This is a genomic window from Streptomyces sp. F63, assembly GCF_018070345.1.
In the GTDB taxonomy this organism is placed as follows: Bacteria; Actinomycetota; Actinomycetes; order Streptomycetales; family Streptomycetaceae; genus Streptomyces.
In genome coordinates this window covers 115,344-170,491 of record NZ_JAGPXX010000001.1, presented here as the reverse complement: position 1 = coordinate 170,491, position 55,148 = coordinate 115,344, and the positions used below count along the sequence as shown (strand labels likewise).

Annotated in this window: 60 protein-coding genes, 1 tRNA gene and 1 pseudogene (2 of these 62 cut by a window edge); 45 read left to right on the top strand and 17 right to left on the bottom strand. The window is 70.0% G+C overall.

The features are described from left to right. Positions 1–271, top strand: the end of a protein-coding gene (locus tag KBZ10_RS00800) for a DUF3048 domain-containing protein (RefSeq protein ID WP_210985480.1). 686 nt of this gene lie to the left of the window's left edge; only the last 271 of its 957 coding nucleotides appear in the window; the start codon falls outside the window, past its left edge; its stop codon occupies positions 269–271. A 213-nt stretch (positions 272–484) separates the two neighbouring features. Then, complete coding sequence (locus KBZ10_RS00795; protein WP_210985479.1) at positions 485–1,756, top strand: alkaline phosphatase PhoX; 1,272 nt, start codon at positions 485–487, stop codon at positions 1,754–1,756. A 103-nt stretch (positions 1,757–1,859) separates the two neighbouring features. Here the strand turns inward: KBZ10_RS00795 and KBZ10_RS00790 are convergent, their stop codons facing one another. Then, a complete protein-coding gene (locus KBZ10_RS00790) occupies positions 1,860–2,273 on the bottom strand; it encodes a hypothetical protein (protein WP_210985478.1) in 414 nt (137 codons plus the stop codon). 393 nt (positions 2,274–2,666) lie between these two features. On the opposite strand from KBZ10_RS00790, the gene KBZ10_RS00785 reads away from it, so the two are divergent. Next, positions 2,667–4,427 carry a cellulase family glycosylhydrolase gene (locus KBZ10_RS00785; RefSeq protein WP_210985477.1) on the top strand — a complete coding sequence of 587 codons (1,761 nt, stop codon included), beginning with the start codon at positions 2,667–2,669 and terminating at the stop codon, positions 4,425–4,427. Between the two features lie 148 nt (positions 4,428–4,575). On the opposite strand, the gene KBZ10_RS00780 is transcribed toward KBZ10_RS00785, so the two are convergent. Both KBZ10_RS00780 and KBZ10_RS00775 read right to left on the bottom strand, forming a co-directional pair. Further along, a complete protein-coding gene (locus tag KBZ10_RS00780; RefSeq protein ID WP_210985476.1) occupies positions 4,576–5,769 on the bottom strand; it encodes an FAD-dependent monooxygenase in 1,194 nt (397 codons plus the stop codon). Beyond that, positions 5,766–6,383: a TetR/AcrR family transcriptional regulator gene (locus KBZ10_RS00775; RefSeq protein WP_210985475.1), complete on the bottom strand. Its 618-nt coding sequence runs from the start codon at positions 6,381–6,383 to the stop codon at positions 5,766–5,768. Before KBZ10_RS00775 ends, KBZ10_RS00780 begins: the two co-directional genes overlap by 4 nt. Before the next feature lie 552 nt (positions 6,384–6,935). Here KBZ10_RS00775 and KBZ10_RS30215 point away from each other — a divergent pair. From KBZ10_RS30215 to KBZ10_RS00730, 10 genes are all read left to right on the top strand, one after another. Then, positions 6,936–7,145, top strand: coding sequence for a hypothetical protein (locus tag KBZ10_RS30215; RefSeq protein ID WP_210985474.1), 210 nt, complete (start codon positions 6,936–6,938; stop codon positions 7,143–7,145). 1,651 nt (positions 7,146–8,796) lie between these two features. Continuing rightward, positions 8,797–9,561, top strand: coding sequence for a YeeE/YedE family protein (locus tag KBZ10_RS00765; protein WP_210985473.1), 765 nt, complete (start codon positions 8,797–8,799; stop codon positions 9,559–9,561). Next, entirely contained in the window at positions 9,561–9,977 is a 417-nt protein-coding gene (locus KBZ10_RS00760) for a YeeE/YedE thiosulfate transporter family protein (RefSeq protein ID WP_210985472.1), read from the top strand. The genes KBZ10_RS00765 and KBZ10_RS00760 overlap by 1 nt, the downstream gene beginning before the upstream one ends. A 559-nt stretch (positions 9,978–10,536) precedes the next feature. Then, on the top strand, positions 10,537–10,839 hold the full coding sequence (locus tag KBZ10_RS00755; RefSeq protein WP_210985471.1) for a hypothetical protein: 303 nt from the start codon (positions 10,537–10,539) through the stop codon (positions 10,837–10,839). 165 nt (positions 10,840–11,004) lie between these two features. Then, entirely contained in the window at positions 11,005–11,718 is a 714-nt protein-coding gene (locus tag KBZ10_RS00750) for a GAP family protein (protein WP_210985470.1), read from the top strand. Between the two features lie 195 nt (positions 11,719–11,913). Continuing rightward, entirely contained in the window at positions 11,914–14,262 is a 2,349-nt protein-coding gene (locus KBZ10_RS00745; protein WP_210985469.1) for a histidine kinase, read from the top strand. After that, the gene (locus KBZ10_RS00740; protein WP_210985468.1) at positions 14,259–14,939 is read left to right on the top strand and encodes a response regulator transcription factor; all 681 of its coding nucleotides are present in this window, start codon (positions 14,259–14,261) and stop codon (positions 14,937–14,939) included. The genes KBZ10_RS00745 and KBZ10_RS00740 overlap by 4 nt, the downstream gene beginning before the upstream one ends. Positions 14,940–15,030: 91 nt before the next feature. Next, entirely contained in the window at positions 15,031–15,354 is a 324-nt protein-coding gene (locus tag KBZ10_RS00735; RefSeq protein ID WP_210985467.1) for an SCO4225 family membrane protein, read from the top strand. Between the two features lie 358 nt (positions 15,355–15,712). After that, positions 15,713–16,072, top strand: a complete 360-nt coding sequence (locus tag KBZ10_RS30210) for a hypothetical protein (protein WP_307847099.1) — start codon at positions 15,713–15,715, stop codon at positions 16,070–16,072. After that, on the top strand, positions 15,997–16,956 hold the full coding sequence (locus KBZ10_RS00730) for a PP2C family protein-serine/threonine phosphatase (RefSeq protein ID WP_307847098.1): 960 nt from the start codon (positions 15,997–15,999) through the stop codon (positions 16,954–16,956). Before KBZ10_RS30210 ends, KBZ10_RS00730 begins: the two co-directional genes overlap by 76 nt. Before the next feature lie 395 nt (positions 16,957–17,351). On the opposite strand, the gene KBZ10_RS00725 is transcribed toward KBZ10_RS00730, so the two are convergent. Together KBZ10_RS00725 and KBZ10_RS00720 are read right to left on the bottom strand one after the other, a co-directional pair. Further along, positions 17,352–17,615, bottom strand: coding sequence for a hypothetical protein (locus KBZ10_RS00725; RefSeq protein ID WP_210985466.1), 264 nt, complete (start codon positions 17,613–17,615; stop codon positions 17,352–17,354). Then, positions 17,612–17,965, bottom strand: coding sequence for a DUF6247 family protein (locus tag KBZ10_RS00720; protein WP_210985465.1), 354 nt, complete (start codon positions 17,963–17,965; stop codon positions 17,612–17,614). The genes KBZ10_RS00725 and KBZ10_RS00720 overlap by 4 nt, the downstream gene beginning before the upstream one ends. A 551-nt stretch (positions 17,966–18,516) precedes the next feature. On the opposite strand from KBZ10_RS00720, the pseudogene KBZ10_RS00715 reads away from it, so the two are divergent. Together KBZ10_RS00715 and KBZ10_RS00710 are read left to right on the top strand one after the other, a co-directional pair. After that, a pseudogene (locus tag KBZ10_RS00715) lies at positions 18,517–18,886 on the top strand (type II toxin-antitoxin system RelE/ParE family toxin). After that, a complete protein-coding gene (locus KBZ10_RS00710) occupies positions 18,886–19,209 on the top strand; it encodes a helix-turn-helix domain-containing protein (RefSeq protein WP_210985464.1) in 324 nt (107 codons plus the stop codon). The pseudogene KBZ10_RS00715 and the gene KBZ10_RS00710 overlap by 1 nt, the downstream one beginning before the upstream one ends. 143 nt (positions 19,210–19,352) lie before the next feature. Here KBZ10_RS00710 and KBZ10_RS00705 read toward each other — a convergent pair whose 3' ends face one another. The 4 genes from KBZ10_RS00705 to KBZ10_RS00690 all read right to left on the bottom strand — a co-directional run bounded on the left by KBZ10_RS00705 (position 19,353) and on the right by KBZ10_RS00690 (position 21,751). Beyond that, positions 19,353–19,787, bottom strand: coding sequence for a PIN domain-containing protein (locus KBZ10_RS00705; protein WP_210985463.1), 435 nt, complete (start codon positions 19,785–19,787; stop codon positions 19,353–19,355). Then, entirely contained in the window at positions 19,784–20,023 is a 240-nt protein-coding gene (locus KBZ10_RS00700) for a ribbon-helix-helix protein, CopG family (protein WP_019707241.1), read from the bottom strand. The genes KBZ10_RS00705 and KBZ10_RS00700 overlap by 4 nt, the downstream gene beginning before the upstream one ends. A 540-nt stretch (positions 20,024–20,563) precedes the next feature. Beyond that, complete coding sequence (locus KBZ10_RS00695) at positions 20,564–21,172, bottom strand: DUF6461 domain-containing protein (RefSeq protein ID WP_210985462.1); 609 nt, start codon at positions 21,170–21,172, stop codon at positions 20,564–20,566. A 246-nt stretch (positions 21,173–21,418) separates the two neighbouring features. Next, positions 21,419–21,751 carry a type II toxin-antitoxin system VapC family toxin gene (locus tag KBZ10_RS00690; protein ID WP_247701644.1) on the bottom strand — a complete coding sequence of 111 codons (333 nt, stop codon included), beginning with the start codon at positions 21,749–21,751 and terminating at the stop codon, positions 21,419–21,421. A 1,022-nt stretch (positions 21,752–22,773) separates the two neighbouring features. Here KBZ10_RS00690 and KBZ10_RS00685 point away from each other — a divergent pair. From KBZ10_RS00685 to KBZ10_RS00675, 3 genes are all read left to right on the top strand, one after another. Then, positions 22,774–23,808 carry a DUF3800 domain-containing protein gene (locus tag KBZ10_RS00685; protein WP_210985461.1) on the top strand — a complete coding sequence of 345 codons (1,035 nt, stop codon included), beginning with the start codon at positions 22,774–22,776 and terminating at the stop codon, positions 23,806–23,808. Between the two features lie 813 nt (positions 23,809–24,621). Then, the gene (locus tag KBZ10_RS00680; RefSeq protein ID WP_210985460.1) at positions 24,622–25,122 is read left to right on the top strand and encodes a hypothetical protein; all 501 of its coding nucleotides are present in this window, start codon (positions 24,622–24,624) and stop codon (positions 25,120–25,122) included. Next, positions 25,100–25,468, top strand: a complete 369-nt coding sequence (locus KBZ10_RS00675; RefSeq protein ID WP_210985459.1) for a hypothetical protein — start codon at positions 25,100–25,102, stop codon at positions 25,466–25,468. Before KBZ10_RS00680 ends, KBZ10_RS00675 begins: the two co-directional genes overlap by 23 nt. A 215-nt stretch (positions 25,469–25,683) precedes the next feature. On the opposite strand, the gene KBZ10_RS29020 is transcribed toward KBZ10_RS00675, so the two are convergent. The 3 genes from KBZ10_RS29020 to KBZ10_RS00660 all read right to left on the bottom strand — a co-directional run bounded on the left by KBZ10_RS29020 (position 25,684) and on the right by KBZ10_RS00660 (position 29,395). Further along, positions 25,684–26,076 carry a GIY-YIG nuclease family protein gene (locus KBZ10_RS29020; protein WP_247701598.1) on the bottom strand — a complete coding sequence of 131 codons (393 nt, stop codon included), beginning with the start codon at positions 26,074–26,076 and terminating at the stop codon, positions 25,684–25,686. Between the two features lie 514 nt (positions 26,077–26,590). Continuing rightward, on the bottom strand, positions 26,591–27,679 hold the full coding sequence (locus tag KBZ10_RS00665) for a hypothetical protein (RefSeq protein ID WP_210985458.1): 1,089 nt from the start codon (positions 27,677–27,679) through the stop codon (positions 26,591–26,593). A 681-nt stretch (positions 27,680–28,360) separates the two neighbouring features. Next, entirely contained in the window at positions 28,361–29,395 is a 1,035-nt protein-coding gene (locus KBZ10_RS00660; RefSeq protein WP_247701643.1) for a DUF1152 domain-containing protein, read from the bottom strand. A 136-nt stretch (positions 29,396–29,531) separates the two neighbouring features. Between KBZ10_RS00660 and KBZ10_RS00655 the strand changes: the two genes are divergently transcribed. The 15 genes from KBZ10_RS00655 to KBZ10_RS00590 all read left to right on the top strand — a co-directional run bounded on the left by KBZ10_RS00655 (position 29,532) and on the right by KBZ10_RS00590 (position 38,864). Further along, positions 29,532–30,272, top strand: coding sequence for a GntR family transcriptional regulator (locus tag KBZ10_RS00655; protein WP_210985457.1), 741 nt, complete (start codon positions 29,532–29,534; stop codon positions 30,270–30,272). Between the two features lie 344 nt (positions 30,273–30,616). Beyond that, on the top strand, positions 30,617–31,006 hold the full coding sequence (locus KBZ10_RS00650) for an ATP-binding protein (RefSeq protein ID WP_247701642.1): 390 nt from the start codon (positions 30,617–30,619) through the stop codon (positions 31,004–31,006). Positions 31,007–31,105: 99 nt separating this feature from the next. Next, entirely contained in the window at positions 31,106–31,834 is a 729-nt protein-coding gene (locus tag KBZ10_RS00645) for a GntR family transcriptional regulator (protein ID WP_210985456.1), read from the top strand. 63 nt (positions 31,835–31,897) lie between these two features. Then, entirely contained in the window at positions 31,898–32,227 is a 330-nt protein-coding gene (locus KBZ10_RS29015; protein ID WP_247701597.1) for a deoxyxylulose-5-phosphate synthase, read from the top strand. Positions 32,228–32,360: 133 nt separating this feature from the next. Further along, positions 32,361–32,711, top strand: coding sequence for a hypothetical protein (locus KBZ10_RS00640; RefSeq protein ID WP_210985455.1), 351 nt, complete (start codon positions 32,361–32,363; stop codon positions 32,709–32,711). 5 nt (positions 32,712–32,716) lie between these two features. Further along, entirely contained in the window at positions 32,717–34,099 is a 1,383-nt protein-coding gene (locus KBZ10_RS00635) for an FtsK/SpoIIIE domain-containing protein (protein WP_210985454.1), read from the top strand. Positions 34,100–34,191: 92 nt separating this feature from the next. Then, complete coding sequence (locus KBZ10_RS00630) at positions 34,192–34,395, top strand: hypothetical protein (protein WP_210985453.1); 204 nt, start codon at positions 34,192–34,194, stop codon at positions 34,393–34,395. A 2-nt stretch (positions 34,396–34,397) separates the two neighbouring features. Further along, positions 34,398–35,090, top strand: a complete 693-nt coding sequence (locus KBZ10_RS00625) for a DUF2637 domain-containing protein (RefSeq protein WP_210985452.1) — start codon at positions 34,398–34,400, stop codon at positions 35,088–35,090. 19 nt (positions 35,091–35,109) lie between these two features. After that, the gene (locus KBZ10_RS00620) at positions 35,110–35,295 is read left to right on the top strand and encodes a hypothetical protein (RefSeq protein ID WP_210985451.1); all 186 of its coding nucleotides are present in this window, start codon (positions 35,110–35,112) and stop codon (positions 35,293–35,295) included. Continuing rightward, on the top strand, positions 35,295–35,486 hold the full coding sequence (locus KBZ10_RS00615; protein WP_210985450.1) for a mobile element transfer protein: 192 nt from the start codon (positions 35,295–35,297) through the stop codon (positions 35,484–35,486). The genes KBZ10_RS00620 and KBZ10_RS00615 overlap by 1 nt, the downstream gene beginning before the upstream one ends. 11 nt (positions 35,487–35,497) lie before the next feature. Continuing rightward, positions 35,498–35,692, top strand: coding sequence for a hypothetical protein (locus KBZ10_RS00610; RefSeq protein WP_210985449.1), 195 nt, complete (start codon positions 35,498–35,500; stop codon positions 35,690–35,692). 16 nt (positions 35,693–35,708) lie between these two features. Further along, positions 35,709–36,005 (top strand): SpdD protein, encoded by a 297-nt coding sequence (locus KBZ10_RS00605; protein ID WP_210985737.1) that lies wholly within the window; start codon positions 35,709–35,711, stop codon positions 36,003–36,005. 150 nt (positions 36,006–36,155) lie between these two features. Further along, positions 36,156–37,478 (top strand): replication initiator, encoded by a 1,323-nt coding sequence (locus KBZ10_RS00600; protein WP_210985736.1) that lies wholly within the window; start codon positions 36,156–36,158, stop codon positions 37,476–37,478. Further along, positions 37,471–37,689: an excisionase family DNA-binding protein gene (locus KBZ10_RS00595; RefSeq protein WP_210985448.1), complete on the top strand. Its 219-nt coding sequence runs from the start codon at positions 37,471–37,473 to the stop codon at positions 37,687–37,689. The genes KBZ10_RS00600 and KBZ10_RS00595 overlap by 8 nt, the downstream gene beginning before the upstream one ends. After that, entirely contained in the window at positions 37,689–38,864 is a 1,176-nt protein-coding gene (locus KBZ10_RS00590) for a site-specific integrase (protein WP_210985447.1), read from the top strand. Before KBZ10_RS00595 ends, KBZ10_RS00590 begins: the two co-directional genes overlap by 1 nt. Positions 38,865–38,925: 61 nt before the next feature. On the opposite strand, the gene KBZ10_RS00585 is transcribed toward KBZ10_RS00590, so the two are convergent. Next, a tRNA-Gly gene (locus KBZ10_RS00585) sits at positions 38,926–38,999 on the bottom strand. 602 nt (positions 39,000–39,601) lie between these two features. On the opposite strand from KBZ10_RS00585, the gene dcd reads away from it, so the two are divergent. After that, positions 39,602–40,177: a dCTP deaminase gene (dcd, locus tag KBZ10_RS00580; protein WP_210985446.1), complete on the top strand. Its 576-nt coding sequence runs from the start codon at positions 39,602–39,604 to the stop codon at positions 40,175–40,177. A 166-nt stretch (positions 40,178–40,343) separates the two neighbouring features. Here dcd and KBZ10_RS00575 read toward each other — a convergent pair whose 3' ends face one another. The 3 genes from KBZ10_RS00575 to KBZ10_RS00565 all read right to left on the bottom strand — a co-directional run bounded on the left by KBZ10_RS00575 (position 40,344) and on the right by KBZ10_RS00565 (position 46,236). Continuing rightward, on the bottom strand, positions 40,344–41,294 hold the full coding sequence (locus tag KBZ10_RS00575; RefSeq protein WP_307847096.1) for a Yip1 family protein: 951 nt from the start codon (positions 41,292–41,294) through the stop codon (positions 40,344–40,346). Positions 41,295–41,842: 548 nt separating this feature from the next. After that, entirely contained in the window at positions 41,843–43,420 is a 1,578-nt protein-coding gene (locus KBZ10_RS00570; protein WP_210985444.1) for an FG-GAP-like repeat-containing protein, read from the bottom strand. A 536-nt stretch (positions 43,421–43,956) separates the two neighbouring features. Next, positions 43,957–46,236 carry a (Fe-S)-binding protein gene (locus KBZ10_RS00565; RefSeq protein WP_210985443.1) on the bottom strand — a complete coding sequence of 760 codons (2,280 nt, stop codon included), beginning with the start codon at positions 46,234–46,236 and terminating at the stop codon, positions 43,957–43,959. Between the two features lie 562 nt (positions 46,237–46,798). On the opposite strand from KBZ10_RS00565, the gene dnaK reads away from it, so the two are divergent. From dnaK to KBZ10_RS00540, 5 genes are all read left to right on the top strand, one after another. Beyond that, the gene (gene dnaK / locus KBZ10_RS00560; protein ID WP_210985442.1) at positions 46,799–48,652 is read left to right on the top strand and encodes a molecular chaperone DnaK; all 1,854 of its coding nucleotides are present in this window, start codon (positions 46,799–46,801) and stop codon (positions 48,650–48,652) included. Further along, positions 48,649–49,359, top strand: coding sequence for a nucleotide exchange factor GrpE (grpE, locus tag KBZ10_RS00555; RefSeq protein WP_210985441.1), 711 nt, complete (start codon positions 48,649–48,651; stop codon positions 49,357–49,359). Before dnaK ends, grpE begins: the two co-directional genes overlap by 4 nt. Positions 49,360–49,392: 33 nt before the next feature. Next, on the top strand, positions 49,393–50,589 hold the full coding sequence (gene dnaJ / locus KBZ10_RS00550) for a molecular chaperone DnaJ (protein WP_210985440.1): 1,197 nt from the start codon (positions 49,393–49,395) through the stop codon (positions 50,587–50,589). Between the two features lies 1 nt (position 50,590). After that, positions 50,591–51,121, top strand: coding sequence for a heat shock protein transcriptional repressor HspR (locus KBZ10_RS00545; protein ID WP_247701596.1), 531 nt, complete (start codon positions 50,591–50,593; stop codon positions 51,119–51,121). Between the two features lie 343 nt (positions 51,122–51,464). Further along, positions 51,465–51,812, top strand: coding sequence for a DUF1232 domain-containing protein (locus tag KBZ10_RS00540; RefSeq protein ID WP_307847094.1), 348 nt, complete (start codon positions 51,465–51,467; stop codon positions 51,810–51,812). 108 nt (positions 51,813–51,920) lie between these two features. On the opposite strand, the gene KBZ10_RS00535 is transcribed toward KBZ10_RS00540, so the two are convergent. Beyond that, positions 51,921–52,421: a DoxX family protein gene (locus KBZ10_RS00535; RefSeq protein ID WP_210985439.1), complete on the bottom strand. Its 501-nt coding sequence runs from the start codon at positions 52,419–52,421 to the stop codon at positions 51,921–51,923. Between the two features lie 389 nt (positions 52,422–52,810). Between KBZ10_RS00535 and KBZ10_RS30425 the strand changes: the two genes are divergently transcribed. From KBZ10_RS30425 to KBZ10_RS00505, 6 genes are all read left to right on the top strand, one after another. Then, the gene (locus KBZ10_RS30425; protein ID WP_374223284.1) at positions 52,811–53,050 is read left to right on the top strand and encodes a Scr1 family TA system antitoxin-like transcriptional regulator; all 240 of its coding nucleotides are present in this window, start codon (positions 52,811–52,813) and stop codon (positions 53,048–53,050) included. Between the two features lie 11 nt (positions 53,051–53,061). Beyond that, positions 53,062–53,259 carry a DUF397 domain-containing protein gene (locus KBZ10_RS00525; protein WP_210985437.1) on the top strand — a complete coding sequence of 66 codons (198 nt, stop codon included), beginning with the start codon at positions 53,062–53,064 and terminating at the stop codon, positions 53,257–53,259. A gap of 125 nt (positions 53,260–53,384) precedes the next feature. Further along, entirely contained in the window at positions 53,385–54,023 is a 639-nt protein-coding gene (locus KBZ10_RS00520; protein WP_210985436.1) for a Uma2 family endonuclease, read from the top strand. Between the two features lie 51 nt (positions 54,024–54,074). Then, positions 54,075–54,281: a DUF397 domain-containing protein gene (locus KBZ10_RS00515; RefSeq protein ID WP_210985733.1), complete on the top strand. Its 207-nt coding sequence runs from the start codon at positions 54,075–54,077 to the stop codon at positions 54,279–54,281. A 255-nt stretch (positions 54,282–54,536) separates the two neighbouring features. Next, entirely contained in the window at positions 54,537–54,908 is a 372-nt protein-coding gene (locus KBZ10_RS00510; RefSeq protein ID WP_374223289.1) for a cupin domain-containing protein, read from the top strand. Between the two features lie 68 nt (positions 54,909–54,976). Next, positions 54,977–55,148 carry the 5' portion of a hypothetical protein gene (locus KBZ10_RS00505; protein WP_210985434.1) on the top strand. Its footprint extends 119 nt past the window's final position, so only the first 172 of its 291 coding nucleotides appear in the window; the start codon lies at positions 54,977–54,979; its stop codon lies off the right edge, out of view.

Here is a 55,148-nt window from a genome sequence, read left to right as displayed (position 1 = left end):
GAACGGGAGCGAGCGGCTGAGCGCCGCCACGGTCGTCGTCCAGTACGTGACGGTCCGCCCCTCCGACTACGGCGACCGCTCGGGCAGCAACACCCCCTACACGGAGACCGTGGGCTCCGGCCGGGCCCTCGTCCTGCGGGACGGCCGGGAATACGAGGCCGAGTGGAGCCGCCCGTCGGCGGCCGCCGGCACGGTCTTCACGGACACCGGCGGCCGCCGCCTCCCCTTCGCCCGCGGCCCGGTCTGGGTGGTCCTCGCCCCGGTGGACTGAGCTCCGGCGGAAGCGGCACGGAGGGAACGTCTCCGTGCCGGCCGGGCGGCCGCGGCGGGGGCGTACGGTGCCGGCCGATCGTTCCGGACAGGCAACGTTCACCGGTCGATACCCCCCTAGGTAACCCGGAGAGGGGTGCGCGTTAACGAAACGCTCTTAGCGTCCGGCGCAGCCACCCCGCACATCAGGGTCATCCACAGAAGGACGCACACCATGCGCCGCACCCGCCGTATCCGCTTTATCACCGCAGCCCTCGCCGCCGGCATGGGCCTGCCCCTCGGACTGCTCTCCGCCGCCCCTGCCACCGCCCACGACCGCCACCACGGTCAGCCGATGGCGTTCCGGCCGCTGGAGAAGTCCGCCTACGACCAGATGTCGGCCGACTGGTCCGAGCCGCTGGCCGCCCCGAAGGGCTTCCGCCAGAAGCTCGTGGCCGACGAGACCGTCCTCGACATCTACGGGGGAGGTACCGACGACCTCACCGACATGAACACGGTCAACGAGACCGGCCGCCAGGCGGGCCGCTACCTCTACCGCACCCACGAGGTCTCCTCCAACGGAGCCGTCTCCGTCGTCGACCTGAGGACCGGCAAGGCCGAGATCATCGCGCAGCGCGCGGACTGGCACCGGATCGACGGCATCCGCTGGACCCCCTGGGGCAGCCTGCTGGTCACCGAGGAGACCGACGGCGGCCGGGTCTTCGAGCTGTTCCTGGACCGCCGGGACCGCACGAAGGTGACCCGGATCGAGGAGCGCCGCGAGATCGGCATCCTGCGCCACGAGGGCATCGACGTGCTCCCCGACGGCACCGTCTTCGTCATCGACGAGCTCAAGGGCGGTTCGATCTACAAGTTCGTGCCGACCCGCCGCGGCGACCTCTCCGAGGGCCGCCTCCACGCCCTCAAGATCAACGGCCTCTCCGACGCCGAGCAGAAGTGGAACCCGGAGACGTACTCCGAGAAGGCCGGCGCCTTCACCTGGGTCCCGCTCGACAAGGACAAGGTGGTCGCGGACGCCGACGCGGCCTCCGACGCGGTGAACGCCACCGAGTTCGGCCGTCCCGAGGACGTCGAGGTCATCGGCGACACCCTCTACGTCGCCAACACCAGCGAGAACCGCGTCGTCGCGGTCAACCTGCGCAAGAACGTCCTCTCCTCGTTCGTCCAGGCCGGCGTGAACGCGCCCGTCGAGGACCGCGACGCCGGCATCACCGGCTTCAAGAGCCCCGACAACCTGGCCGAGGGCCCCGACGGCCGCCTGTGGATCGTCGAGGACAACTACGCCAGCGACATCTGGGTCGCCGGCCGGGACCGCGACCGGGACGGCGCCGCCGACGGCACCGAGCTCTTCGCCTCCCTGAAGGACCCGGGCGCCGAGGTCAGCGGCATCTACTTCGGCAAGGACCCGAAGACCCTCTTCTTCAGCGTCCAGCACCCCGACAAGCCGCTCGCGGACGGCACCTGGAAGATCACCCGCCGCCGCTGAACGGCCCCGGCCGCACCAGACGGGGGTCCCCGCCGGTCATCCGGGGGGGACCCCCGTCTTCAGCGGCCCGGGAAGGAGCCGGGGCGGCTGCGGCCGCAGGCCGTCACCAGCCGGTGGGGAGGGCGGCCACGGGCACGAGGGAGAGCTCGTAGAGGTAACTGGCCTCCTGCATACCGGTCAGCGTGATGTCGTACGCGTAGTAGACGATGGTGAGACCGGTGTACTGCGAGACCTCGGTGACGTAGACGATGCGGTCGGCCATGTCCCCGATCTCGCCCTCGGTCGCCAGGATCCGGTCGGCCATGACGCCGATGGAGTCCTCGGTGTAGAGGACGCCGTCGAGCGACTGCTCGTAGATGGAGGCGCCTTCCTGCCCGACGTAGACCACGGCGTCGGACGCGGTGGTCGCCGCGGCGGCGCGCGGCGCCGTGGCGCCGGCCGTCACGGCCAGCAGGCTGGTCAGAAGGAGAATCGGCAGAAGGAACTTCTTGAGGGCCGGTGTTACCGCTTGCAGCATGGCTGTCTCTCTCCGGGGAAACGGGATATCCGAGGGGATACCCCAGGGGGTATTTACTACGGGGGAACCTCCCGGTCCGGGCAAAGGATTCCGGCCCGCACTGTGCTCTCCGCCACAGCAGGCCCGGCCGCGGATCGGGGAGCGGGCAGCGGCGTGCGGATGCGCCGTGATGTCCTGCGCCCCGGGCTCCTGTCCACGCCCCGGGTGCCACGAGCCGGCGGGCACCCGTACCGGGGGTGTGCCCGGGGCCACCCCGGCCGGGGGCCTCTTGCGCCGGTGATGCGGCACTGCCAGCATCGCGGCGGAGCAGCGGCCGGCTGCTCCCGCCCCGGCCGGCCGCGAACACGTTCGTTCCTTTCCCCCACTGCGGCACATGTGCCGATGAGGAGCATGATGGACGTCTTACGCGACATCACAGGAGCGGTCCGCGGATGGGCGCGCGGACCGGCGAGGTGGGCGGTTGTCCTGCTCGCCGGGCTCGGCCTGCTGGCCGCCGGCGGCACCGGGGCCTCGGCGGCGGCCCCCGGGGAACCCGTCACGGCCCCCGGGGGCCGGGCATCCGGCGGGGCCATGGCGCAGGTCGCCGCGATGCAGCCGGGATGGAACCTCGGCAACTCGCTCGACGCCACCGGCAGCGACGAGACCTCGTGGGGCAACCCGCGCGTCACCCGGGAACTGCTCGGCAACATCCGGGCGCAGGGGTTCAACAGCATCCGCATCCCGGTGACCTGGAGCGGGCACCAGGGCCCGGCCCCGGAGTACGCCCTGGACGCGGACCATCTCGACCGCGTCGAGGAGGTGGCCGGCTGGGCGCTCGACGAGGGCTTCCACGTCCTGGTCAACGTCCACCACGACTCCTGGCAGTGGATCGCGGACCTGCCGGCCGACCGCGCCGGCGTGCTCGCCCGCTACAACGCCCTCTGGACCCAGCTGGCCCGCACGTTCCGGGACTCGCCGTCCAGGCTGGTGTTCGAGAGCATCAACGAGCCGCAGTTCAGCGGCGCTTCCGGTGACGCCGAGAACGCGGAGCTGCTGAACGAACTCAACACCTCCTTCCACCGCGTCGTGCGCGGCTCCGGCGGCGGCAACGCGAGCCGGCTGCTCGTTCTGCCCACCCTGCACACCTCGTCGGACCAGGCACGGCTGGACGAACTGACCGCCACGTTCGACACCCTGGACGACCCGAACCTCGCCGCGACGGTGCACTACTACGGATACTGGCCGTTCAGCGTCAACATCGCCGGCGGAATCCGCTTCGACGCCACCGCGCGGAAGGACCTCACCGACGCCTTCGACCGGGTGCACAGCACCTTCGTGGCCCGGGGCATCCCGGTGATCCTCGGCGAGTACGGGCTGCTCGGCTTCGACCGGCACACCGGCACCATCCAGCAGGGCGAGAAGCTGAAGTTCTTCGAGGCCCTCGGATTCCACGCCCGCACCAGGAACATCACCACCATGCTGTGGGACAACGGCCAGCACTTCCAGCGCACCGGTTTCGCCTGGAACGACCCGGAGTTGTTCGAACAGATCAGGTCGAGCTGGACGACCCGGTCCGGCACGGCCTCCTCCGACCAGGTGTTCAGCGCCCGGTCGGCGCCCGTCACCGACAAGACGCTCACGCTGAACCTCAACGGCACCTCGTTCACGGGCCTCACCCACGGCACCACCGAACTGGTACGCGGCACCGACTACACCGTCGAGGGCGACCGGCTCACGCTCGGGGCGGCGGCCCTGACCCGGCTCAGCGGTGAACGCGACTACGGCACCAACGCGGTGCTGTCGGCGCGGTTCTCCCAGGGCGTCCCGTGGCGGATCGACCTGATCACCCATGACACGCCGGTCCTGCGGAACGCCACCGGGACGACGGACTCCTTCGCCGTCCCGACCGACTTCCGCGGCGACCAGCTCGCCACCATGGAGGCCCGGTACGCCGACGGCAGCAACGCCGGGCCGCACAACTGGACGCCGTACAAGGAGTTCGACCGCTCGTTCGCCCCGGACTACGCCGCCGGCGTCACCACCCTGACGTCCGAGTTCTTCGCCGAGGTCACCGACGGGGCCCGGGTGACCCTCACCTTCCACTACTGGAGCGGGGCGACGGTCACCTACTACGTCACCAGGTCCGGAACCTCGGTCACCGGCACCACGGCCTGACCTCCGCGTCCCCGCCGCCCTGCCATCCCTCCCGGGAACGCGGTGGCGGGGCCGCTCCACCGGCCGGGGCGGGGAGCCGTCCGGCGCCTCTCCGCCCCGGCCGGGTCCCGGGCCGCCGCCCGGACTCCACGGCGCGGGGCCCGGCCGGTCACTCGCCCGCCCGCGCCACCGCGGTGGAATGGGCGGCGGGGAAGAGCGCACCCGTCAGAAGCCGGTCCAGCACCGGCAGGTTCATCGCGCGCAGGCCCCAGCGCCGGAGCAGGAGCCGGGCCGGTGAGGTGGGCAGGAACCACTCGCCGACCCGCTGCCGCGCCCGCGTCTGGACCTCGCCCGCCACGGGACGCCAGCGCTGCTCGTACTCGGCGAGCGCCGTGGCGACGGCTCCGGCGGCTCCGGTGGCTCCGGCCACGCGCAGCCGCTCGGCCAGCACGTAGGCCCCGCCGACCCCCAGGGAAGCTCCCTGGCCCGCGATGAGGGACACGGCGTGGGCCGCGTCCCCCAGCAGCACCACCCTGCCGCTCCGCCACCGGGGCGCGTCGATCTGCGCGACCTGGTCGTAGTACACCTCCTCGCCGGGAGGGCATCGGTCGAGGGCCCGCCGGACCAGCGGGCCCAGGCCCTCGAACTCCCGGCGGAGCGCCGCGCGCGGGTCGGCGGGGAGCGACGGATCGCCGGTGCGGTGCACGGTGAAGACGGCGACGCGTCCCTGCTCCAGTCCGTAGAACCCCATCTGCCGGTGCAGGGTGTCGGTGAGCGCGAACCGGTCGCGCATCCTCCGGAACACCTCCTCGTCCTCGAAGACGAAGGCGGCGGTGTGCATGCCCAGGTAGCGGAAGTGGTCCCGCTCGGGCCCGAAGACCAGGGAACGCACCCGGGAGTGGATGCCGTCGGCCCCCACGACGAGGTCCGCGGTGGTCCGGGTGCCGTCCGACAGCGTCACGGATCCGCCGTCAGCCTCCACGCTCTCGACGGTGGTGCCGTACTGGAGCGTCGCCCGGTCTCCGACGGCCTCCCGCAGCAGCAGCTCCAGGTCGGGACGCATGATGCTGACGAGTCCGCCGCCCGCCGCCTTCCGGAACCGGGCGTAGTCCACAGCGGTGACGCGGCGGCCCGCCCCGTCCACGTAGCTGAACTCCGACGCGGGGTGGGCGAGTTGCCGGAGCCGGGGCCGCAGGCCCATCGCGGTCAGGGCCTCGTGCCCCGGACCGAAGAAGTCGATCATGTATCCCTGGCCGCGCGGACCGGGGGCCTTGTCCACCACGTGGACCTCCCAGCCCTGGTCGAGGAGTCGCACGGCGAGCGTCAGCCCGGCGATGCCTGCTCCGCAGACGAGTGCCTTCACGGGTGTTCTCCTTTCGGGGGGTCGGTCATGAGGCCGCGGACGAGGGGGGTGATCCGCGCGGCCGAGAGACCGGGGTTCAGAGCCTTGTGGAGGAGGAAGCCGTCGAGTACGGCCATCAGGGCGATCGCCGTGGCCTCGGGGTCCCGGTGCCCGGTCCACCGCGGTCCGGCGGCGATCCGGTCCCTGAAGTGGCCGGTCAGTTCGGCCAGTTGCCCGCGCAGCTCCTCGTCACGGGTGGCCGCCAGGTACGCCTCGGTGAACAGGAGGGACTCCGGGTCCCGTCCGGTGTACCGGTCCAGGGACGCCAGCAGGGCCGCGGCCCCGTCGGCCGGGTCGGCCGCGGCGGTGAACACCGTGACGGCTTCGTCGAGGGCGGGGCGCATGGCCTCCAGCGCGGCCTGCCGCAGGAGGGCCGCCAGGGAGTCGAAGTGGTAGTGCACCAGTCCGGAGCGCACACCGGCGCGTTCGGCCAGCGTCCGGGTGGTGACCGCGTTCCAGCCCACCTCGCTGATGAGCGCGGCGGCCGCGGCCAGCAGCCTTCGCCGCACCTCCCGGCCCCGTGCTGCGGCGGTCGGCCGTGCGGGACCCTGATTTTGGTCATTCGCCTTGGACACTTGTCCAAGATAACCCGTACCCGCGGTCTCCGCCAGCCCGGCGACGGCGCACGCGGCGCACGCGGCGCACGCGGCGCACGCGGCGCACGCGGCGCACGCGGCGCACGCCCTTCCGCGTGGCTGCGGTCGGCGGCCGGGGAGGGGCTGGTGTCCGGTTCGGCGAATCTGCACACCGAATGCGCAGTCGCGGCACGATTCAGGGGAGATCGGTGCGCGGATCGCCGGCGGGGACTCCCTTTATGCGGAATGCCCCGCTCCATAGCGCGGGGTCAATACCGGACGCCTTCCCGCATCGGCGTGGAATGTGAAGAAGTCGCCCCGGATGTGTGCGCCTCTCTGCACGAATGTGTTTGCGCCTCGGTGAATCGCTGTGACGGGAGTCTCAGTCGATTGGATGCGCGGTGGATCTCCGTGCTTTGATCCCTGGCAGCCGCCGGAGCCGCGCGCGTGTCCCGGAAATGGATTCCGTGCGTCCTGCGGCCGAGGCCCGCCATCGGTGCCGAGCGGGGCCGCCCCCCAACTGTGGATACCCATATGAAGGGAAGTTTCGTCATGAACTCCGCTCACCGGATCGAGACCGCCGAGATCTCCGACGCCGAGCTCGACAACGTTTCCGGCGGCCTGAGCCCGCAGGCCGGCATCACCGCCGGGCCCGTGGCGATCAACAGCGCGGACGTGCTGGCGCAGGTCGACGCGCTCCAGGGCCAGGCCCTGAACACCGTGGGCCAGTACGGCCACGCCGGCGTCAGCGTCTCTCTCTGACCGGTGTCCTGAGCGCCGGCGGGCCCCGCACCGCCCGAGGCGGCTGAGGCCCGCCGGACGGCAGGCCGGTACCCGGGCCGCGCACGGCCCGTGCACCACGACGAAGCTCCTGGCAGACGTGTCCCCGCAGGGGGGAATCCGCGTCTGCCGGGAGCTTCGCGGTGTTTGGACACGGGGCCCGCGGCCCGGGACGGGAAGCCGGGGCGACGGGCGCGTCCCCCCGGACCTCACCTCATGCCGGGCCCTTCACCCAGTCGACGAGCCGGGCCCACCAGCCGCCCTTCGACCGGTGCGCAGTGGGCTCCGCGCCCCGGGGGGCGTGGGGCGGCCGCGACGGCTGCCCCGGTCCGGCCGGACCGGGCTCGGGCCGGGCCGCCGCCCCCGGTGCCCGGTCGCGCGCCCGTCCGGCCCCCGCCGGCTCACACGTGCACCGCCGGGACGCCGGGACGCCCGCGAGTACTTGCTCGACATGCCGTCCACAGCCCGTAAAGGTCGCCTTCCGGCAGGTCGGACAGATGGCGCGTTGGCACATAACTCCCCACGAGATGTTCTCTTTGAAATGCGAATGGCTGGGTTTCCCGCCGGGGCCGCGCAGGGCGCGGGAACGGGCGGGGTGCGTCCGTCATGCATTGTCTTGCTCTATGGCGTTCACCATCCCGCTGTCCGGTTGAAATACCCCCCGGCGTTTCCTCGAGGATACCCCCCGGCGTTTGGAAGGAAATACCCCCAGGGGTTTTGATTTACCTGCCCGTCCGGCTATCCGGACGGTGCCGTACCATCACCACTTGCTTGCGATACGGAAAAAGTGATTGGGTCGCGCATGGGCGCGGCGGCGGGGGCGTTGCGTTTAGCGCCGTGGCTGTATTTCCGGTGGCGGGAAATCGTCGGCCGGGTGCGCGGCAAACGACCGACATGGACCGAGGACGGCAACCATCCCCCGAGGGGGCGGTACGCCCGATCCCGAAGGGAGCGACGTGGGCTGCACACACGCCGTGGGGTGCCCTCTCTTTCCGCTGCTCAAGGCGGGCATGCAGAGCTGGCGCGACCACTACTGCGACAGTGACCACCAGTGGCGGTCCTGTGCTCGCTACCAGACCTCCCTCACCGGAGAGCGTGTGCCCATCAGCCTGCTGCCCAACGGGCGCCACGCGCACCACCTCAGACGAGCCGCCGACACGGCTTCGTGCGGAGAGGCGGCCCCGGAGCAGCAGCCGCCGCGCCAGGCTCAGCCGCCCCACCAGCCCCGGCCGCCCCGCCGGTCCCAGCCGCCACAGCCGCCCCGGACGGCCCAGCCGGGCCGGCAGGCGCAGCCGCACCAACCGCACCAGCCGCACCAGGCGGCCTGGCAGGCCCAACAGCACCAGCAGGCGCAGCCCTTAACGCCACAGCCGTGGACCCCGGAGAACGATCCCTGGTTCCGGCCGGCGGCGGAGCGCCCGCAGGCATACGAGCCGCACGGCCGGGGAGCCGCGGCGCCGGAGACCACGGCCCAGTTCGAACCGGCGCCCCACTGGGAACCGGCCCGCCCGGGACAGGTGCCACCCCGGCGGGCGCCCCGGCCCCCCGAGAGCCGCGCTCGGCGCACACGGCAGACGGCCGACCGGAAACCCGGCCGGTGGGCCCGGCTGATGGAATGGATGAGAGGTCCCGCATGAGTCCTTACTGGCCCTGGTGGGCGGGCGCCATCGGGCTTGCCCTGGTCACCATCGTCCACACGCTCACCACCGACCGGTCCCTCGGTGTGTCGTCGGCGTGGGACCGCGTGCTGCACTGGCGCAGCGAACGCGAACTCGAAAAGCTCGACGAAGAGTTCACCGACGACCAGGCCTTCGCCGACGCGCTCGCCGCGGCCACCGCCGAGCACTTCGGCACCGCCGCCGCGGCGCCCGCACAGCCCTTCGGCGCCGGAGCGTACGCCGACCCGCAGCACCATCCGTACCCGCAGGGGGATCACCCGTACTCCCAGCAGGGTTACCAGGGCGGCCCGGGCTATCCCCAGCCCCCGGTGGACCCCTGGACCCTGGCCGCCGAACCCGAGCCGGAACCCGAGCCGGAGGCGGCCCCGGCCACCCCGGCCGCGGCCCCGCGACCGGCACCGGTGGTCACCCAGGCGGCTCTGCTGCTGTCGATCCTCATCGGCGGATGGATCGCCGCGTACACCTCCGGCCGGTTCGAGCTCCGCTTCGACATGGGCCCCGGCTTCCAGAGCCTGGTCACGGACAACCCGCTCACCATGACCGCCGTGCTGTTCGCCGGCGGCATCCTGGTCGGCTTCGGCACGCGACTGGCCGGCGGGTGCAGTTCCGGCCACGGACTCAGCGGCTGCGGCCGGCTGCGCCCCGTCAGCATCGTCGCGACCGCCGTGTTCTTCGGTACCGCCGTCGCGGTGTCGTTCCTGCTGTGGAAGGTGATCTGATGCGTACCCGCGGCGGCGTTCTGCTGGCCAACACCCTCGCCGGGCTGGGTCTCGGCTACACCGTCACGAACATCGGCTTCGGCGACTACGCCGAACTGAACCGCATGTTCACCTTCCAGGACCTGCGCATGTTCCTCGCCTTCGCCGGCGCCGTCGGGATCATCGTGTGCGCGTTCGCCCTGCTGCGGGTCCGCCGCACCCCGGGCCGTATCCACGCCGGGGTGATCCCCGGCGCGGTGCTGTTCGGCACGGGCTGGGCGATCTCGGGCGGCTGTCCGGCCATCCCGATCATCCAGGTCTCCAGCGGCTATCTGCCCGCCCTGGTCACGCTCGCCGGTGTCGTCGTCGGCATGCGGCTGTGCCGCTGGGCCAACGGCCGCTACTTCCAGCTCGACAGCGGCTCCTGCGGGGTGTGACGCCGGCACCCGCCGGGACGCCCCCCGGCGCCCGAGCCGGCGGCCGCGCCCCGGCACGGGGATGCCGGGGGCACCGCTCCGCGGACCACACCCGTGCCGGCCTTCCGTCCCTCCGGAAGGCCGGCACGGCACCGCCGCTCATCGCCCGCGCCCGTCGCCTCGCACGGTTCCCCCGTTCACCGGTCCGTACGGCGAACGGGAACACGCCGTTCCGTCTTCCGCCGCCCTGAACCGGGCCGGCAGCCGACCGGTTCCGGAAAGTCCCCGCAATCGCTGACGGGCAAGGACTTCTGTGATTCCGTTCCCGGAATACCCGGCGCGAAAGCCCCGGTTTCCCGCCGGCGGAACGCTTCGGTGCGGAGCGCGGGGATCCGTCCGTCCCGCCCCGGCCCGGCGGCGGGGAACCGGAGCATCTCCGCACGTCCTTGCCGCCCGACCGGGTCGGCAGGGCGGTCGGCGACGGGTCATCGGCCTGTGTTGCGGGCCCGTCCATATGACGTACCGTGGGCGCGAGTTGGAGGGTCCGCGTACACGGGCGCACATCAGGGGGACGACGGGAATGAAGCGTGTTCTCGGGGCGGTGGCAATCATCGCGGGCGCGGTACTCGCGATTTTCCTCCCCGATATCGAATTCGGATGGTTCAGGGGGCGTCCGTTCGGTCTGGTTCTCATGGTCCTGGGTGCCATCGAACTGCTGGAGAGCGCGCGGGGCCGGAAACCCAGGGGAATCGTCGAGGAGTTGCGCGACGACTTCGGCCTCGGCTCCCGGCGGGACCATGACAGGGACCATGACCGCCAGGCCGGCACGGACGGCGAACGCCACCGGGACCGTGAACGCCATCCGGACCGTGAACGGGAGTAGGGCCGGAGCCGGGGCGTCCGCTCCGCGGCCCTCCGGGGCCGTGGGTCCGGTGCGTCCCCACCGGACCTGCCAGGCCCGGCACGTCTCCCGCAGCGGCGGCGCGCACCTCGCCGGGCACAGGGACACCGGCCGCCACGCCGTCCACCGGCTACCGGGGGCCCGGTAGTGGCCGGCGTCCTGGGCGAGGTCCTGCCGCTGGCCCTGCTCGACACCCTGGGCGTGTCCACCATCGCCGTTCCCGTCTGGTTCCTGCTCATGCCGTCGGGTCTGCGGATCGGCCGGGTGTTCGGCTATCTCGCCCTCGTCGCCGCCGGGTATCTGCTGCTCGGCCTGCTGCTGCTGAGCACGCTCGCGGCCCTGCGCGACGAGCTGCGCTCCGCCCTGGCCTCACCGGGCGGCGACCGGGCGACGGCCGCCGCGGGGGTGACCCTGCTCCTCCTCGCCCTCTGGTACGGACTGCTGCGCGGGGAGCCCCCCGGCTCCGGCCGGCTCACCCGCCGGCGGGAGCAGGCGGTCGGCCCGTCCGCCACGGCACGGGGGCTGCTCACCGTGGCCGTGCCGGCCGTTCTCCTCGAAGCGGCCACCCTGTTCCCGTACCTGGCGGCGATCGGCATCGTGAGCGACAGCGGCTTGCGGTGGCCGTCCCGGGCCGCGGTCCTGGCTGTCCACTGCCTCGTCATGGTCGCCCCGGCGGCGCTCCTCACGGCGGCCCGTCTCGTCGCGCAGGGCCCGCTCCACTCGCCGCTGCGCAGGATCGACGACTGGTTCCGGGACAACGCCCGGGAGAACACGGCGTGGCTCATCGCCCTCGCGGGTTTTCTGCTGCTGTCCAACAGCTCGCTGTACGACGGCATCCTGGACCTCCTCTCGTCCGGCTGAATATCCCCGGCGACAGCGGACACGGCTGGACCGCGCCATGTCCGCCACCGCTTCCCGGCGCCGGCCGCCCGGCCCGGAGCCCCTGTCGAACCGCGGGGGGAGAGACCCTGCAACCCGGGTAAGAGAGACGGGGGACCGGAATCCGCCTCCAGCCGGAGCCGGGCCGCCCGCCCGCGGCCATAGCCTTGCCGGGTCATGAAGAGACCCGACGACCGGCTGCTCCCGGTCCTGCTGATCTGCGCCCAGGCCGCGGTGTGGCCGGGGGCGGCGCTGGTGCGCGGAGCCGTCCCGCCCGCGCCCGCCCTTCTCCTGGCGGCCCTGGCCGCCGGCGTGGTCACGGCCGCCCTCGCCCTCCGCCGTGTCCGGCCGGTGGTCACGCTTGTCGTGGTCGCCGCCGCCTGCGCGCTGGGCGCCGGGCCGCTGCCCGCCGGGGCGACGGCGGTCCTCGGCACCGCGGGTGTCGCGCTGGCCCTGTTCACCGTCGCGGCCCGACGCGACGCCTTCACCGCCGTGCTGTGCGTGGTGGCGCTCGCCGGCTGGCAGCTTCTGTACGGTCTCAGCCTGCACGGGCTCCGCGACCGCGACGGGCTCGACCTCGTCCTGACCTCGGTGCTGTACGCCGCGGCGAGCGGTGCCGGCCTCCTCGCCCGGCGGGCCCGCCGCGCACGGAAGGCGGCCGAGGCCCTGCTGCGCCGGGCCGAGTCCGAGCGCCTCCGGCTCCCGGCCGTCGAGCGGCGCCGGATGGAGAGGGAGCTGCACGACGTCAGCGCCCACCACCTGACGGCCGTGGTGGTCACCGCGGGGGCCGCCCTCGGGCTGCGCGACCGGCGCCCCGAACTGGGCCGGGAAGCCCTTGAGTTCGCGGTCGGTACCGGCCGCGAGGTCACCCGCGCGCTCGGCGCGGTATGGGCACCGGCGCCCTCCCGCGAGGAGACGCCGTCACCGGAGGAGCGGCTGCTCGACCTGGTGGCCGGGTTCCGGCGCCTGGACCAGCGGGTGGACTGCGAGATCGACCCCCTGCCGGACGGCACCCTCGCGGACGCGGCGTACGGCATCGTGCGCGAGGCGCTGACCAACGTGGCACGGCACGCCCCGGGCGCGGACACGAGCGTGCGCGTCCGGTACGGCGACACCCGCACGGACGTCGTCGTCACGAGCACGGCCCCGCCGGCCGGTGCGGCGGCGCACGGCGCGGGGCTCGGCGGCGGCCGCGGCCAGGGCTTCCTCAGATCGCGGGCACGGGAGGCGGGCGGCACCCTCACCACCGGCCCGACGGCGGCGGGCGGCTGGGAGGTGCACGCGGTCCTGCCCGGCCGGACCGCGGCCCCGGCGGAGCGGTCCGTTCCGCGGAGCCACCGTCTGGCGCAGCTGACGGCCGCCACCGGCCTGGCCGTGCAGCCGCTGCTCCCGGTCCTGGTCATCCGGGCGGAGGAGGTGCCGGCCGGCGGGCGGGTGTCCGCGGGCGTGCTCTTCGCGCTGCTCGTCGCGGCGCAGGCGGTCGCCCTGCTGTGGCTGCGCCGTGCGCCCCGCGCGGCGCAGGTGGTTCTCTGCGGGCTGGCCCTGCTGTGGCCGGTGGCGATGGCCGCGGGCGACTACGCCGGTCCGGTGCTCCTGCCCCTCGCCCTGAGCCTGCCGGCCACGTGCGCGGCGCTCGCGGCGGACGCGGCCGGCAGGGTGGCCGGCCCGCCGGCCGGCGACGAACACCCGCGCCGTTCTCTCCCGTCGCTCCCGTCGCTCTCATCGCTCCCGGCCCTCCCGCTCGCCGCCGTGGCGGTGCACACGGCGGCCGCGACGGCAGCCGTCCTGGACCGGGGCACGACCGTCCCCGCCTGGGCGGTCGCCGCGGGCACGGCGGCCGCGGCATCCCTGGCGGCCGGGGCGGCCCACCGGGCCGGAACCCTGCGCGGGCGGCGCGACCGGGCCGCCCGGTCGACGCGGGACGAACGCCTCGCCGCCTGGACGGAGCAGGCCGTACGCGACGCGTGGGCCGAGCGCCGCAGGATCGCCGCCGGACTGGAGACCACCGTCCTCTCCCGCACCGCCGGCATGGTCGCGGAGGCGGAGGCGGGCCGGCTCGACGCGACCGCCGAACGCGCCCGCGAGGCCCTGGCCGCGATGCGCGCCCTCCTCGACACGGTGCGGGAGGGTGAAACGGGACCCGAACTGCGCCCGCAGCCCACCCTCCAGGCGCTCGACCTGCTCGCCCACCAGCTCCGGGCCACCGGCCGCGACGTCGCGATACGGCTGACCGGCCGCGTACCGGAACGCCTGCCCACCGCCGTCGACCTGGCCGCCTATCACGCCGCCGAGACGATGCTCGCGGCCGTCGGCGAGCAGCCGGCGGTGCTCGAACTCGACGCGGACGAGGACACGTTGACGCTCACGGCCACCGGAGTGCCCCGCGCCGTGGGCCCCGGCGCACGAGAACGGCTGGCCACGCGGGTCTCGGCACTCGGCGGCACCCTGACCACCGGCCCGCGGGACACCGTCCGCCTCCGGCTGCCCCTCACGGCCGCGCCGGACGACGAGGAGAGGGAACGATGAGCCTCACCGTGCTGGTCGTCGACGACCAGGGCATCGTCCGGGCGGGATTCGCCGCCGTGATCGACGCCGAGGAGGACATGACCGTCGTCGGCGAGGCCGCCGACGGCGCCGACGCGGTACGGCTCGCCGAGGAGCTGGCACCGGACGTGGTCGTCATGGACGTCCGCATGCCCGAACTGGACGGCATCGCCGCCACCCGCATCATCACCGGCCGCCCGGACGCCCCCCGTGTCCTCGTCCTGACCACCTTCGACCTCGACGCGTACGTCTTCGACGCACTGCGCGCCGGTGCCTCGGGCTTCCTCCTCAAGGACGTACGCCCCTCCGAACTGCTGGACGGCATCCGGGTGGTGGCGGCCGGCGAAAGCGTGCTCGCCCCGTCCGCGACCCGCCGCCTCATCGACCACTACGCCTCCGGGCCGGGCACCCCGGTACGCGCCGGGAGCCCGCCCGGGCTCGAGAGCCTGACCACCAGCCAGCGCGGCGTCCTCACCCTGGTCGCCTCCGGCCTCACCAACGCGGAGATCGCCGAGCAGCTCGGCATCACCGTGGGCACCGTGAAGTCCCATGTGAACGCGGTGCTCCGCAAGCTCGGGCTGCGCGACCGCGTCCAGGCCACGATCCTCGCCTACGACCTGGGCCTCGCCCGCCCGAACCCGCCCGGCGCCCACCTCTGAGCACCGCGGCACCCCCCGCGCGCACGCGCCCTCACCACACGCCACCACACGCCACCACACGCCACCACACCCATCGAAGGGGCCGATTCCCGTGACCGCCACCGCTTCCGACCGCTCCGTCCTCCGCCGCCTGCACGGCGCCTTCGGCCTCACCGGCCTCGCCTACCTCCTGCTCTGCGCCGCCCTGCTCGGGTGGGCCCTGGCGGTGTCCGCGACCGACGGCTCGGGGGAGTCCATGGCGGGCGTCATCCCCATCCTGGCGACCGCCCCGGGCAGCCTCGTACTGCTCGTCCTGCCGGGGGGCGCCGTGACGCTCGTCGCGGCCATCGTCTTCGGGGCGCTGGTGAACGCCGCGATCATCGGCTGGGTCGCCCGGGCACTCCGCCGCGGGGGCCGCCCTGACCCGGCGCCCTGAGCACCCGCACCCGAACGCGCCCGCCCCCAGGGCGTGCCGGCGGGCCCGGCCCCGCGGGTGACGCTTCTTGACCCACTCGCGCTCCAGCAGCGGGAGCCGGGGCAAGCCGGCTCCCGGCTTCCCGGGACGGCATTGCGTGCTGCTCAGAGCACCGTCCCGACCGTGGCCGTTCATCGGCAGCTCGCGGGAGACCTCACGCCGGCTCCCGTTGCGGCCTGGGCGGGAGCCGGCGTGAGGTCTCCCGCGGGCGGACGGAGAAGGGTTTCACCCGTGTGGCGTAACTCCGGGAGCCGGGGTGATCGTCGTGGGCAAGGGTGTGGGCTAGAGGCCTGCTCCACAATGGGAAGGCGGCGCACCCGTGGACGAGAGCCGGCGCGGCTCCCGCCGGATTCCGGTGGATCGCTCGGAGGGGTTCGGTGAGCGGCTGCTCGGGCAGTTGCTGGACCGGTCCCACGAGATGCCGCCGCAGCTCATCGCCCCGCTGGTGGCCGAAGAGGTCGCCAGGATCGGAGGCCGCGACGTCTCGATCCACCTGCAGGACTACGAGCAGACCACGCTGGTGCCGGCGGCCGGGGCCTCACCTCGGGTGGGCCGCTGCCCGTCGACGGCTCACCCGCCGGCGCGGCATTCCTCGGCAGGCGCATGGTGGAGGAGCGGCAGGCCGACGGGCTGCGCGTGCATCTGCCGCTGGTCGACGGCGCCGACGAGGTCGGCGTGATCTCCATCACCCTGGACGCGGTGACCGAGGACGACCGGCGGCTTCTGCGGCGACTCGCGGCCCTGATCGCGGAGATGATCATCTCCAAGACCCGCTATACGGACCACTTCTTCAAGGCGCGCCGCCATGGCCGGCCGCTGAGTCTGGCCGCGGAGATCCAATACGCCCAGCTTCCTCCGCTGGCGATGGCCACGCCGCAGGTCTCCCTCGCGGGTGCCCTGCAGCCCGCACGCGAGGTCGCAGGCGACAGCCTGGACTACGCGCTCAACGACGACCTCCTGCATCTGGCGATCATCGATGCGATGGGGCACGGACTGGAGGCTGCGCTGTTGGCGACCGTCGCCCTCGGAGCGCACCGCCGGGGCCGGCGCACGGATGTCGCGCTCCGGGAGCTGTACGAAATGATGGACCGGAGCATCAACGGCACGTTCGGGACCGAACAGTTCGTGACCGCTCAGATGATGCGCCTGGACATCTCCACGGGGTACCTGCAGTGGATCAACGCCGGTCATCCGGCGCCGATCCTGATCAGGGGGCACCGCGTCATCGAGCGGCTGGAGAGTGCGGACAGGCTGCCCATGGGTTTCGGCCTGCCCGCCCCTCAGGTGGCCGAGGCCCGGCTCCGCCCCGGAGACAAGGTGTTGTTCTTCACCGACGGTGTCATCGAGGAGCGAGGACCCCAGGGTCAGGAGTTCCACGAATCCCGCTTGACCGACGCCATCGAGCGCATCGAACCCTCCAGCACGGGGGTGATCCAGACCGTTCGCAGACTTGCCTCCACCCTGGAACGCGCTCGGAGTGGCGAGGCCCACGACGACGCGACCTTGTTCCTTGTCGAGTGGCACGGCCGTACGGCGGACCACCTCGCCGAACTCGACGTCTAGCCGGAGAGCCGAACCCGCGCTCCGGACCTGGGTGCCCTCGTGCCCAGTGAAAGCCCTTCGGCGCGGATCCGGCGCAGGATCCAGAAGACAAAGAAGCCCCGGCCGCCGGCCTGGGCCTTCGTCGTGGAGCGGGTGACGGGAATCGAACCCGCGCTCTGAGCTTGGGAATCACCGGGCCTGACGCGCGTCTGAACGACCCCGACCTGCGTAAACGGTAGGCGTGCTTCGTCCGCCCGGGCCCCGGCCAAGCCGCTGATTGACCGCCGTTCACCGCCTGATCGGGCACGGATCGGGCACGCGCTCCGATCTCTTCGACCAGAAGCAACTCGGGCGGACTTCTGACCCCCGGTCCCTTGTGGCTCTCACCCGCGGCGAGCCGGCGCCGCAGCGACTGATCAGCCGAGCCATGTGACGCGAGTGATCACCACCAGCTCAAGGCGTTCTAGTGCCATGAACATGAAGAAGCCCCGTCCCCCGAAGACGTCCTGGGTCCGCAGGCCTCCCCCGTGTGGATTTCCGCGGCCAACGTTGACCGCGTCAGGGCCCAAGATCGTCAGCTGCTCAGCCAAGCGCTCTACCTCGGCCACGACTTCGTACGGCAGACCGCCTACGACGTGCTCGGCGTCGGGGTCGTAGTCCCAGGTCCAGGTATCGCTCACGCGGAGATCTCGTGGTGGGCCAGTTCCGTGATCCGTCGGATCTCGGAGAGTGTGGAGCGAAGAGTCTCGCGGTCGGTGGCCTCTTCCGCCAAAGCCTCCAGTTCGTGCAGGCGGGCGGCGCGGGCCGGGTAGCGCTGGACAGCGACGAACTCCCCCCACCACTGCAGAAAGGTACGCAGGGGCGCGATGGTGCTCTGGGCGGCGGCTTGTTCGACCGCGCGGTCAAGGTGCTCAACGAAAGCAGGCAGCTGGGCGGGTGCGATCTGGGCGACCGCCGCGCGGAGGGCTGCCGGGGTGAGCGCCGGCATGGGGATCAGGGGCCCGTCGGGGGCAGAAGGCTGTTCGGTCATCGGAACGTCTCCTGGGCGGCGGTCTACGCGATCATCTGAGCCTGGCCGTTGTTGCGGTCGCTGGGTTGAGCTTACGCCCACCCTTCGCCGGCCACGTGACACCTGACGCCTCTCGACCGTCTTGCCTCAAGTGCGATGGTGTTTCGCCGGATCTCGGTCGGCATCGTGGGCCGACGGAGAGATGCGGCAGCCCAGGGCAACAAAGAAGCCCCAGGTTGTTGACCTGGAGCTTTGTCGTGGAGCGGGTGACGGGAATCGAACCCGCGCTCTGAGCTTGGGAATCACCGGGCGCTTGGACAGCAAAACGGCACCTGACCTGCTGAAACAATCCCATCCAGTGGCCGTGACACCACTCGTTGCTGACCGTGGTTGACCGCGGTTCGCTCCCCAATCGGGCACGCATCGGGCACGCGGGGCGCCTTCGGTCCGCAACCTTCTCGTCGGGCGTGGCCCTGCCGCAGGTCGCGGGCGCGGCGCGGCAGGGAGGCACGGACGGTCGCGGACCGACGATGGCTTGCTCTATGTAATCCGAGGTATATATCGTTGATTGCATGACGGAGCGGTGGGAGATCGAAATCGAACCCGAGGTCCGGGATTGGCTGGATCTGCTTCCGTTCCGCCTGTACCGACGGGTGGAAGACAAGACGGAACGTCTTTTGGACAAGCCGACGACACTCGGTGAGCCCTACTCGCGTCACTTGGGCGGCAAGCTGCGTGAGCTGCGCTTCGAGCTGGACGGTGACGCCGTGCGCATCCCGTACTGGCTCGCCCCCCGGGCAGCGCATCGTTCTGCTGACCGTGTTCCGCAAGACGAGGATGCGTGAGGCGGCGGAAGTCGAGCGTGCGCATCAGGCTCAGAAGGTCTGCGAGGCCGAGCACGGCCGGGCCGAGCACACCTACGATCGGCGCAAGGAGAGCTGATGAACCACAGCGCATGGAGGACGCGCCGGACCCGGCAGCTTGCGGGTGAGGTTGTGGAGTACGACCAGGAGTACGTCGACGCGCGGCTGGCCGGCGATCTCGGACAGGCGGTCTACGACCGCCGGATCGAACTCGGACTGTCCCAGGCCGAACTGGCCGAGCGGGCCGGGATGACGCAGCCGCAGGTCTCCCGGATGGAGGGTGGCGACACCGTACCCACTCTCCCGCTGCTGCGGCGCCTGGCCAAGGCCCTTGACGGCACCCTGAACCTGGCCATCGACGAGGGTGACTCCTCCGTCACCTTCACTCCGCACGCCGCCTGATAGCGAGCCCAGCCCGGCGCGCTGAGGACGGCGTCGACTGCGGTCGGCGTCGGCGTCGGCGTGCGGCGGTGATTCACGTGGGTGGATTGCCCGCCCGCCGGTGACTGCGGCTTCCGGTTCTTCGAACGGCGACAACTGCTTTTTTACAGGTCGTCGGGCAGAAGCCGAAAGGCGTGATTGCCGGTGAGGGGGGTGACAGCTCTGAAGTTCCGGCGGTCGAGGGTCAGGATGGTCTCGGTGTCGTACGCCTCGGCCAGGACGACGTTCACGGCGTCGGTCAGATCGAGCCGCAGGGCCGCGTAGCGGTTCTGGACAACGCGGGCCTTGCGCAGTGTGCCGGCGGACAACTCAGGGATGGCCAGGCGTCCGGTTTGCTCTTGGGCCAGCAGCCAGTCATTCACTGCGTAGGCGGCTCTGCGGTTGACGTTACGCGTGGTGATGTGCTCGATCTCCAAGATCACCAGTGGCGATACAACGGTCAGTGCAGCCTGGCGCAGGGCGGTCCGAGAGGCTTCGTGTTCGGGGTCCGACGCGTTGAGGGCAGCCACCAAGCCGGAGGTGTCACCGATGACGATCACTCGGTGTCCGCCACGCCATCCGATACCGCTCGGTCGATCTCCTCGGCACTAACCGGGCCCCCAAAGTCCAGGCTGGGGATGTCCCAATCCTCGTCCCAGCGTCGGGTGCGCAGGGCCGCGAGGTGGAAAGCCTCCCGGAAGTACTCCGACTCCGGCCGTCCCTCGCGCGCTGCCGCTTCCTTGATCAGCGCGAGATCCTCCTCATCGACCATGACGGTCGTCTTCTTCAGGCTCATGTGGTTATGGTACCTCAACCATAACCATGCCTCTGAGGTCTTCCGACGGCAACCGCCCATCCCGTGGCTCGGGGAATGCCTTCGCGCCAGGGGAGAGTGGCCTCCGGTGCGGATCTAGTGCAAGGCGCTTGGAGCGGTCCAAACGCCAAAAAGCCCCGGGGTGTTGGCCCGAGGCTTTCGCGTGGAGCGGGTGACGGGAATCGAACCCGCGCTCTGAGCTTGGGAATCACCGACACTGGCACGAGGCAGAGTCCATGAGCTGCGGTGATGCCCCTATATATTCGGTGAGGCGGGGTCTCCTATCACCGTGGTTGACCGCCCTTTCTGGTGCGCTTCTGGTGCGACCAGCACCCTGGACGGCGCACGCTTTCCAACTGTGTTGGTGGGGTGGTGGGCTATGTGCAGGGCGGTTCACCTGCGTTGATCAGCGTATTGCTGCTGAGGCGGAACCGGCTCTGGGGCCGCTCTGAACGCCCTTGGACGGCGCTGAACGAGACGGAAACTGAGACGGCTACCCTCGCTATCGGCGACTGTCGGCGCTCACGCCTGCCAGGCCGCCTCGGAGTCACCGAAGAGTGCCGCGGGAGCTGGCAGCAGGACGGTGCGGAGCGGGGTCTCAAGCCACGCTGGGTTGAATGCCACGCCCATGGTGCGCTCCATCAGCGCGAAGGACTCGGCCTCGACGGAGCCGAGGTGGAAGGTCGCCTCCTGTGCCCAGGCGGGTAGCTGCGGTTGGGGATCCATCCAGGCCGCGTCTTCCATCTCGAACGGGTCGAAGGCGCCGTCGACGCGGCCGTCCACTGCGTGCATCACCTGGTAGTGGCCGTTGACGCTGCTGTAGACGCTGAAGAACTCGCCGCCGACCGAGGCGCGTCGGGCGATCTCCGGGATGCTTCCGTAGTAGCCGCATTCGACCGTGATGACGTGCTGGCCGGCCGTGACGACCAGGAGGAGGTTGTGGTCCTCGTAGAGATGATCGGCTTGCTCTTCGGCGGCTTCATCGAACGTCATGACTCTGGAGCTGACCGGATCACCGCCGAAGGCTCGGATCACCTCGTCCTCGGTCTTGCCGGTGATGACGGAGGCGGTGTAGGAGTCGATCTCGTTCGCGTCGGCCCACGCATACCGGGCAACGACTCCGTCCCACACTGCGGCGCCTCCCGCGACTCTGCCTACCGGACGTCTGGCTGCGGCAGGCTATCGCGTGGCGGGACATGCGCCCCCGGCCGCCACCGAGCCCCTGAGCTTGGAAATCACGGTTCTTCCGGGCGTCCACCGAGTGTGACCCGGGACAACGCTCTCCGTAGCGTCTTGGCTCCGGCACTTCACCGACCACTGTTGATCGTGGCTCTCCAATTCTGGCACGCACCTGGCAGGGCGCCGTGCGGCAGGGCCTTATGGCAGAAGGGTCAGTGCCGGCACATGGAGAGGCCTGATGGCGTGGAAGTGGCGGTGATCCAGTGTGGCGACTGCGGGTGCCTTGAGACGCTCTGCGAGGGCGACCACCGAGGCGTCGGCAACACCGAGAGGGAACCCACGGTACTGCTGCATGAGCTCCGCCATGCGGAAAAGATCGTCGCGTTCGGTGGGTACCTGGGTCAGGTCTTCAGCGGCGACGGCCTCGATGAGGTTGATCTCGGCGTCCGGGCTGACGTACTTGACGAGCAGGTAGCAGGCTTCGGTGAGTACGTAGGGCGTGACCAGCAGTTCGCCGTTGTGGGATTCCAGCAGCTCGGCGCAGCTCTGATGGTCGGGGTCGTTGCGGTTCAGAAGGGCGACAGGGGGCCGGTGTCAACGATCAGCATCGGCCTCGCCGAGCTCCTCGCGAGCGATGTGCTTGGCGCGGGCACCCAGATCCTCCGGCGGCCCGTCGAAGCTCTGCAGGACGCGGAAACGGCTTGCCGGGGGTGTTTTCACCAGGCGCAGCGCATGCCGACGCAGTTCTTCGGCCTGCTCGGGTTCAAGGCGCTCGATGAGGTCATGCAGATCGCTGTAGTCGTGGGCGGCAGTCATGCTGACTCTCCCTGTCGGCCGTCTCTGCTGCCACGATAACCCTCGGCGGCGGAGGTCGCCGCGAGCCTCAGCTGTTCCACGCCTGGGGTAGAGCCGGACAGCAAAGAAGCCCCGGGCCGCTGGCCTGGGGCTTTCGCGTGGAGCGGGTGACGGGAATCGAACCCGCGCTCTGAGCTTGGGAATCACCGGCCGTCTTGAGGTGATTGGCTTGCTGACCTGGTCAGATACCCCTTGCCGCTGTTCCGAGCGTGGACTCGGCGGGACTGCCACTGTCCGGGGTTTACCGCCCCATCTGGCACGGATCTGGCACGGAGCTTCGCCAAGTCGTGGCTTTTTGGACCTCAGCCACCGACAGTCAGCCACGACGGCGGGTGCGCCGACTGATCTGGCGCGCATATGGCTCGCGGTACCGGCCACCGGGCTTGGCCACGGTGCTCGGTTGTGACCGTGACCACCGATGGTCGGCGGATGCGAGTGGTCATGGAGCACCGCTCTAGGAGATCATCCGGGCGTTCCGCTGGTCAGTGGTGAGGCTTGTCCGTCTCCTGCGAATAGTGCGCGGTCGGCTCTCCCAGTACGGCAACGTGCGTTGGTGTTGCCGTCAAAGACTGCCGTCACTCCACTGCTTCTCCTGGCCCGCTTCAACGTTGGGTACGTCAACGGTCATTGCCACAGCCTGACGAGGATGTGCCCGGAAAGGCGTCGACAGCACCCGCTTCGGCATAGATGCTGCACCCATGCCAGGAACCACCCGTACGGTATACGCGGACGAATCGCATTCAACCGGGGAAAACCTTCTCGACCCTGCGCAGCCCGTCTTCTGCGCAGCTGCCGTCTACATCGATGACGAGCTTGCGCAGCAGGTCGTGGACGCCGTCAGGGCGAAACTTCCCTCAGGTCATGGCGAACCGAAGTACACCGCGTTGTCCAAGACGCCCCACGGTCGTACAGCACTTCTATCGGCCTTCGACTCACTGTCCGGCGCAACGATCCAGGCGTACGTCGCACACAAGCAGTTCATGGTTACGTCAAAAATGATCGACGTCTTGGTCGTAGAACTGGCACACGAGACTGACTACAACATGTACGCCGATGGAGCCGCTGTTGCCCTGGCGAATCTGCTCCATGCAGGCGGCCGGCTGCTGGGGGACGCAACCTCCTTCGACCAGCTTCTTCAAACGTTCGTCGATGCAGCTCGCAAGCGCACCCGCGCCAGCGCCGACGACCTGTTCGCTGCAATATCGGCCTACCAGGCAACGACAAAACCCGAATTCTCCGAAATTTCGGGCCTCTTGCAGTACACCCGAACGCAGGCCGACAGCATCATCGCGGAGATCGCCTCCGGAAGAGTGTTGGACAACCTGGACCCAGCAGTGCCGTGCTTGGTGGAGGCATGCCGCGGCATGGCCCGGGCCATCGGTGACTTCGCCCTGATCCACGACGAGTCAAAGACGCTCGCACGTCACGCAGAGCAACTCCTTGCGGTGCACGAGCTGGAGGATCCGGCCCGCCCCGGACAACTGCTTGAGCGCCTACCCCTGACCAGCATCGGATTCTCTGACAGCAGCACCGTGCCGCAGCTACAGATCGCCGACTGGGTGGCCGGCGCGGTGCGCCAGTGGGCCGCACAGAAGGCAACGCGGGGCGCTGACCCCTTCGCTGAGGAATTGGAGGTCCTGGCCATGACGTGGTGCCTTGGAGGTATCTGGCCCGATCTGTCCGCCGTCGAAAACCCCCGACGGCTGGAGCCCGATCTGCCGGACCGGACCTAACTTCGATCTTGCATGACGGTCCGCCCGACGGGCGTTGTCAGTGGCCTCGCCTAGTCTCCGGCCATGAGCGTGATCGGTGAGTACCTGCGTGTCATAGCTGCTGAGTTTGACCGGGCGATCCGAGACCCCGACTGAGCACTGGAGTTCGTCGAAGAGGTTCAGGACTCCGAGGAGGAGTCGGAGCCTGCGCCGCACGCTGGGTGCCCTCCCCTGCATGCTGGCATGGTCCACCGGTTCTATTGGGTATGACCTGGCTCACCAGCGCAAGGGCGGTGCCGACCTGCGTACCCGAATGTCATCATGCAAGTTTCGGCCACGTAGACACGTACTCAGCGGAACCCCACTGCTGCGTGGGGCGTGGTGTGTCAAAATCAGAGATCGGGGAGAGTGACTGCTGATACATGGGGCGTTGCCATTGCTGGAGGCGGCATCTGACTGGTGCTGTCCGATGGCGCATCACGTGACCACTGGCCGTCGATGGCGTTCATCAGGAGCTGCTCCTACGCGTGACTTTGCTGAAAATCGTTGAGCACACAGGGGGAACGTAATGACCGACATTGTTGCAGCCGTCGTTGCTGGAGTGTTTGCGCTCGGAGCTGCTGTCATCACTGTGCGGTGGTCGCGATCGCGCTCAGCCAGCGCCCCTTCGGCGACTCCGTCTAACTTGAGCACTGGCGCCGGAGCGAACGGCTCCACACCAACGGCTCCCCCGGCGGGCGAAAGCACCCAGCGAGACTCGTCAATTAATGCTGGGCAGTACATTCAGACCAATAATGGAACGGTCTCGCAGACGAACTACCGAGATGGCAAGCAGTGAGATTTCTGACAGATATGCCGTCGGGACTGCTTGGCGCACTTTACTCGGTTTCTCGTGCCCTTCTAGTGGTGCTGCTGCTAATATTCGGCGTTGAGCTGATTCGGCAAGTATTCCCTGATGCGGTCACTGACGCGGCCAAGGTCATTGAGTACGCTGTGCAATTCTCTTCCGATGACTATGTTGCTACGTTTGTCCGCGATCGCCTGTTTGTTTTTGCCGTCGTCGGAGTTGCTTTAATTCTGTGGATGACGCATAAATGGCCTACTCTCATCAAGACGGCAGGCCAGGCGCTTAATCCGTTCGCAAGAATCGGTGTAGCCACCGTTTCGGCCGTAGCAGCCGTCTTGGTGGCGCTTATTCTTGCGGGCCCTCTGGGGCAGTCTCGGTCTCAGGGCGAATGTGAGTCCTCATTTAGCTTCAATTGGGGCAGTCAGCCGTCGCTTGCCAGTAACACCAAATGTAGAGGGGGTGGCAATGGTGGAAATCCCGGCGATTGATCAATATATTCAAACGAATAATGGAAGCGTCTATCAGACGATCATCAACAACACGGAAATTGACGAGGAGACTAAACGGCAAGTTCGACGTCTCGCAGTCGCTTCGCCTGATATGCTGTCTAAGTTAGACGCGATGCTGAAAGATTCCGGAGATGTGAAGGCTGCGGCTGCAATCGTTAGGGAGGCCAGTGACCTCCTGACTGGAACGGCTGGCGGATCCACAAGGTTTACCGACGAAGGTGACGACCCGATGTTCCCCGGCAGGGGGGAGAGAGAGCTAAGGAAGGCAATCGCTGGGCCTTTCTTGCTGATTTTGATCATCGCTGCCCTAATTCTGTGGGTGTGATGGGGTGCAAGGTAATGCCGCTATCCTGCAGCTTTGCGTGGCGGCTTGTGCTGGATAGGTAGTATTCCCGTGGATGAACCGACCAGGGCGCATTCCTGCCTGCTGAGGTCGGTGAAATCTAAATGGCGAATCAAGACTTGTTTTCCTGTCCTGAGTATTATCGGGGGTCTTGGTGAGCTGCGTTTTCGCTTTTCAGAGAAAGTAGACCCGTGCGCCTAGTGGTCGTCGTTGCCACTGTCGAGCGCCCTCGGACGGCCCAAGCAACGCCCCGTCGACCTAGAAGCTGATGGGCAACCCCTGGCTCGCTGGCGTGCTTGTGCCCGTAGCTCCTTCAGGCGACTGTGGAACGCGTTGTGGCGGTTCTGGTCGAGGTTCAGCGGCAGATCGAGTTGGGAAATGAGCTGTGACTCCAGATCCCACGGTTCACTCTGCTCGATCCAGCACACCCGCGCGTTGTCCGCCATCCACTGGCCCAGGGTGGCTTCACCGGCCTTGCCGAAGGTGATCCGCTTGCCACTGCCCAAGCGGCGCAGCTCAAGGCTGAGCAGGCAGCCGAGGGTGGACCGCAGGGTCGAGCCGGCCGCGTTGCCCCGGTGGTGGTAGCGCACCCGCTTACGCAGGTCTGGGTGCTGATCCGGTTCGCCATGAACCGCGGTGCTATCCCCATGTAGAGCAGGCGCCCGGCGTCCAGGTCGGGGTGAGGCGGCTGCTCGAAGTGCGAAGTGCCATCCATAGACCCCGGCCGCCGCCGGGACAGGGCTCGGGCGTGCCAAGACCTCCTGCGCCGACCACAACCGATTGGGCCCAGCGAGAGCGACAGCTTCCACGAAGCCTCCATGCGTGCCACGGCTGGTCGTTGCAGGCTACTGGACACCGCTGACATGTGAAATCAGCTTGGGAATTACCGGCGGTCTTGTGGCGGATGGCCTTGCTGACCTGGGCAGGTACTCCGGGCGCGGACCCGACGCGACCGCTATTGCCCGGGATTAACCGCCCATCTGGCCTGAATTCCGGTCAGGCGATTTATTAGCATTCTCAAGGCACCGCTTTCGCCGTTCATTGCGCTGCAGGGTGGGCTTACTGAGGGATGCAACGAATAGAACTGCAGCCAAAAAGACGACCTCAACAAACTGCCATACATAAAGTTCGCTCCATGCAAGAACAATCGCCGAAAACGGAGAGATTATAGCTATCGGCATCGCGATCTTCGACCCCCTTGGAGCACTTTAGCAGAAACAGCATATATGCCATGAGCCCCACCACTGCCAATGTCCAGACAGCGCGTCCAACGACCTCCCAAGACTCGTCGTAGATGAGGAATGAAGCCATCAGCAAACCTGCAAGAAATGGCCTCCTGGCGAGAGAGGTGCCTTCCTTACTCCCCGTGGGAGCGTGGCGCGCATAGCTGATAGGGGTAGCGAACTGCAGCCAAGTATAGAACCCGAAAAGTGCACCCAGCACGAATCGGTACTCAAATTCAAGATTTCCTACGCGGGAACTTTTTGAATTTCCTAGGGCGAAATTTTCGGATGAGGCTGCCGCCGCCGTAAAGACTGCCGACGCAGCAAAGGCCAGCAAGGAGAACGAAAATACTGCGACGGCTTCCGCGATTCGGTCGTGTTTGAATGACGCGCGCACGGCCAAGCGGTACGTCTCGCCAATGAGCTCGTCCCTTCTGTCCCGCTTGAGGTCATCTCGCTTTCTACACCAATATTCCCTCCATTGCTCGCTTGAAGCCTCGACTATCCCCCTGAAGAATATCTGTGATTTTGGGGTGCACTTGTCTGGTGAAGAATCGGCCGGAAGTTCTGATGATGATGGGGCGAACGAAGGGACACCAAGTGGGGCTGTTAGCGCCGTAGTAAGCAACCCCACTGAAATGAAAACACCGAGCAGAAAGGTCGTAATGGCCATCAAGCCGAGAGGCAACACGCCTCCCGGCGGGATGCGCAACTTGAATTGCAGATAAACGCCAGTCGCAAGTGAAGCTAGGGCGATGGTTGCCGCCGTAAGAAAGGCGATTCCGGTTAGCAGTCTTCCTATTTTTTCATCTAGGTGTTTCGTCGAATCCAATACCGCCTCGAAAGCACCTTCTAGGAGCCCATCTCTGACTTCGCTGTCCATTTTTTCGTCGTCGACAGATGCCATTGAATTAGGCTTGCTGTTCGGAAGCGGTGAACGCTTGCTTTTCGCGTGGAAAATGATCAGCATGTTGGCGTCTTCTCTGACGTCATGTCGGCCACGTGCCGATGGATCGATAGTGATCCTTTGCACTTCCACCCTGCATCACCCAGGCGCGGCTCGCAGCTCGGCACCAAGCAGCCGACAGTCTAGATATCGGTCAAATGTTCGGTAACTCGAAGCTCTCCCTGGATACGGCGTGGATCTTATTTCGCGACCGCAGCCGACCGACTTCCCCAGCTGCCATCCCGTCTGCCGTCGACCCACACACCGTGGAGCGGGCGCGGCCCCTGGCGTCCAGGTGGAGCGCGCCACTGTACGAACGACCTGGACGCCAGGGGCCGCGTCTGCTCGGCTCTGCCTGGGTCGACGGCAGACGGGATGGCAGCTCTCCACGTAGGCCACCGTCGACCAGCACTCGCGTACGGCGCCCCGTCCGTCCCGGAGCCTGAGCGCCCCCGCCGGAGGCATCTATCTCCGAGGTCTGATGGCTGCTTACTACGAGCGCGGGACGGGCGCCGGTCGGGGCGGAGCGGGACGGAGGCAGGAGCGCAGGCCCGGCCGGGGGCCGGGCCGCGCGCGGTGAGCGGAGCGAGCCGCCTTGAACCCGTAGAGAAAGTTGTTACTCAGGCTTCGGGTGGGTCGTGTCTAGGCCCTTGCTGAGCAGCGATCGGGGGCTGAAGCGTCAGGCATCAGCTGGGACTGGACGCCTCAAGATGGGATGTGCCAGAGCGGGGGCTGGTACTGCTCTGGGCGGCTGTTGAGTAGGAACTGCCTGAGGTCCTGGCGCTGGGTGCCGTTGTAGCCGAGGGCTTCGGTGAGGCGGCGGAACGTTGTGTGGGTGATGCCTCGGCTGCGGGCTTGGGTCTCGAACTGGTCGAGCTGGTGGAGGACGTTCTCCGGGTCGAGACTCTGTTCCGGCTGGGTACCGAGCCAAGTGGCCTTGTTGCGCTCGTAGTCGATCTCGGAGTATCCGCAGATCTCGCGGCTGTGCTGTTCGGCCTGGTCCAGGGTCTCGGTGTTGAGGATGGCGCGGGCGAGCTGGTTGCGAGTGAGGGCGTCGTCCAAGTCGGCTTCGTGGACGGTGGGGCCCTCGTCGGTGAGCGGGACGGGGAGGCCGGCGTCCCGGATTTCGCAGAGGCCGCGGACTCCTCGGGCGGTGGCGGCGAGCATGGCCGTTGCCTCGGAGGGGTGCCATTCCAGGACCGAGCTGACCGGCTTGGTGTGCTCGGCGGTGAGGGCCAGGATGGTTGGGCCCATGCGGTCGCGTAGGGCTTCGGCTGGGAGTTCGCCGTCCAGGCCGGGGCCGACGACCAGCAGGCGTACGGGTGCGTCGAGCTGGCAGCAGGCAGCCAGGGTGAGGGCGTCGCCGAGTGGGCTGCGAAGTGTGGGCTCGTCGCCCCGGGCCAGGACGTCGCCGCCGACGTCCAAGAGGTCGATGGACTCCGGCTGTAGGTGCTCGATGAGTTCCTGGAGCTGGTGCGTGATGCCCTGGGCGCCGTGGTGGGGGTCGATCAGGGCGAAGGTGTGGGGCAACTCGGCGGCGAGTCTGGGCAGGGTCGAGCCTGCGGGGGCTACCGGCTTCGCGTCGGCGGGGACGGTGTAGACGCTCGGGGTGAGCTGGTGGAGGCCGGTGAAGTTGGCCGGCCCTCGCGGGCCCGGTACCGGGTCGATGAGAAGACGGTCCCACGCATAGGTGAGGATCACGGCCGGGCTCTCGGTGCCGTAGAGAGCGGGGTCGAGCATTGCGGCGGCGACTGCGTCGCCCCCTCCACCTGCTGCCACGATCAAGCGCGTCACCCGCGTCAGCGTAGAGGGTGGCGTGCTGGCCACTCACCCTATAGTGGCCACTGGCACTAGCCACTTTGAGGGAGGGATCCGGATGCCGCGGATCGAAGAGGCGCAGCCCAAGTACTTGCAGATCGCGCACCACATCCGGGACCAGATCCTTCGGGGCGACCTGCGGCCGGGCGACGAAGTGCCGTCCGAGCGGCAGTTGGCGAACGACTGGGGCGTCTCCCGGCCGACCGCCGCGCGGTCGCTGGAGGCGCTGAGTCATCAGGGCCTGGTCGAGAAGCGGCAGGGCTCGGGGACGTATGTGCGCGGGCTGGCGGTCAACCGGCGGGCCCGTGAGCTGTACGGCCGGGCGAAGCAGACCGGGAAGATCTACACGCCCGGGGAGTACGCGGTCATCACCTCGGCCGGCTGGCTGGAGGCTCCGGACTACGTGGCCGAGGCGCTGAGCCTGGCGCCTGGGTCCCGAGCTGTGCACCGGCGGCGGGTCACCAAGGACCAGTCCGGCCCGATCACCCTCTCCACTTCCTGGTTCGGCCCTGATGTGGGCGAGCGGGCGTCCAAGCTCCGTGACCCGGACCGGATCCGGGAGGGCACGTTGATGTACGTGGAGAACCAGACCGGTCGTCAGGGGAGCTACGCCGAGGACCGCATGTGCGCTCGACTGGCCACCGAGGATGAGGCGGCCGATCTGGAGCTGGAGGCCGGCTCGGCGGTGCTGATCGTCCATCACGTCGTCTATGACCTGCAGGATCGTCCGCTGGAGTTCGCCGAGGCGACGTATCCGCCCGGCCGTTGGGCATTCGAGCAGGGGTACCCGATCGGCTGACAGTCGCCGCTTCTCCCTGCGGGCTGCTTGCACGAGCAGAGTGGCTAATGCCACTATCCAGTAAGTGGCTAAGGCCACTTCGGGAAAGGGGGCACGGGCGTGAGCCATGAGCACGCGGTATTACGTCACGTCACGCAAGGGGCTCTGTGTCGTGGATGCCGGGGCCGGGGGTGGAAGCGGGTTGGCTCCCGCTCGTCCCTGGCGCTGGCTGCGGCTGATGCTCGCGCCCGTGCCACGTCCAAGCGGCGCTGTCTCGACTGTGACGGCACCGGTAGGGAGGGACGCGAATGAGCAACACCACTGATGTCCTTGGTCTCGGAAGTCGCGGCTTCGAGCCCGTGGCGATGGGGAGCATGACCCTGTATCCGGTGCCCGAGTCGGTCGCGCGGGCTCGGCGGTGGTTTCGGAAGCTCACTGCGCGGCATCATCTCGCGTGCTCCGTTGACGACTGCGTGTTGATGATCTCGGAGCTGGTGACTAACGCCATCCTCTACGGGGAGGCGGAGGAGCCTTGGCGGGTGCGGGTCGAGTGGTGGCGCGTGGGGGAGGCCCTGCGGGTGGACGTCCACAACCCTGGCTTCCCCAACCAGGTGCGGATGCGTGAGCCCGACGCGGACGACGCGCACGGACGCGGGCTCTGCCTCGTCGATACGCTCGCGGACTCCTGGTGCGCCGGCCCCAGTCGGTTCGGCGGCACGATGGTCTCGTTTCTGGTTGATGACGCCTGGTCCTGAGTCGGTGCCTTGCATGCATGCGTGCAAGGCATGCATGCATGCGTGCAAGCCGTCTAGACTGGTTGACCGGTTGACTTGGCCTATGCGGGTGGTGGAGCGGTGGCGTACGAAGTGGCTGCACCGAAGTACGTGCGGCTTGCGCAGACGCTCCAGGGTCGTATCGAGGACGGCACGTACCCGCCCGGCACCCTCGTGCCCAGTGAGAACCAACTCGTCCAAGCCTTCGGCATGTCCCGCCCGACCGTCGTTCGGGCGCTCGATCTCCTCAAGCGGGATGGCTGGCTGGAGTCCCGGCAGGGGTACGGCACCATCGTTCGTGGCCGCCCCGAAGTGGTCGAGCAGAAGGACCAGCGGGGCCGGGAAGCGCTGGATCGGGATGAATCGGCGGCGTCGGGCCGGCTGGTGCATGTCGGGGAGGTTCCCGTACCGCCTCGGGTGGCTTCGATACTCGGGGTTCCCAAGCGGGCCAAGGTGCTCGTTCGCCGCCTGTTGGTCGAGGACGAGGGGGAAGCGGTTGAGCTGGCCTCCTCGTACTTCCCTGCCGAACTGGCCAAGGGAACCGACCTTGCCGATTCGGCTCCGCTCCAGGAGAGCTTGCGGGACCACGTGGAGTCCCGGAAGAGAGTCCGCTTCGACCACGTGACCGAGCGGGTGTCGGCCCGGCTGCCGAGTAAGGAAGAGGCTGAGCTGCTGGGCCTGGTGAAGGGGGAGCCGGTGCTCAGTGTGCTGGTGGTCGCCTGCGACGTCTCGGGGCGGGCGCTCCAAGTCACGGATGTCCTGCTGCCCGCTGATCGGCAGGAGTTGGAAGACACGTATCGGCTCGGCTGAGGGTCGGCCGCAGTGGTTCGGAAACCCGTCGCGTCTGGGTGACGGGCTCCATAGGCTGGCGGCATGTTTGGCCATGGAAAGACGTCGTACGTCTGCTTGCCGTGTCGGGCCTCGCACAAGCAGCCGTTCGGCGACTGGGAACGGCGCTGTCCACGGTGTGGCCGGGCGCTGGTTCATGTGGGCTCGGCCTTCGCGGCGCCTCGGAGGCGGGATGACGAGGCTTGGCGTGTGCTGTCGGTGCTGCTGAACGCGGGAGTTCGCTTTCACAAGAGCTGCTGCGGTGGCCCCGGTTACCGTCCGCGGACACTGCGGGAGGTGCGGGATCGGCTCGCGTATGCCGAGGCCACGGGGGAGCCGGTAGCTCAGGCGCTGGTGCGCGAGGAGCTGCCCTAGCTCGTTGGCCGGCCTCAGCGCCTCGGCGCACCGGCCAAGTTGACTTGACAAGTCAAGTTGGCGTCCCTAGCGTCGAACTTGATAAGTCAACCTGTCAGGTGGTCTGGCGGGTGGCCGACGAAGGAGAAGTTCTGTGCGCGTGATTCGTGTTGAGACCTCGTCCGCGACGATCCTGCTCACCGAGGCCCCGGAGCCGAAGGTCAAGGACCGGCAGACGGGTGAGGTCGCCAAGGACGCCGTCAGCGGCGAGACGCTGATGAAGGTCGGCGTCGTCTACATCGACGAGGGGGAGTCCTCGCTGATCTCCGTCGCGGTACCGGAGAGCGGGGTGACCGAGGGCCTGGTCGTCGGGGCGCCCGTCTCGCTGCCCGGTCTGATCGCCCGGCCGTGGGAAAGCGTGTTCAACGGGCAGGCCCGGCACGGCATTTCCTACCGGGCGGCGGCGGTGGCGCCGGGCGCGTTCCCGGCCGGGCGGGAGAGCTGATCTCCGTGTCCGAGCTGATGACGCTGGTCGAGCTGGGTGGGCCGCTCGCCGCCATCGGGGGAGCGGCCTACACCCGGAAGGCTCATCCGGCGGTCTACTGGTCCACGGTCGGGCTGCCGCTGTCGGTGGTCCGGCTGCTGGCCTCGTACGGCTCGACCATGGACGCCTGCGGGCTGACCGTCGAGCCGTCCCGGCTGCGGGCTCTGGCCGTGCGGGCGACCACCCGCCGGGAGGTCCGGCCCGTTCCGCCGCGCCGGGGTCTGCTGCGGCCGACCTCGACGGGGCTGCGGGTCCGGCTCCGTCTCGCTCCGGGCCAGGAGCCGGCGGACGTGGCCGCGTCGTCGGAACGGCTGCGGCACGCCTGGGGCGTTCACGCTGTGCACGTCCGCAGCGTCAAGCCGGGCGTGGTCGAGCTGCGGCTTGTCGGCTTCGACGTGCTGCGGAACGTACGGATGCCGCGACGGGTGGAGAGTGACCTCCTGGCCGTGCCGGTCGCGCTGCGGGAGGACGGAACCGCGTTCGTCCGCGACTACCGTGCCGTACCGCATGAACTCGTCCTCGGCGCGACGCTCTCGGGGAAGTCGATGTTCCTGCGGAACCTGCTGACCGGGCTGGCGGCTCAGCCCGTGGCCCTGGTCGGGATCGACTGCAAGCGCGGCGTGGAGCTGGCGCCGTTCGCTCCCCGGCTGTCGGCGCTGGCCACCGAGCCGGGGGAGGCCGCGGAGTTGCTGCCCGTACTCGTCAAGGAGATGGAGGACCGATACGACCTGATCAAGGCCCGGCAGGGCATCGCGCCCGGCACCCCGGACGAGGAGATCACCTCGGATGTGTGGGGACTGCCCGAGAGCGAACGCCCGGTGCCGATCGTGCTGTTCGTGGACGAGGTGGCCGAGCTGTTCCTCGTCGCCACGCGGAAGGACGAGGAGCGGCGGGACGAGATGGTGACTCAGTTGATCCGGCTCGCTCAGCTCGGCCGGGCGGCCGGGATCTACCTGGAGGTGTGCGGGCAGCGCTTCGGCGCCGAGCTGGGCAAGGGCGCGACCATGCTGCGCGCTCAGCTCACCGGGCGGGTCTGCCACCGGGTGAACGATGAGCAGTCGGCCAAGATGGCGCTCGGCGACATCGCGCCCGAGGCCGTGTACGTCGCCTCGGCGATCGCGCCGGAGCTGCCCGGCCTGGCCGTCGTCGGGGACTCCTCCGGCGGCTGGTCCCGCATCCGTACGCCGTATCTGTCGCTGGCCGACGCTGCGGCCACCTGCCGGAAGACGGCTGAACTCGCGCCGGACGTACCGGCCCTGGCGCCCTTCCGGCCGTACGTCCCGGCCGCCGCCCTTCCGGTGGAAGTGCCCCCGGCCTCGGTGACCGAGCCGTGGCTGGCCACCGGCTGAACCAACCCCTCGCAGACCGGTCGGCGTGACCGCCTCACGCCAAGTCCCTACCCCCGCCATGCCCGAAACCGGATGAGAGGACGTGATCACGGATGTCCGAACGCCCCTCCGTGCAAGAGATCGCCGCCTTCCTGGCGGACATCAGGGCCAGCCGCACCGCCGACGCGGGCCCGGCCGACCTGCTCGCCCGGAAAGCCGATCTGCTGGAGCGCATCGCCGAAGCGATGCCCGGAGACGCGGAGGCCGCCGAGGTCGCCCGTACCGCGCGGGCCGCCGCCGACGAAGCCGGGGGCTGACCATGGCGCGTTCGCTGCCCCGGCTCGACGCCGTGCTGATTCAGGCCGTCATCGCTGCCGCGCTGTCCTTCGCACACCTCCATGACCTGGCGGTGGCCGCCGGACAGGACGGCTGGAAGGCGTGGGCCTATCCGGTCAGCGTCGATCTGCTGCTGGTCGCCGCGTGGAAGCGGCTGCGGTCGGGTGAGGCGAAGGCGGCCGGGTGGTGCTGGTTCCTCGTCGCGCTCGCCGCCTCGCTGGGGGCGAACGTCGCCACGGCCGGACTGCTCGACCTCGACCACGTACCGGCCTGGCTCCGCATCCTCGTCGCCGGTTGGCCGGCCGTCGCCTTCCTCGGCGGAACGCTGCTTGCCCACGGGCGAGCGGCCGACCGTACGGAGCCGGTCGCCGAGCTGGATGACGTACCGGCCGTCGAGCAACCAGGCCAGGAACCGGAGCGGTGCCCGCTGCCCGCGCCCGAGCCGCCTGCCCTTCCGCCGAGGGCCCCGGAGCCTGCCGAGCGTCCCGCCGACCGGCTTCCCGCCGCCCTCGTCGAGCACGCCCGGAAGGTCGCCGATGACCACCGCACCCGTACCGGCGCGCCCATCGACACACCAACTCTCCGCGTCCGGCTCGGCGTTCCTGCCTCCCTCGCCGAGGCCATCGCCGCCCGCATCGCCCCGCCCGATCACCCGGTCCGACTCGATCCGACCTGACCCACGAGGAGCCCGTTCCTTGCGCCCGTCCACCCTCCGCGCCCTCCGGCGCGCGGCCGAACTGACCCGACAGAACCGCTTCACAGAGGCCCTGCTCGTCGCCGAGCCGGTGATCCTCGCCGCCGACCAGCAGGAAGGCGCAGAGATCCGCCGCTGGCTGATCGACCACACCGCCCGCTTCACCGCAGAGAAGGAGAACCGCTGATGCCCGCGCAGCCGCGCTTCCGCCGCGTCGTCCGGATCGGCCCCGTCCGCGTCGCCACCTACTACGACGGCCGAGGCCGCGAGAAGCACACCGCCGCCTGTACGGCCCCGCGTTGCGGCTTCTCCACCGACTACGACAGCCGCGCCGCCGCCGAGCTGGCGGCCCGCACCCACCGCTGTTCCCGCCGCTGAAAGGACCGGCCGTGACCGTCTCCCTGCCGCTCGTCTTCGTCCTGGGCGTCATCGCCTGGGCCGCGATCAAGTTCCTCGGCGTCCGCCTCTGGGTCGCCCTCGTGATCGCCCTCTTCGGCTTCTGGCTCTCCCAGACCTTCCTGGCCCCGGCCATCGAATCCGGTACGCGCACCGGGGTCGAGGTCGTCAACGGCACCAACGACTGAGAGGACAACCGCCGTGCTGCTCCAACCGCGACTGCCCGACCCGCCGCCCGTGCCGCACGTCATCACCTCGGCGACCACCACTGGACAACGGCACGACGCTCCGGCGGCCTGCTCCTGCACGCACGCCCCGGCGCCCTCGGCCGGCCGACCGGTCGCCCCGTTCGTCGGCATCGGCGCGGGAGCCATCGCCGCCGTGCTCGTCGTCGGCGTGGTGCTTACCGCGCTCCTGGCCACCGTCGCCGTCACGGCGGTCGCCGTCTCCATCGCGGCCCTGGTGCTGCGCTCCCTGCTCAACGGCGCCAACCGGCGCTGACGGCCCGCCGGGGCGGCCTCGATACCGCCAAGCATCCGCCGCCCCGGCGGGCCCACACCCTCCGACAGCAGTCGAAAGGACACGCCCATTCTTACCGCTCACACACCGCCCCCGCTGAAGGAGCTGGGGGCGCTCGCCTCGCTGGGCAGCCTGCCCGCTCTCGCCCGGCAGCTCCAGGGCCTGGGCGGCTGCACGCGCCCGATCCGCCTCGACGGCCACCGCACGGAACACGAACTCGACCCGCGCACGGGCGAGATCGGCCGCGTCCTGCACCACCTCGACTCGGCCCGGCTCCCGGCCGGTCACCTCCTGGTCCGCTGCAACAACCGCCGGGCGACCCGCTGTGCGGCCTGTGCCGAGGTCTACCGCCGGGACACCTTCCACCTGATCACGGCCGGACTGCGCGGCGGCAAGGGCAATCCCGAGACGGTCACCTCGCACCCCCGGGTGTTCGCCACGTTCACCGCCCCCGGCTTCGGCCCGGTCCACAACCGCCCGACCGACCGGCGCGGCACCGTCCGTCCCTGTCGCTGCGGCGTCCTCCACGACCAGGACGACGACGTGCTCGGCACGCCGTTGGACCCGGAGACGTACGACTACGAAGCCGCGGTGCTCTGGAACGCCCACGCAGGAGCCCTCTGGCGGCGCTTCGCCATCTACCTGCGCCGTGAGATCGCCAAGCGGGCAGGGCTCACTCAGCGGACCTTCAGGCACGCCGCCCGGGTCTCCTTCGCCAAGGTCGCCGAGTACCAGAAGCGCGGCGCGGTCCACTTCCACGCCGTCATCCGCCTCGACGGCCCGGACGGCGGCCACACCGCGCCCCCGGCCTGGGCCACCGCCGAGCTGCTGACCGACGCGATCCGTTCCGCCGCCGCGCGGGCGACCGTGGCGGGCCCCGTCCTCGACGGCCGGGCGCACACCTTCGCCTTCGGCCGCCAGCTCGACATCCGCCCGATCCGCTCGGCTGCCTGCGACGGCACCGCCGAGTTGACCGAACGGGCTGTGGCCGCCTACATCGCCAAGTACGCCACCAAGGGCGCCGAGACGGCTACTGGCACCCTGGACCGCCCGCTCCGGTTCCTCGCCGAGCTGGCACAGGCCCGGATCACCGACCACGCCCGGCGCATGATCCGCACCGCCTGGGAGCTCGGCGCCCGCAAGGACCTGGAACACCTCCGGCTGCGGGCCTGGGCCCACATGCTCGGCTTCCGCGGCCACTTCTCCACCAAGACCCGCCGCTACTCCACCACCCTCGGCGCCCTCCGCGACACCCGCGCCGAATGGCGCCGCGCACAGGCCCTCGCCGCCCTGTCCGACGACCGACGGCCAGCCGACGACAGCCAGGACGAGGAGACCACCTACGTCCTCGCCCACTGGGTCTTCGCCGGTACCGGCCTCACCCCCGGCGAAGAGTGGCTGTCCGCCTCGCTCGCACCCGCCCCCGGCACGGAAGGAGAACCGACTCATGACTGACCGCCTGCTGTCCGTGCCCGAGGTCGCCGAGCGGCTGGGCACGACGGAGCGCTTCCCGCGCCGCCTGGTCGCCGAGCGGCGCGTGGCCTTCGTCAAGGTCGGCCGCCATGTACGCATCCCCGAATCCGAGTTGGCGGCCTTCATCGACGCCAACACCGTACGGCCGGTGCGGCGGCGTCGGCGCCGGTCTCCGTACGGGAGGGCCGCCTGATGGCCAACCGCAAAGGGAAGCGGCGCACCTTTGGCGCCGTGCGGAAACTGCCCTCCGGGCGCTACCAAGCCCGCTATCCGGGGCCGGACGGCGTGATGCGGCCGGCGCCCGTCACCTTCGAGACGGCCCGCGACGCTGACGACTGGCTTGCCGAGAAGCGGACCGAGATCCGGCGCGGTGATTGGGCGGACCCGGACGCGGGAGCGGTGGCGTTCGAGGAGTACGCCCTGCGCTGGGTCAGGGAACGGCGGCTGTCGGCCACGACCGAGGAGCTATACCGGCGACTCCTCCGGCTGCACATCCTTCCCACCTTCGGCGCCCTCGACCTGGACCAGATCACCCCGCCGCGCGTGCGGAGCTGGCGCTCGGAACGGCTCGACGCCACCGCGGCCGAGACCACGGTCGCCAAGAGCTACCGGCTGCTCAAAGCCATCCTGGAGACGGCCGCCGAGGACGAGTTGATCCGCCGGAACCCCTGCCGTATCCGCGGGGCCGGGAAGGAAGTGGCCACCGAGCGGCCCATCGCCACCGTGGACCAGGTGGACGCGCTCGCCTCCGCCATCGGGCCGCGCTGGCGGCTGATGGTCTACCTCGGCGCGTACGGGCCGCTCCGCCCGGAGGAACAGGCCGAGCTGCGGCGCCGGGACGTCGGCCTGGACACCCTGACCGTCCGCGTCCGCAAGGCCGCCCCGGAGCTCACCACCGGGAAGCGGGCGGAAGGGCCGACCAAGTCGGAGGCCGGGAAGCGGTGCGTCGTGCTGCCGCCGTTCCTCCACATCGAGCTGCGGCGGCATCTCGACTGGTACGCCGAGAAGGGCCCGGACGGGCTCCTCTTCGTGGGGGAGAAGGGCAAGCCGTTCCGACGCTCCACCTTCGGGCGGAAGTGGCGCCGGGCACGGGCCGCCGTCGGGCTGCCGGACGACTTCCGGTTCTACGACCTCCGGCACACCGGGCACACCCTGACCACCCGGTCCGGTGCCACCCTCAAGGACACCATGGTCCGGGCCGGCCAGTCCTCGGAGCGGGCGGCGCTGATCTACCAGCACTCCGACCTCGAACGGCAACGGGAGGTCGCCGCCGGGCTGGACCGGATGGTGCGTGATCAGCGCGACAGTACGGCGCGTGAGCGGTCCGGCGACGGCCCTTCTGGCACGGATCTGGCACGAGACGCTTAGAGCGGCGCCGGAAGGTGCGGACAACAAACAAGGCCCGGGTCTGTGACCTGGGCCTTCGTCGTGGAGCGGGTGACGGGAATCGAACCCGCGCTCTGAGCTTGGGAAGCTCATGTTCTACCATTAAACTACACCCGCGGGGAAGAGCCGTTGGAGGCGCTTCACCGTCGCATACTGTACCCCATCGTGACCCCCGGCGTACGAGCCGTGGGGTCTTTTGCGTTGTTTGGGCACGGGTGGGTCCGGCTGTCCGGGGCGGGCCGGGGTCCGGGCGGACGGGGCCGCGAGGGCGTGGAGGGTGGGGGGCGGGAGTTGTTATGGGGCAGGGGAGTTGGGGCATACGGTGGGGCGGAGAGCCGCCTCCGGTGGCGTCGGGTCCATCCCCTAATGTGGCCTTCGTCCGTCCACGCTTGATGGGGATTGGGGAAAAGGACTCGATGCAGCACACCGTCGTCCGCTGTGCCGAAGGGCACGTTTTCAGCACCGCTTCGTTCCCGATGCAGAACCTCGGCAGTGGCAGGCTCGGACCCGGCCGGCTGCTGCGGTGTCCGCGCTGCGCCCGGCTGCGGCACTCGGTGCCGGTGGGGCGGGGGAAGCGCTAGCGGGAGCGGGCGGCTCCGCTCTTCCGGCTGTCCCCGGGCGGCCGTTGAGCGGAGCGTGAGCCCGCGGCGAGCGGAGAGCGCGGCGGCGGGCCCGGGGCGATTGGGCCGGGCCCGCACCGGCCGCGTAATCTTCGGTCCGTGCTGCTCTCCGACAAGGACATCCGGGCCGAGATCGACGCGGGGCGGGTGCGGATCGATCCCTACGATCCCGCCATGGTCCAGCCGTCGAGCATTGACGTGCGGCTGGACCGCTACTTCCGGGTGTTCGAGAACCACCGGTACCCCCACATCGACCCCGCCGTGGAACAGCCCGATCTGACGCGGCTCGTCGAGCCGGAGGGGGACGAGGCGTTCATCCTGCACCCGGGCGAGTTCGTGCTCGCCTCGACCTACGAGGTCATTACGCTGCCGGACGATCTCGCCTCCCGGCTGGAGGGCAAGTCCAGCCTCGGCCGGCTCGGGCTGCTGACCCACTCCACGGCCGGTTTCATCGATCCCGGTTTCTCCGGCCATGTGACGCTCGAACTGTCCAATATGGCCACGCTTCCCATCAAGCTGTGGCCCGGGATGAAGATCGGGCAGCTCTGCATGTTCAAGCTCGCCTCGCCGGCGGAGCACCCCTACGGTTCCGAGCGCTACGGCTCCCGTTACCAGGGCCAGCGCGGACCGACCCCCTCCCGCTCGTATCTCCGCTTCCACCGGACGCAGGTCTGAGGGAGTCTCGCTCGCCCGGCCGGAATCACCCGGCCGACGAGGAGGCGTGGAGGTGAGGAGGTGAGGAGGGGCCCCGCCCGGCCGTACCGGGCGGGGCCCCTCCCCGTTCGCTTCCGCGGTGCGGACGGCGGCGCGCGCCGCCGTCCCCGTGGCGGTCTGCCCAGGCCTAGAACGTTCCCAGTTTCAGCAGGGCCAGCAGCGCCGCCAGCTGGATCGCCGACGCGCCCAGGGCCTTCGGCCACGGCAGGTCGTGCGACTTGCTCACCATCGAGGTGAAGAGCGCGCCGGCCGCCAGCCAGGTCAGCCATCCCACCACCTGCACCACGGTGTTGTCGCCGCTCATGAACATCGCGAGGACGAGCCGCGGGGCATCCGTGATCGTCATGATCAGCATGGAGAGGCCCACGGTCGGCTGCCAGGAGCCGTTGCCGCCGAGCTGGCGGGCGAGGGTGTGGGTGACGGCTCCCAGGATCAGCGCACTGATGACGATCGCGATGCCACTGCTGATGACCCACGGAATGCTGTTGGAGAGGGTGGCGTTCAGCACGTCCTCGCGGGCATCCGCGAAGCCGAAGACGGCGAGCATGCCGTAGAGGAAGGTGACGGTGAGCGCGGGGCCCCACACCGGGTAGTCGCGCATCTGCCAGAAGGTGGCACCGGGGCGGAACACGATGCCGCTCAGCAGCTGCTTCCAGTGCAGCCGCGGGCCGGCGGGCGGGGCGGGTTGTCCGCCGTACGGGTCGTAGCCGTCGCCGTGGGCCGGGCCGGGGCCGTACGCGTCCGGGGCGTCGCCGAGGGAGAACGCCTGGGTGTGGCCCGGGTTGTTGGCGTACGGGTCGTGGCCGTGCGCCGCCCGCCCGGGGGCGCCGCTGGCGGCCGGGCCCGGCCCGTAGTGCGGATCGTGGCCGCCGAAGTACTCCGGTCCCTCTCCCTGGGCGCCCTGGCCGCCGCCGTGTCCCGGCCACTGCTGGTGCGGGGCGTGGGGTGCGGGCGGGGGCGCGGGCTGACCGCCGTACGGCGGTCCGTACGGCTGCTGCCGCTGCCCTTGTCGGTACTGCGGGGCCTGCTGCTGCGCGGAGCGGGAGTCCCGGCCGCGTCCCATCCTGAATCCAGCCACCATTCGAACGTACCTGGTCGGCGGGGGCGAGGTGTGCGCACGGCCCCAATGGCCCCGCATTGCTGCCTACCTGTGACATCCCTTAGGGGGACCCGGTGGGGAAAACCCCAGGCGGGAAGGGGTGATGGTGATACGGGCGGTCCGCCGTCCCGCAGGAGGCGCCGGCATCGGGGCGTTGCGGCGGGGGAGTTGACACCTGTCGGGGTCTCAGGGGCGGACGCCCGGTGGTCCGTGCGCGGTGTGCCGCGGGTCGCGTGCCGCGCCGTGAGCCCGCGTGCCGCATGCCGCGTGCCGTTCCGGAGGATCCGGTGTCTCTCCGGTGGCCCGGAAGGGACGCGTCGGGGCGCGGGCGGGGGGAGTGTCAGTGGCGGCTGGCAGACTCCCTTCGAGTCGGCGGCGGGGCGGTGCTTCCACGGGGGGATGCACCATCTCGTGCGCGGGCGTCGCGTGCGCTCCGCGCGGGGCCGTCGGGCGGGGGACGGTGGCGTGCCGCGGCCCGGCCTCCCCGGAGGGCGGCCGGGCCGCGGCGGAGCGCCCGTGCTGTCGTGTCACTCGTCGACGGCCGCTCCGTAGCGCGCGTTCGCGGGTGGTGCCGAGACGGAGCCCGCCCCGTACGTCCAGGATCCGGTGGTGGTCACTCCGCCGCTGTTCGACGGGAGCACCCACACCACACCGTCGTCGGTGTTCTCACCCGGGGCCGCCGCCAGCAGCAGGTGGCGGCCGTCACCGTCGGGGTCGGCGAGGCGGACCTGGCCGCCGAAGCGGTCGGAGGTCTCCGGGGCGCCGGGCACGTTCGCGGTGTCCTGGTTGACGTCCCGCACGCCGGTGGCGGTCAGCCCGCCGGCCGCGCCGCGGAGCACCCACACGGCGCCCGCGTCCGCGAGCGTGCCGATGTCCTCGCCGGGGGCGCCGATCGCCACGTCCGCGTAGCCGTCTCCGTCGGTGTCCGCGACGGAGAGGTCCGAGCCCCAGCCGTCGCCCTGTTCGGCCACGCCGGGCACGCCCGGGGAGTCCTGGGTCCACCACTGCGGCGGGGTCTCCGGGTCGGTGGCGCCGCCCTGCCCGGCCGGGCCGGACGCACTGCCGTAGTAGACGCCGACGAGGCCGCCGGTGAGCGTGTCGCCGCCGTCGTCGGGGCTGCTCGGTTCGCCGGTGACGAGGTCGTCGAGACCGTCGCCGTCGATGTCGCCGGAGGCCGCGGCGGGGCCGCCGCGCAGCTCGCGCTGGTACGCCAGGGCGTCCTGGCCGCCCGCGAAGTACATCGACCAGCCGTGGCCGGGCTCCGCGCCGGTGCTCACGCCCGCGACGACGAGGTCGGCCCAGCCGTTGCCGTCGTAGTCGCCGGTGGTGAGGGCGCGGGGGCGGATGTTCTGGGCGGGTGCGGCGGCGAGCCGTGCGGAGCCCGACGGGCCGGAGCGGCCGAGGCCCTGGACGGCGTCGTTGCGGAGGACGGGTGTGCGGGCCTTCACGGCCTTTCCGTCGCGCCCCTCGCTGCGGATGGAGAAGTCCCGGGCGGCTTCGAACGCGTACAGCTGCAGCCCGTCGCGGTCCAGTACGGCCAGCAGGTCTCCCGCGTTGCCCTCCTCGAAGAAGCGGGCCGCGGCGAGTCCGGCGCCGAAGGTCTGGTCCTTGGTGGGTGAGGTGGACTCCAGCCACAGCGAGCCGCTGCCGGTGAGCCCCTGCGGGGAGCCCCACAGGACGACGGCACCGCCCGCTTCGGCCGTGGTGCCGATGGCCTCGTGCGGGATGCCCACCACGGCGTCGTCGTAGCCGTCGCCGTCCAGGTCTCCGGTGGCGAGGGCCTGGCCGAAGGCGTCTCCGGGTTCCGCCCCGCCCGGGACTCCCGCGCTGTCCTGGTGGAGGATCACGGCGTTGGAGGTCGTGAGCCCTCCTGCGGTGCCGTATTGGACGGTGACGTAGCCGGCGCCCGCGTCGCCGTTGACCGTGCCGCCCGGGGCACCGACGAGGACGTCGTCGCGGCCGTCGCCGTTGAAGTCGCAGTTGCGGTCACTCGCGCGGATGCTGTCGTGAACACCCGCGTGGGCCGGAGAAGCCCCGGCGACCCCAGCGGCGGCCAGCAGGAGTAACGATGCCGCCGTGAGAGCGGCCGGACGGTTCTTGTGCACTGAGCGGCTCCTTGTCGAGCTGGGCCGGGCCGGCGCGGGGGGTGTGACCGGGGAGGGCCCGTCGTTCCCCGCTGCCGATATGACGGTGGCGGGAGCGCGAGGGTTGTACGGCAGGAGTCGTACGTGACGGGGGGTGCGGGGCGCGCCCGTCTTTGATGGAACGGTGGACCTGGCCGGTGCCGGGCGGGCCGGACCGGGCGGACGTGGCCGGGCGGACCGGGCCGGGCCCGGCGCCGGCGCAGGGCGTCGCCGGCCGTCCCCGCTGGTTCGGCCCGTACCCGACGTCGCCGCCGCCCGGTACAGCACGCTCGGGGCGGAGCGCACTGCCTCGACCACGAGATACGGCACACCCCGCACCCGCGGGGGCCGAGAGGGCGCCGGGGGGAGGGGGCCGGAGCCCGCGGGAGCCCCCGTGCGGCGAACGCCGACGGCCGGTGGTACAGCACGCGAGGTGCTGCGCCACCGGCCGTCGTTCCGTGAAGGGCCCTGTCGGGCCGTCCGCTCCTCCTTACGAGCCGTGCGGAGGGCGTCGGTGGTCAGTCGACCGGGGCGGGCTCCGGCGCGTCCGTCGTCTCCGGGGCGTCCTCCGGTCCGGCGGGGGCCTTCACCGACTCCAGGAGCAGCTGGGCCACGTCCACGACCTTCAGCTCCTCCTTCGCCTTGCCGTCGTTCTTCTTGCCGTTGACCGAGTCGGTCAGCATGACGAGGCAGAACGGGCAGGCGGTGGAGACGATGTCCGGGTTGAGGGAGAGGGCTTCGTCGACGCGCTCGTTGTTGACGCGCTTGCCGATCCGCTCCTCCATCCACATCCGGGCACCGCCGGCGCCGCAGCAGAAGCCGCGTTCCTTGTGCCGGTGCATCTCCTCGTTCCGCAGGCCGGGCACGTTGGCGATGATCTCGCGCGGCGGGGTGTAGACCTTGTTGTGCCGGCCCAGGTAGCAGGGGTCGTGGTACGTGATCAGGCCCTCGACCGGGTGCACCGGCACGAGCTTGCCCTCGTCCACCAGGTGCTGGAGCAGCTGGGTGTGGTGGATGACCTCGTACTCGCCGCCGAGCTGCGGGTACTCGTTGGCGATGGTGTTGAAGCAGTGCGGGCAGGTGGCGACGATCTTCTTCTTGGACTTGTCGAGTTTCGTCGACTCGTCCTCGTCGTCCTCGCCGAAGGCCATGTTCAGCATGGCCACGTTCTCCTGGCCGAGCTGCTGGAACAGGAACTCGTTGCCGAGGCGGCGGGCCGAGTCACCGGTGCACTTCTCGTCGCCGCCCATGATCGCGAACTTGACGTCCGCCATGTGCAGCAGCTCCGCGAAGGCCTTGGTGGTCTTCTTGGCGCGGTCCTCCAGGGCGCCGGCGCAGCCGACCCAGTAGAGGTACTCGACCTCGCTCAGGTCCTCGATGTCGCGGCCGACGACCGGGACGGCGAAGCCGGTCTCGGCCTCGACCTCCTTGGTCCACTCCAGCCGCTGCTTCTTGGCCAGGCCCCAGGGGTTGCCCTTCTTCTCCAGGTTCTTGAGCATCGTCCCGGCCTCGCTCGGGAACGACGACTCGATCATGACCTGGTAGCGGCGCATGTCGACGATGTGGTCGATGTGCTCGATGTCCACGGGGCACTGCTCGACGCAGGCGCCGCAGGTGGTGCAGGACCAGAGGACGTCCGGGTCGATGACGCCGTTCTCCTCCAGGGTGCCGATCAGCGGCCGCTCGGCCTCGGCGAGCGCGGCGGCTGGGACGTCCTTGAGCTGCTCCTCGGTGGCCTTCTCGTTGCCCTCCTCGTCCTTGCCGCCGCCCGCGAGCAGGTACGGGGCCTTGGCGTGGGCGTGGTCGCGGAGCGACATGATCAGCAGCTTCGGGGAGAGCGGCTTGCCGGTGTTCCAGGCGGGGCACTGCGACTGGCAGCGGCCGCACTCGGTGCAGGTGGCGAAGTCGAGGATGCCCTTCCAGGAGAAGTGCTCGACCTGGGAGACGCCGAACTGGTCGTCCTCGTCCGGGTCCTCGAAGTCGATCGGCTTGCCGCCGGAGACCATCACGGGCAGGGCGCCGAGGGCCACGTCACCGCTGGACTCGCGCTTGAACCAGATGTTGGGGAAGGCCAGGAAGCGGTGCCAGGCCACGCCCATGTTGGTGTTCAGCGCCACGGTGATCATCCAGATCATCGAGACACTGATCTTGATCATCGCGAAGAGGTAGACCAGGGTCTGCAGCGTCGCCACGGACAGCCCGTCGAAGGCGAGCACCAGCGGGTACGAGGCGAAGTACGCGGCCTCGTAGCCGTCGACGTGGTGCAGGGCGCCCTCCAGGCCGCGCAGCACCAGGATCGCCAGGCCGATGGTGAGGATGACGTACTCGACGAAGTACGCCTGCCAGGCCTTGGAGCCGGCGAAGCGCGACTTGCGGCCGGCCCGGACCGGCAGGTTCAGCAGCCGGATGGCCATCAGCGTGACGATGCCGAGGACGGTGGCGAGGCCGATGAACTCGACGTACATCTCGAACGGCAGCCAGCCGCCGATGACCGGCAGCACCGAGTCGGCGGTGAAGAGCTGGCCGTAGGCCTGCGCCAGGGTGGGCGGCAGCGTGAGGAAGCCGATGGCCACGAACCAGTGCGCCACGCCCACGATGCCCCAGCGGTTCATCCGGGTGTGGCCGAGGAACTCCTTGACCAGGGTGAGGGTGCGCTGCTTCGGCTGGTCGGTGCGGGAGCCCGCGGGAACCTGCTGGCCGATCTTGACGAAGCGGTAGAGCTGCACGACGGCACGGGCGATGAGCGCAACGCCGACCGCCGTGAGGACCAGCGACACGATGATCGCGGCGAGTTGCATAAGGGCTCCTCGAACCTGCGAGAGCGGTAATTACTAAGCGGTAACTTAATCAGTATTCCTGAGATTACCCAGGATCCAGGACCGCTTGAAGGCGCCTGGCCGGTGATCTGTATCGCTCACCGGCCCCTGCCGCGCCCTGTCGCGCCCTCTCGCGCATCCCGGCGGGCTCCCGAGGTAGGCGGAAGTATGGCCTCCGCGGGGTGCGGGTGTCATCGCGGGCGGCGTGGCGGGCGCTGCCGCGGGTGTCATGGCGCGCCCCGCGCCCGCCCCGCGCCCGCCCCGCGCCTGCCTCGGACCCGCCCCGCGCCCGTCCTTCTTCCGCACGCCCCGGCGCCGCGACGGGGGGCGCGGAAGTGCGCCGCGGAGCCTCCGCGGGGCCCTGGCGGGGGCTCCATGGGCCCCTGTGGGGGCTTCGCGACGGCTGTGCGGTGGTGGTCCTCACGGTGCGTGACAGAGGTTCCCGCACAAGACTTGAGCCGGGGCGGCTCAGCTCCTTTGACAGAACCGAGCGGGTCCGGCACCCTTGAGTCAGTTCCACTCAAGTCAGCTGGAGGAATCAACCATGGCACGTGCGGTCGGCATCGACCTGGGCACGACGAACTCCGTCGTCAGTGTTCTCGAAGGCGGTGAGCCCACCGTCATCACCAACGCCGAGGGCGCCAGGACCACGCCGTCCGTCGTGGCCTTCGCCAAGAACGGCGAGGTGCTGGTCGGCGAGGTCGCCAAGCGCCAGGCGGTCACCAACGTCGACAGGACCATCCGGTCGGTCAAGCGCCACATGGGCACCGACTGGAAGACGCACCTGGACGGCAAGGACTTCAACCCGCAGCAGATGAGCGCCTTCATCCTGCAGAAGCTGAAGCGGGACGCCGAGGCCTACCTGGGCGAGAAGGTCGCCGACGCGGTCATCACCGTCCCGGCCTACTTCAACGACTCCGAGCGCCAGGCCACCAAGGAGGCCGGCGAGATCGCGGGCCTCAACGTCCTGCGCATCGTCAACGAGCCGACGGCCGCCGCCCTCGCCTACGGGCTGGAGAAGGACGACCAGACCATCCTCGTCTTCGACCTCGGCGGCGGTACGTTCGACGTCTCGCTGCTGGAGATCGGCGACGGCGTGGTGGAGGTCAAGGCCACCAACGGCGACAACCACCTCGGTGGTGACGACTGGGACCAGCGCGTCGTCGAGTACCTGGTCAAGCAGTTCCAGAACGGCCACGGAGTCGACCTCTCCAAGGACAAGATGGCGCTCCAGCGCCTGCGCGAGGCCGCCGAGAAGGCGAAGATCGAGCTGTCCTCGTCCACCGAGACCACGATCAACCTGCCCTACATCACGGCCTCCGCCGAGGGCCCGCTGCACCTGGACGAGAAGCTCACCCGCGCCCAGTTCCAGCAGCTGACCGCCGACCTCCTGGAGCGCTGCAAGCACCCGTTCCACAACGTCATCAAGGACGCCGGCATCGCGCTGTCCGAGATCGACCACGTGGTCCTGGTCGGCGGCTCCACCCGCATGCCCGCCGTCGCCGAGCTCGTCAAGGAGCTGACCGGTGGCAAGGAGGCCAACAAGAGCGTCAACCCGGACGAGGTCGTCGCCATCGGCGCGTCCCTCCAGGCCGGTGTGCTCAAGGGCGAGGTCAAGGACGTCCTCCTGCTGGACGTCACCCCGCTGTCCCTCGGCATCGAGACCAAGGGCGGCATCATGACGAAGCTCATCGAGCGCAACACGACGATCCCGACCAAGCGTTCCGAGATCTTCACCACGGCCGAGGACAACCAGCCGTCCGTGCAGATCCAGGTCTACCAGGGCGAGCGCGAGATCGCCGCGTACAACAAGAAGCTGGGGATGTTCGAGCTGACCGGCCTGCCGCCGGCCCCGCGCGGCGTCCCGCAGGTCGAGGTCACGTTCGACATCGACGCCAACGGCATCATGCACGTGTCCGCGAAGGACCTGGGCACGGGCAAGGAACAGCGGATGACGGTCACCGGCGGCTCCGCGCTGCCGAAGGAAGACATCGACCGCATGATGCGCGAGGCCGAGCAGTACGCGGACGAGGACCACAAGCGCCGCGAGGCCGCCGAGACCCGCAACCAGGCCGAGCAGCTCTCGTACCAGACCGAGAAGTTCCTCAAGGACAACGAGGACAAGGTCCCGGGCGATGTGAAGTCCGAGGTCGAGACGGCCCTGGAGGACCTCAAGGAGAAGCTGAAGGGCGAGGACACCGCCGCCATCCGCGAGGCCACCGAGAAGGTCGCCGCGGTCAGCCAGAAGCTGGGTCAGGCCATGTACGCGGGCGCCCAGGCCGAGGGCGGGGCGGCCGGTGCCGGCGCCGCAGGCGGCGAGGCCAAGGACGATGACGTCGTCGACGCCGAGATCGTGGACGACGACAAGAACGACAAGCGACAGGACGGTGCCGCGTGACGGAGGAGACCCCGGGCTTCGAGCAGGAGCCCGACGTCCCCGCCGACGCCGAAGCCGCACAGACCCCTGATCACGCGGCGCAGGCCGCCGGACCCGCCGGCCAGGCGGGGCCGGCGGGCCGGGCCGGGGACACCGGAACGGACGACCAGGCGAACCGGATCACCGCCCTGACGGCCCAGCTGGACCAGGTCCGCACGGCGCTCGGCGAGCGCACGGCAGACCTCCAGCGGCTCCAGGCGGAGTACCAGAACTACCGCCGCCGGGTGGAGCGGGACCGGATCACCGTCAAGGAGATCGCCACGGCGAGCCTCCTCTCCGAACTGCTGCCCGTGCTCGACGACATCGGCCGGGCGCGGGAGCACGGCGAACTCGTCGGCGGCTTCAAGGCCGTCGGGGAGTCCGTGGAGACGGCGGCGGCCAAGCTGGGGCTGCAGCAGTTCGGCAAGGAGGGCGAGCCCTTCGACCCGACCATCCACGAGGCGCTGATGCACTCCTACGCCCCGGACGTCACCGAGACCACATGCGTGTCGATCCTCCAGCCTGGGTATCGGGTCGGCGAACGAACGATCCGCCCCGCGCGGGTCGCCGTCGCCGAACCCCAGCCGGGCGCCCAGCCCTCCCAGGCCCAGGCTCAGGCCCAGGGCGACGGCGGCCAGGAGGGGGCACGGGCGGCCGACGAGGAGAACGGTGGCCCGGACGAGGGCTGACGTCATGACCGACCGGAAGGAGGGACGCCGGGGATGAGCACGAAGGACTTCATCGAGAAGGACTACTACAAGGTTCTCGGCGTCCCGAAGGACGCGACCGAGGCGGAGATCAAGAAGGCGTACAGGAAGCTCGCCCGCGAGTACCACCCGGACGCCAACAAGGGCGACGTCAAGGCCGAGGAGCGCTTCAAAGAGGTCTCCGAGGCGAACGACGTCCTCGCCGACCCCAAGCGCCGCAAGGAGTACGACGAGGCGCGCGCCCTCTTCGGCAACGGCGGCTTCCGCCCCGGTGCCGGAGGCCGCGGCGGCCCCGCCGGCTTCAACTTCGACCTGGGCGACCTCTTCGGGGGCGCCCAGGGCGGAGGGGCCGGCGCGCCGGGGGCCGGCGGCTTCGGCGGCGGCCTCGGGGACGTCTTCGGCGGGATCTTCAACCGGGGCGGTGCCGGCCCCGGCACCCGCACCCAGCCGCGGCGCGGCCAGGACATCGAGTCCGAGGTGACGCTCAGCTTCACCGAGGCCGTCGACGGGGCCACCGTCCCGCTGCGGATGTCCAGTTCGGCCGCCTGCAAGGCGTGCTCCGGCACGGGCGACAAAAACGGTACGCCCCGGGTCTGCCCGACTTGCGTCGGTACCGGGCAGGTCTCCCGCGGCGGCGGTGGCGGCTTCTCGCTCACCGACCCCTGCGCCGACTGCAAGGGCCGCGGCCTGATCGCCGAGACCCCCTGCGAGGTCTGCAAGGGCAGCGGCCGGGCGACCAGTTCGCGCACCATGCAGGTGCGGATCCCGGCGGGCGTCAGCGACGGCCAGCGGATCCGGCTGCGCGGCAAGGGCGCGCCGGGTGAACGCGGCGGCCCCAACGGCGATCTGTATGTGGTGGTGAACGTCGACAAGCATCCCGTCTTCGGCCGCAAGGGCGACAACCTCACCGTGACGGTGCCGGTCTCCTTCACGGAGGCGGCGCTCGGCGGGGAGATCAAGGTGCCGACCCTCGGCGGACCGGCGGTCACGCTCAAGCTGCCCGCCGGCACACCCAACGGACGGACCATGCGCGCCCGGGGCAGGGGCGCCACGCGCAAGGACGGCACCCGCGGCGACCTGCTGGTCACCATCGAGGTGGCCGTACCCGGGGAACTGAGCGACAAGGCGCGGGAAGCGCTGGAGGCGTATCGCGAGGCCACCGCGGGCGAGGACCCGCGGGCGGAGCTGTTCCAGGCCGCGAAGGGAGCATGAGATGGACATCCGAGGAGGCGGGCGCGCAGCCGGGAGTGCGGGCGGAGGCGGCCCCGGAGGCTCCGGTGGCGTCACCGGCGAGGGCACCGGCCGCGGCAGCCGGAACCCGTACCAGCTGACGGACGAGTCGCCGGTCTACGTCATCTCGGTCGCCGCCCAGCTCTCCGGTCTGCACCCGCAGACCCTGCGGCAGTACGACCGGCTGGGCCTGGTGTCCCCGGACCGCACGGCCGGCCGCGGGCGGCGCTACTCCGCCCGGGACATCGAACTGCTGCGCCAGGTGCAGCAGTTGAGCCAGGACGAGGGCATCAACCTCGCCGGGATCAAACGCATCATCGAACTGGAGAACCAGGTCGCGGCGCTCCAGTCGCGGGTGGCCGAACTCCAGCAGACGGTCGAGGGCGCGGCCGTGGCCATGCGCCAGCGCGAGGCCGCGGTGCACGCCTCGTACCGCCGGGACCTGGTGCCGTACTCGGACGTCCAGCAGAGCAGCGCCCTGGTCGTCTGGCGCCCGAAGCGGCGGGGCGAGTAGGGCCGCGGCCCGTCCGGTGATGACGGGGTGAACCGTTCCGCCCGGCTGACCGGGTTATTACCCGGCGGCGGGCCCGGCCGCGTCCGCAGCGCCGGTCCTGCCCTTCCCGCGCGCCTGTTCCTTCCCGCGGACCGTCCCGGGCCCGGAGAGCATCCCGCTCCCGGGCCCGAGGCGTTTCCGGGCCGGATCCGCCGGAGGACGTACGCACATGCTGGCCATCGGCCCGAGCAGAAGTCGCACCGCCGCAGCCGCAGTTGCGACCGGGCCGCACGGGTAGGATCCGGACAAGGCGGAACAGTCCGAATCCCGGGGCGTTCCGGGCCCATGCGGGGGTGAAGAGCCTGTGATCGACCAACTCGGCGGACCCGTGCTCGCGGTGATCGCGATTCTCTGCCTGGCGATGCTGGCCGTCGCCGCCGTCCTCGCGGTGAAGCTCGTGCGCACCTACCGGATGCTGCGCAGCCAGGACACCCCGGTCGGCGACAAGCTGCTGTTCTGGGGAGCGATCGTCTACACCGTCTTCCCCGTGGACCTGCTGCCCGACCCGGTCTACCTGGACGACATCGGCCTGCTGCTCGGAGCCCTCCACCACCTGGGCAAGGCCGCCGCGAAGCGCGGCGCGGACCCCACGGCACCGGTATCGCGGGACGACGACCCGATCCCGCCGGCCCGCCCCGCGAAACGGCTCTGAACCCGCGCTGCTCCGCTCCGACCCGTACCGCTCGCGGCCGCCTGGCCCGAGCCACCCGGCCCACCGGCCCGGTCGGCACCGGGCCCGACACCCGGCCCGGCCCCGGGCTCACCGGCCCAGGGCGCTCCGCAGCCGGGCGAACAGCTCCGGCACGGTGTGCCGCTGGTGCCAGGCGATGACCGCGATCGGTATCGCGAAGAGCAGCGGCGAGGCGGCGTTCTCCCCGTCGAAGACGGTCATGGTGATCCCGAACGCGCAGATCAGCAGGGCGACCAGCGAGAACGCCGCCAGCCCGGAGAGCAGCGGGATCAACAGCGCGATCCCGCCCGCCAGTTCCAGGATCCCGGTCAGGTACATGAACCAGTCACCAAGGCCGATCTCGTCGAAGCCCTCGGTGGCCGAGGGGTGCGCGATGAGCTTCGGCAGCGCGCTGGCGAAGACGAAGAACAGGCCGAAGACGATCCGGAGCACCAGCACCGTGATCGCCATGGCGCGCCCCTTCCGCGCCCCGCCCGCCGCCGCCCCCGGCCCGGCCGCCGCGCCCGCCGTACCGTCCTGGACCCCGCCGCCCTGAACCCCGCCGTCCTGCTGTGCCCGAGTCTCGCTCATGACTTCTCCCGTTCCGCTCTCCGTGGTCTGTGCAGGGGTTGACCGGCGGGCGGCCGAAAACTGATCGGTGCACGCGGAAACCCTGCCGGGGAGGGGAGTTGGCAGACCCCCGTATCTCCTGCGGACAGTCCAGCACGGGGGTCTGACACACACCGGCCGACTGGCCGCTGGCCCGCTCAGCCGGGTGCGGACCGGCTGATCCTGCACCAGACGACCTTGGACTCGGCACCGCCGCAGACGTCCGGCCGCACGGGGTAGTGCGACCAGCGGTCGGCCAGCGTTCGCAGCAAAGCTGCCCTTCGCATTCGCGTGGGCAGCCGGGCGATCACGCGGGAGCAGTTGCATGCTCTCCTGGAGGTCGCCGACCGGCCGGGTGTACGGGTGTACGGGTGCGAGTCGTTCCCTTCGAGACCGATGGGTTCACGGGCTCGGGATTCTCCATGCACTACATGGAAGCGGCTGTCCGGCAGTTGGACACGGCGCAGTTCGATACGGTCCACGGCAGTGTCTTCGTGGATGACGAACGGGAGCTCGCCGGTTACCGGGACGTGCTCGACCGGGTGGAGAAGACGGCCCTCTCGGAATCGGAAACACGACAGTTCATCCACCGCCTCGCGGGTGACTTGTGAAGGAATCGACCATGCAGAGCGTCCAGTGGCAGAAGAGTTCATTCTCCGGCGGCACCACAGGCAACGAGTGTCTGGAAGTGGCTGCGGGTGCCGGCCGAATACAGATCCGCGAAAGCGATGAGCCCGGTGTGGTCGTCACGGTTCCGCCAGAGTCACTCCGGGCTCTGATACGCGGGATCAAGGACGGCGAGTTCGGTCGCCTCGGCTGAGGGTTCACCCGGACGAGTGGCGATGACCCGTTCGGGAGTCGTGCGTCGGATCGCGTACGTAGCGTGACGGTGTTGCTTGTGCCGCAAGGCCGCTCAGCCCACACTTGAGGAGGAGGTGCTGCGCTATGACCGCTCTGCTGTGCGAGAGGACCGAGGCTCCCATGACGCCAAGTGAGGCCGAAGTCGATCTCGACGAGGCTCTGTGGCAGGCGTGGAAGACCCTGGAACTCCCCGAGGGCTTCCATGCCGAGATCGTCGAGGGGTTCATCGAGGTGTCTCCCACCGGCCGCCGCCGCCACACCATGGTTGCCAACCGTCTGCGAGACGCGCTCGTGCCGCATCTGGCCGGTAGCGACTACGCGGCTTACCAGGACGGCAACGTTCTTCATGAGAAGAAAGCCCTCATTCCGGATCTCTTCATCGGCCCCAAGGATCTGGACGATGTGCCTGGTGACGACGATCTGGGCGTCTCGGCCGAAGGGGTCGCGCTCGTCGCCGAGGTCGTCTCGCCCGGGCGGGACGCCACCGAGCGGGACCGGGTGCGGAAGCGGAGGGCCTATGCCCGGGCCGGGATTCCGGTGTACGTGCTGATCGACGACTTCGACGGGCACGGCACCGTGACGGTCCTGACCTCCCCCTCCCCGAAGGAGGCCGCCTACGCGGCCGAGATCCGGGTGCCGTACGGCACGGCGGTGGAGATCCCGGACGGGCCGGCCAAGGGGTTCGCGATCACCGAGGAAATCACCGGGGAGCGGCTGGACTGACCGCCGGGTCGGCTCGGCTCCGGCAACTCCGAGGTGCGGGATGTGAGCGATATGGCTGTGCGCGTGCCGACCGGATGGCAGAAGTCCACCTACTCCGGAGGTGGAGACGGTAATCACTGTCTCGAACTGGCCGAGGGCAGAGAGGCGATAAAGGTGCGCGAGAGCGATGACCCGGGTGTGGTCGTTGTGACCACACCCGGATCGCTCCGGTCTCTGATGCGTGGAATCAAGGAAGGCGAGTTCGATCGCTTCGGCTGAGGTGGTCAGCCCGGCATGAACCGGACATCCCCTTCGCGGAGGCGCGTACGCGCGTGACCGGGGTCCGTCGCTCGATCGGAGCGGCGGACCCCGGTCGTTTGGTCACGTCCCGGGCCCAAGTCGCGTAATAGGTCAAATGGGTCGATACTGGATGTGTATGGGGCTCAGTCGGCGTGCCGCGGCAGCGGAGCCGATGCCCCGGTGGCGGCGGCAACCGACCGGGTCCGTGCACGGATCGACCCAACCCGGATGGAGATGATCGCCGTGCAACTGGAGATCAAGACCGTCGACAAGCCCGACGAACGCCGGGACTTCCCCCGCGGCCACATCGAAGCCCTGCATCTGACCGGGCTCGACTTCGCCGTGGCGACCTTCGAACCCGGCTGGCGCTGGTCGGAGTCGGTCGGCCCGGTGGTGGACACCGAGAGCTGCCAGGTGCACCACAACGCCTACATGGTGCAGGGGCGCCTGCGGATGCGGATGGACGACGGCGCCGAGGGCGAGGCAGGTCCCGGGGATGTCGTCGTCTGCCCGCCCGGCCACGACGCCTGGGTCGTCGGCGACGAGCCCGTCGTCCTGTACGACTTCGCCGGCGGAATGGCCGCGGAGTACGCCAAGTCCGGCTGAGGGCAATTCCGGTTGAGGCTGAGCCGGCCGGAGAACCGTTCGCACGAACTCCAAGGAGCTGAGAACTCATGGCCTTTATGCAGATCATCGAGTACGAGACGACCCGCGAGCAGGAGCTGGAGCCGCTGTTCGACGAGTGGGAGCAGGCGACCCAGGGGAAGCGCACCCTGTCGCGCGAGTTCCACGCCCACGACCGGGACAACCCGAACCACTACGTGGACGTCGTCGAGTTTCCGTCCT

What these genes read in the sequence shown, in the direction of transcription:
- KBZ10_RS00650 (WP_247701642.1), top strand. Translation starts at nt 30,617, where the DNA reads ATGGGGAGCATGACCCTGTATCCGGTGCCCGAGTCGGTCGCGCGGGCT.
- dnaK (WP_210985442.1), top strand. Translation starts at nt 46,799, where the DNA reads ATGGCACGTGCGGTCGGCATCGACCTGGGCACGACGAACTCCGTCGTC.
- KBZ10_RS00520 (WP_210985436.1), top strand. Translation starts at nt 53,385, where the DNA reads ATGACCGCTCTGCTGTGCGAGAGGACCGAGGCTCCCATGACGCCAAGT.
- KBZ10_RS00790 (WP_210985478.1), bottom strand. Translation starts at nt 2,273, where the DNA reads ATGCTGCAAGCGGTAACACCGGCCCTCAAGAAGTTCCTTCTGCCGATT.
- KBZ10_RS00740 (WP_210985468.1), top strand. Translation starts at nt 14,259, where the DNA reads ATGAGCCTCACCGTGCTGGTCGTCGACGACCAGGGCATCGTCCGGGCG.
- KBZ10_RS00515 (WP_210985733.1), top strand. Translation starts at nt 54,075, where the DNA reads ATGGCTGTGCGCGTGCCGACCGGATGGCAGAAGTCCACCTACTCCGGA.
- KBZ10_RS00795 (WP_210985479.1), top strand. Translation starts at nt 485, where the DNA reads ATGCGCCGCACCCGCCGTATCCGCTTTATCACCGCAGCCCTCGCCGCC.
- KBZ10_RS00745 (WP_210985469.1), top strand. Translation starts at nt 11,914, where the DNA reads ATGAAGAGACCCGACGACCGGCTGCTCCCGGTCCTGCTGATCTGCGCC.
- KBZ10_RS29015 (WP_247701597.1), top strand. Translation starts at nt 31,898, where the DNA reads ATGTTTGGCCATGGAAAGACGTCGTACGTCTGCTTGCCGTGTCGGGCC.
- KBZ10_RS00655 (WP_210985457.1), top strand. Translation starts at nt 29,532, where the DNA reads ATGCCGCGGATCGAAGAGGCGCAGCCCAAGTACTTGCAGATCGCGCAC.
- KBZ10_RS00760 (WP_210985472.1), top strand. Translation starts at nt 9,561, where the DNA reads ATGCGTACCCGCGGCGGCGTTCTGCTGGCCAACACCCTCGCCGGGCTG.
- KBZ10_RS00755 (WP_210985471.1), top strand. Translation starts at nt 10,537, where the DNA reads ATGAAGCGTGTTCTCGGGGCGGTGGCAATCATCGCGGGCGCGGTACTC.
- KBZ10_RS00665 (WP_210985458.1), bottom strand. Translation starts at nt 27,679, where the DNA reads ATGCTGATCATTTTCCACGCGAAAAGCAAGCGTTCACCGCTTCCGAAC.
- KBZ10_RS00630 (WP_210985453.1), top strand. Translation starts at nt 34,192, where the DNA reads ATGTCCGAACGCCCCTCCGTGCAAGAGATCGCCGCCTTCCTGGCGGAC.
- KBZ10_RS00730 (WP_307847098.1), top strand. Translation starts at nt 15,997, where the DNA reads ATGGTGGAGGAGCGGCAGGCCGACGGGCTGCGCGTGCATCTGCCGCTG.
- KBZ10_RS00590 (WP_210985447.1), top strand. Translation starts at nt 37,689, where the DNA reads ATGGCCAACCGCAAAGGGAAGCGGCGCACCTTTGGCGCCGTGCGGAAA.
- KBZ10_RS00595 (WP_210985448.1), top strand. Translation starts at nt 37,471, where the DNA reads ATGACTGACCGCCTGCTGTCCGTGCCCGAGGTCGCCGAGCGGCTGGGC.
- KBZ10_RS00785 (WP_210985477.1), top strand. Translation starts at nt 2,667, where the DNA reads ATGGACGTCTTACGCGACATCACAGGAGCGGTCCGCGGATGGGCGCGC.
- KBZ10_RS00685 (WP_210985461.1), top strand. Translation starts at nt 22,774, where the DNA reads ATGCCAGGAACCACCCGTACGGTATACGCGGACGAATCGCATTCAACC.
- KBZ10_RS00660 (WP_247701643.1), bottom strand. Translation starts at nt 29,395, where the DNA reads ATGCTCGACCCCGCTCTCTACGGCACCGAGAGCCCGGCCGTGATCCTC.
- KBZ10_RS00535 (WP_210985439.1), bottom strand. Translation starts at nt 52,421, where the DNA reads ATGAGCGAGACTCGGGCACAGCAGGACGGCGGGGTTCAGGGCGGCGGG.
- KBZ10_RS00615 (WP_210985450.1), top strand. Translation starts at nt 35,295, where the DNA reads ATGCCCGCGCAGCCGCGCTTCCGCCGCGTCGTCCGGATCGGCCCCGTC.
- KBZ10_RS00675 (WP_210985459.1), top strand. Translation starts at nt 25,100, where the DNA reads ATGGTGGAAATCCCGGCGATTGATCAATATATTCAAACGAATAATGGA.
- KBZ10_RS00525 (WP_210985437.1), top strand. Translation starts at nt 53,062, where the DNA reads ATGCAGAGCGTCCAGTGGCAGAAGAGTTCATTCTCCGGCGGCACCACA.
- KBZ10_RS00710 (WP_210985464.1), top strand. Translation starts at nt 18,886, where the DNA reads ATGAACCACAGCGCATGGAGGACGCGCCGGACCCGGCAGCTTGCGGGT.
- dnaJ (WP_210985440.1), top strand. Translation starts at nt 49,393, where the DNA reads ATGAGCACGAAGGACTTCATCGAGAAGGACTACTACAAGGTTCTCGGC.
- KBZ10_RS00625 (WP_210985452.1), top strand. Translation starts at nt 34,398, where the DNA reads ATGGCGCGTTCGCTGCCCCGGCTCGACGCCGTGCTGATTCAGGCCGTC.
- KBZ10_RS00720 (WP_210985465.1), bottom strand. Translation starts at nt 17,965, where the DNA reads ATGACCGAACAGCCTTCTGCCCCCGACGGGCCCCTGATCCCCATGCCG.
- KBZ10_RS00700 (WP_019707241.1), bottom strand. Translation starts at nt 20,023, where the DNA reads ATGAGCCTGAAGAAGACGACCGTCATGGTCGATGAGGAGGATCTCGCG.
- KBZ10_RS00510 (WP_374223289.1), top strand. Translation starts at nt 54,537, where the DNA reads ATGATCGCCGTGCAACTGGAGATCAAGACCGTCGACAAGCCCGACGAA.
- KBZ10_RS00565 (WP_210985443.1), bottom strand. Translation starts at nt 46,236, where the DNA reads ATGCAACTCGCCGCGATCATCGTGTCGCTGGTCCTCACGGCGGTCGGC.
- KBZ10_RS30215 (WP_210985474.1), top strand. Translation starts at nt 6,936, where the DNA reads ATGAACTCCGCTCACCGGATCGAGACCGCCGAGATCTCCGACGCCGAG.
- KBZ10_RS00765 (WP_210985473.1), top strand. Translation starts at nt 8,797, where the DNA reads ATGAGTCCTTACTGGCCCTGGTGGGCGGGCGCCATCGGGCTTGCCCTG.
- KBZ10_RS00545 (WP_247701596.1), top strand. Translation starts at nt 50,591, where the DNA reads ATGGACATCCGAGGAGGCGGGCGCGCAGCCGGGAGTGCGGGCGGAGGC.